The sequence below is a fragment of the Armatimonadota bacterium genome, from assembly GCA_013359125.1.
In the GTDB taxonomy this organism is placed as follows: Bacteria; Armatimonadota; Fimbriimonadia; order Fimbriimonadales; family GBS-DC; genus JABWCR01.
In genome coordinates this window covers 1-53,196 of record JABWCR010000022.1, presented here as the reverse complement: position 1 = coordinate 53,196, position 53,196 = coordinate 1, and the positions used below count along the sequence as shown (strand labels likewise).

Below are 53,196 nucleotides of genomic sequence, written 5' to 3'. Positions count from 1 at the left end.
TTCGGCAGATCGGGCAGCGGCCGGCTGGTGAACGGGATGGTGTCGACACCGCCCGCGCGGGGCACCGCCACCGCGTAGTCGGCGTAGAGCGCCCGATCGATCGCATTCGACTGGATGTGCAGAGGAGCGGTCGGGTTAAGGATGTTGATGCCGACATTGCCGCCCATTAGGGCAATTCTGTTGGCATGGATGGCGAGCCTGTCGTCTTCGTCTTCTGCCAGGTGGACAAAGTTGCCGTCGCCGAAGTTGATGCGGCCGCTAAACCCATAGAGCGCGCCTGGGCCGATAAGCCTTAGGGTTTCAGACGTGGAAGACTGGACGGTCAGCGAGTGGGTCGGCGAGTTTGTTCCAATGCCGACTTTGCCCGTGTTGTAGAAGACGTTCGAGCTAAGCGTTTCCCAGGGGCGCAGGGCGAACGAGGCGTATGGGGCTGGGTTGATCTTAACCCGAGGCGTCAGGATCGTGCCGCCCACCTGGATCTCCAGATAGCGGTCGGCTCCGGTCCAGACGACGCCGAAGTCGAGGTCTTGAGAGAACAAGCCATTAGAGGCGTTGACGGAGACAGGACCGACGGTGGCCAGGGCAGCTCCCCCTGCATTGACCGGGTAGAGGCGAAAGGTCATGTTGTAGGATCCTGTAGCCGGGCTGCCGTTATCTCTCAAAAACCCTTGGTAGGTGAAAGGCTGTGCGGCGGCGATGGCCGCGGTGAGCGCGAAGAATAGTCCCAATAGGGCCAGTTTGTTTGACACGTGATTTCCTCCGTTAGATAGCGAGAAGGGCTGCGGCCTTGGTCGCAACCCCTACGCAGAAGTTATATCACATATCTGCTTGGTTTTGGAGGCAGAGAGGTTCATACCGGTCAAATCACCGGCTTTTGGCCGAGCGTCTGGATCGATCGGCTTGGGTATAATCGCTAGCGTTGGGGCGGTAGCTCAGCTGGGAGAGCGCTAGAATCGCACTCTAGAGGTCGAGGGTTCGAATCCCTTCCGCTCCACCAATTTCCCCCTTTTCGCCCGGATTTATAGGCGCGATTCGTACTCAAAATTGTGCTACATTTGCAAAAAATCCCGTTCGCGATAAAGCCACTGACCCGCCTTGATCACCGCGTCCCTCAATGTCTCCAGAGGCAAGTTCGGACCCTCATCCTTGGCCTGTTCCGGCAATCTGGGCAGGTGCATGAAACCGGCGATTAGGCTCGAATCTGCGGCGTCCTGCAGAGTTCGGTAGAGGATGTGGTTGCACATGTAGGTTCCTGCGTGAGCTGATTCGACTACGGGCAGGCCCAGACTCGCCAAGCGCTCGGCCAGCGCTTGGCTGTCCAGGGTTGAGAAAAGCGCCGCAGGCCCTGTAGGATCGATCGGCACGAGCGGCCCGCCGCGCGAGGCTCTTTTGAGATTGATCGCTATCCGCTCGATCTGAATCTTGTCGGAGCGGGATTGTCCCAGGTGTAGCACAACTTTGGGGTCATATTCGGCAATCGCTGCCCGCGAGGCTTCAACATCCATGTCGTATTCGACGGGCAGAACGGCGAATCGGGCTTGCGGCAAATAGGGCATAGCGGCGCGCATCGCTTCGAGCGAAGAGTTGATCGTATCGCCGTCAAAAGGCTCGAAGGCGGTGATCAGAAGGCTCATGCCGCTTCTTTCTGCTCTTCGTCCTTTTCCGGCTTTAGATGGTGGTAGAGCCAGAAGGCGAACAGGCCCAGCAGCACGAGGGCAATGATCAGGTCAAAGCCGTGCAGATAGTCGCGAATGTGGGTCCAGTTTTCGCCCAATTTTAGCCCGACCAGACCCAGCATGTAGCACCAGGGCACCGAGCCGACAAAGGCCAAGATCAGGAACGGTATGAAGGGGACGCGGCTGACGCCCGCAGGAAAGGAGATGAACGTGCGGATAATGGGCAGCATTCGAGCGATAAAGGTCGCCCAGAGGCCCCATTTTGCGAACCATCGGTCTGCGCGGTCGAGGTCTTTCTTTCGGATCAGCACATAGCGTCCGTATTTTTCTATGAACGGTCGGCCACCGATGGCGCCGACCCAGTAGTTGACCGCCGAGCCGACCATGCATCCGAACGCGCCAGCTATAGAGGCCCAGAAGAGGTTCATCTCGCCTTTGTGGACCAAGAAGCCTGCAAACGGCATGATCAGCTCGCTGGGGAGAGGGATGCTGCAGCTTTCGATAGCCATCAGGCCCGCGACGGCGGTGTAGCCTCCGGCAGAGATGACGCCGGTCGTCCACTTCATTATAGGCGCTAAGATCGCGTCTAACATCGGTTATAGGTTCGCCAGTTCATAGAGCATCCTCGCGTAAAGATAGGTCAGTTTTCTCATACTTTCGATAGCGATGCGCTCGTTGGGCTCGTGCGCGGCGCCGTCGCCTTCGAATCCGGCGCCGATCGCGACGAGGGGCGGCAGAACGCGCGCGTAGGTGCCTCCGCCCATCGTTTGCGGCGGCGTCTCGTCGCCGGTTTCTTCGCGGTAAATCCGTCCGATAGCCTGTAGGAAGGGGTTGTCCTGAGGCACGTAGTGAGGGGGCGAATCGTCGACAGAGACCACCTCGAAGCCCATCGCTCTCACGGTCGGCTCGCATCGCGCCATCAGTTCGCCCAGCGACCAGGTCGCCGGGTATCGGATGTTGATCGTCATTCGCGCGGTCTGGCCGTCGTAGCTGAACACGCCTAAGTTAGAGGTCAGGGGGCCGGTTACTTCGTCTTCGTGCTCTATTCCCAGGGCATCGCCGTCTTGAGATCGGGCTATTTTGAGCGCGTTGTTCAGCCAAGCGTCGTTGTCCGGCAGATTGAGCGATTGGAGGCCTTCGAGCAGCAGAGCGACGGCATTGACGCCCAGGGAGGGTCGGCTGCCGTGAGCCGATTTGCCGGCCGCGGTCCATACGGCATGGTCGCCTTGAGCGACGGCGGAGACGCCTTCCGGCAGGGTTGCAGGAATCTCGGCGCTTTTGACTGTCGCGCTGGCTCGGTCGGGCACCATGTTGTGCCGCTCGCCGCCTTCGGCCTTGGCAATGTGGGCAGACGCGATTTTTTTCTCGATCTTTAGATTCAAAATGCCTTTCTCGGCAAATACGAACGGCCATGCGCCGTCCGGGCTAAATCCGGCGACCGGGCGCTCGGGAACGACTTTAAGATAGTGCTCGACACAGCAAAACCCGCTTTCTTCGTCTCCGCCGATCACGATGCGGACGCGCCTCTTGAGGGGCGTCCCTAATTCTTTTAGAGCACGGACGGCATAGATGCTGGCCATGGCGGCGCCTTTGTCGTCCTCGGCGCCTCGGGCATAGATGTAACCGTCTCGAATCTCGGCGGCCCAAGGGTCAGAATCCCAACCGTTGCCGGGAGGAACCACGTCTACGTGGGCGAGCGAGGCGACGAACTCTTCTCCGTCGCCGATCTCCATGTCCTGAGCGTAGCCGTCGAAGTCTCTGCATCGGAAGCCAAACTTCTTGCCCAGATCGAGCGTAACGTCCATGGCTTGGCGAACGGCGGCGCCAAACGGGGCGTTCGGTTCTGCCGGACCTTCTACGCTGGGCGCGTTTAACAGGCGTTGGAAGTCGGAGATGAGCTCGTCAAGGTGATCGTCCGTCCATTGTCGCAATGCGTTCGGGTCGAGGGACATGTTGGGCGAGATTATACCCAGGCAGGTAGAATCGGCCAATGAGCCAGCGGGCGTCGGCGCTGAAGACCTATAAACTGTGGATCGGCGGGGAGTTTGCGCGCAGCGAATCGGGCCGCACCTACGAGGTTGAGACGGCAAAGGGTCGATTCTTGGCCAATGTGCCGTTGGCCTCGCGAAAGGACCTGCGCGATGCTGTTGGGGCCGCTCGGAAGGGACAGACTGCTTGGGCTAAGATGACTGCGTATAATCGCGGACAGGTGCTTTATCGAATGGCCGAGATGTTGGAGGGACGGGCGGAGGAGCTGGCCGGAGTCTTGGCAGAATCGACCGGGCAGACGATTGCCTCTGCGCGCGCTGAGACCGTCGCAATGGTGGATCGGTGGATCTACTATGCCGGGTGGACGGACAAGTTCTCGGCACTGGTCTCCAGCGTGAATCCCGTCGCGCACCCGATGCATAATTTCTCCGAACCTCAGCCTACCGGCGTGGTCGGCGTCGTCTGTCCGGACGAAGCGCCCTTGCTCTCTTTGGTCAGTCTGATCGCTCCGATATTGGCGGGCGGCAACTCGGTCGTCGCTTTGTTGCCCGAACGACACCCTGTGCCTGGACTGGCGCTATCCGAGGCGTTAGAGGTGTCCGACCTTCCGGCCGGGGCGTTGAATTTTCTTTCCGGGCGCCAGGCCGAACTCTTGCCGCACTTGGCAGGGCACGTCGATATCGATGCGCTCGAGTTGTGCGGCGTCCAGGGCGATCGGAGGGGGATTGAGATTGCGGCGGCCGATTCGATCAAGCGGGTTCATTCGTCGCCGATGCTGACTGCTAAGGAGTGGGCGACAGAGAAGGGTCGCGGGTTGGGCTTCATCGAGCCTTTTGTTGAGATTCAGACCGTCTGGCATCCGGTCGCCTGGTAGTTTGCTATAATCCCGACATGGATCTTGGGATCGAGGGCAAGACCGCGCTTGTTGGGGGCGCCAGCACGGGATTGGGGTTCGCGGTGGCGCAGCGATTGGCTCAGGAAGGCGCCAGGCTCGTTATTTGCAGCCGCGATTCTGCTCGAATACAAGATGCGGCGCATCGATTGAGCGGAGAGGTCTTGCCTATCGTTTGCGATCTTTCCGATCCTCGATCAATCGCTTCCCTTGTCCGCGAGATCGGGGATCGACCGGTGGATATTCTGGTTCACAATACGGGCGGCCCGCCTGCCGGAAGTATCTTCGAGTTTGACGATGGCGAGTGGGAGAGGGCACACCAGTTGGTTTTGATGTCCTTTGTGCGTTTGACCCGCGCATTTGTGCCTGGGATGAGGCGGCGCAAATGGGGGCGGGTGGTTACGATCTCGTCGATGAGCGCACGGGAGCCAGCGGACGATTTGGCGTTGTCGGCTGTGTATCGGGCCGGCGCTTTGGCCGCAGTGCGCTCGATGGCTCGGGCTTGCGCTGGGGACAACGTCTTTGTGAATGCGGTACTGCCCGGGCCGTTTTCTACCGACCGTTGGACGGAATTGGTGGCTGAGCGCGCCGCGCGAGCTGGAATTGCGCCAGAGGAGATGGCCGCTCGCACTCACTCCAATTTGCCTACCGGGCGTCCCGGCGATCCAAGATCGTTGGCGGCGACGATCGCTTTTTTGGCGTCCGATCTGAATCAATATCTGTCTGGAGCCGCGATTCCGGTCGATGGCGCGGGTTTTCGGGGCATTTGGTGAGTTCATGGACCTATCGATCGACCAATTGCCGTTTCCTGCGCTCGTTCTGAACGATCGAGGCGAGATTGTCGCTAAGAACGCCCATTGCCAAGTCGGTTTGACGGCCGATTGCCTCGAATCTCACGGTTTCAAGACTACAGAACTCAGCAAGGGTTTTCGGCTGGCTTATGCAGTGGACGATGTGGAAGAGCGGCCGTGGAGAAAACGGTACGAGGAGTATTACAGGGGGACGCCTCAGCCCGCGTTCGTTTGGCAGCACGTTGGAGACGATTTTGAACTGATCGGGCACAACGAGGCTGCGATCGACCTCACCCAAGGCACGATCCAGCACATCGTTGGCATTCGAGCGAGGGATTTTTTCAAGGATCAACTCCATGTGTTCGACGACTTGTTAGAATCGATCGCCAAGGGCAAGCGCATTCAAAGGCGGATGCTGTATTACTATCAGTTTTCGAAGATCTCGAGATGGCTGGATGTCGTCTATCAGCCGGTGCTTCCCGACATCGTATTCGTGCACACTCGGGACGTTACTGACGAGGTGGAGTATCTCAATCGGCTGGCCGAAAGCGAGCGGCGGTATCGCGCGGTGGTCCAGGATCAGACCGAGTTGGTGTGCCGTTGGCTGCCGGATCGGACGCTCACGTTTGTCAACGAGGCTTTTTGCCGTTTTTTTGGAAGGAGCGAGGCCGAATGCATCGGACGCGATCTTTTGGAGATTGCCGACCCGGCAATACGGGACGCCGCACAAGAGGCTATAGAGCAAGGCAAGCAGATCATGACGGCGGACAATCCGACGCGATCGATCGAGTTTCCCGCGCCCAATGCTAATGGCGAGATGCGTGACCTGATCTGGGTGGACCGAGCGATGTTCGACGGTGAGGGGAATGTGGTCGAGTACCAGACCGTGGGGCGCGACGTAACGGAGCACCGTCTGGCAGAAGGGCGATTGACCGCCGTTATGAACGCGCTGCCCGATCTGTACTTTTTGATCGGCAAGGACGGTCGACTGTTGGAGCACCAGGACAGCGCGGGCTTTGGCCTTATACTGCCGGACTGCGATCCGATCAACGGCAAGACCTACGATCAATGCCTTCATCCCGAGTTGGCTCAGCGGATTAAAGGTCTGTTGCCCGACATGGCGCAGAGCCGCTCGCCTAATACTTTTGAGTTCGCACTCAACGCCAAGGACGGCCAACGTCGGTGGTTCGAGGCTCGGCTCGTTCAGGTGCTGGGGGTGGGAGTCGCCTCGATTGTGCGGGACATCAGCGACCGACATAGGGCGGAGACGGCTGTTCGGCGACGGACGGAAGAACTGATCGCCATGACCGATCGGCTCCAGAGGGCTCAAGAGGACGAGCGAAAACGCATTGCGTCGGAATTGCACGATGAAGTGGCCCAGTATCTAACGGCTCTCAGCCACACCATCGAGCAGTGCGAGCGGTCGGGAGTGACTCCAGACCTGATGGATCGAGCCAAGAGCGTAGTGGGCGATCTCATTCGAAAGGTGCGAGAAGTGTCGACCGGTCTGCGCTCGTCCGTTCTCGAGGATCTCGGTTTGGAAGCTGCGGTTACGGAGTTGGCTGAGAACGCTCGTCTGGCGACCGGATTGCAGCCGCACCTCAGGATAGATCTGGGCCACGTCGAGCTTTCGAAGGAACTTCAGCAGGACGTTTATCGCACGGTGCAAGAGGCGGTCAACAACGTTGTGCGCCATTCTAAAGCGACCAAGGTCAAGATTGCGATCGACGTTGGCCGAGAAGCGCTGGCCATCGAGGTCAGCGACGATGGCGTTGGTTTTGATCCAGAAAGCGCTCGGGATCGATATGAAGGACTGGGCATCCGCGGCATGATGGAGCGCGCGGCCCGATGGGGAGGCATATTCGGTTTAGAGTCTTCTCCGGGAGAAGGAGCTACGGTGAGAATCTCCTTGCCGATTGCTAAGGAGAAGCGTTCAAAGAGGGCTTAGAAGGTATTCTATGCACTGTGCAGGGTATCCGAGTTATGTTGGCGGACGACCACGGAGTCGTCCGGTCTGGCCTTAAGAGGGCCTTGGAGGAATCGCCCGGTTTTACTATCGTCGGCGAGGCGTCCAATGCTGCCGAAGTGATCCAACTGGCGCCCAAGCTCAAACCGGATGTGCTGATTCTGGACATTGGGCTGCCGGACATTTCTGGCTTGCACGCGCTGAGGCAGCTAAAGCGGAAGTCCTATTCTCCGGTTACTCTGGTGGTATCGATGCATGTGGAGACGGCCTACGTAGCCGAGGCGATCAAGTTGGGCGTACAAGGTTATGTGGACAAGAGCGCGCCGACCGACACCATCATTGAAGCGACTAAGAGGGTGGTCGAAGGCGGAAGTTTCTTTTATCCTCCAGAGTTGGAGGGAAAGGCGCAAGACTTTTTGGCTACACAGGCGGCCGGCGGTCCGTTTGCGCTCTTGACGCCTCGCGAGAGAGACGTGGTCGGGCTGCTGGAGCACGGCATGACAAATGCCGAGATTGCCAAGACCTTGGGCATCAGCCATCGGACGGTGGAGATTCATCGAGCGCACATTATGTCCAAGCTGGGATTTGCCAACAAGGCGCAGCTGTTCAAGTTTTTGGCGCAGAATTCGGTTTCTCGCTCGAGCCCGGCGCTGGATGCGGATGGATAGAGGATCTACCTCCCCATCAACTTGAGGATCGCCTCTGCGGGCACGCAGTTGTAGTAGGTCATCTGGGGTTCTCTGCGGCGTTGTGGCTCGGCATAGACGGAAATTGTGGAGGCCGCCATGCCGACGGCGTTTCCTTTCATGTCCATTATCAGACCGCCGCTAGATCCAATGGCAAAGGGCGAGGTTACCTGCAGCATTTCTCGCTTGGAGCGTCTGTCCTCCATAATCGCACGACGAGAGACGATGCCGGATGAGAGAAAAAAGGGCCGTCCGTGCGGATGGGTCAGCGCGGCGATGTTTTCTCCGGCAGCGATATTTAAAGCTAGGGGCACCGGCTTTAAGCCGACGGCGTCGATCTTGAATATGGCGATGTCGTCTTTGCGGCTGGCGGCGAGCACCTCTTTGATCGGGTAGACCTTACCGTCCGAGGCGGCCGCCAACAGGAATGCGCCTCTCTTCATGTCTTCAAATACGTGATGGCAGGTTGCGCACTCACCGTTATCGCCGACGACAAAGGCAGACGCCACGCCCGAGAAGTGCCACATTGGGCAGTCGTCGCACGGTTCTGTCGTGCCGATCCAGAGGACGCTGTTGAGTCGCTGGTTGTAAAGCTCTGCCAAGGTGGTTTCTCGCGTTGCCTTGGACGGCGCCGACACCTTGCACTGAGAGAAGCTCAAGCCTCTTTCCAGTTCGTCCGCGCTGGGGCATGCGTTCGACTTTCCAAGCCGCGTGGCTGCCTGGTCGAGTTTCATTTGAAGTTCGGCTTCGTCGATCGTCGTCTGAGCGTTTGCGATGCTTAAAAGGGTTATGGCGAGCAGAGCAGTCTTCATGGTTACCCTCATATTGACATACGAAGGGGCAATCAGGCTACGCCCGATTGCCCCAATGGGTTCGCAGATCGTATCCGCGTTTAGAAGAGTATCAGCCCTGAGTTCGGTCCGATGGCGATCGGCACGTTGGCTGGGTAGTATCGGCCGCGATAGTCGCGGACGCTGGTCGGTGGCGTGTAGCTAAAGGTTCTGGTCGGGTGAGTGTTCACCAGGACGGTGCCGGCCTCATAGGCCCTCATAAACAGAGCGCCCGTGTTTTCGGCGCCGTCGCGGATTGTGTAGTTGGCGCCAACCGGTCGTCCGATTGACAAGTTCAGCTCTGGGGTCAGCTCCATGCGGGACTCGGCGTTATCGGCCCACAGGGAGGCGTATACGTTCTCATGGTTGACCAGATACATGCCGGCGATCACGTAGTCGTATCGCTTCGGGTCGCTGGCATATCGGCGCGCCATCAAGATGGCGGTCTTGTCTGGGTTGAAATTGACGGTTCTTAGATGCCAGGCGGCTCGGTCGGGCGTATGGAAGGAGTGGTCGTAAGCGTGCACCATAAAGCCTTCCAACATGTAGCCGTCCAGCAGAGGCATGATGGTCGTGTACGGTCCGTTGGGCGTATCTCCGCGAGACAGGTTGGCAAACACCTGCATTCCCTTGTTGTGATAGTGGCTTCGGAAATGGCCGATGCAGTCTGCCGTCGCGCTGATTCGCTGTTGCAGGGTCTGATACTTCGTCGACTGCTTGTAGACGGGCAGCGAGAAGTTATCGAAAAACACTCCGTCGGGATAGTTGTTGGGGCTTCCGAACGAGTTGTGGATCATGGCGTCCAGGTTGTCCAGCGCGAACTGCCGGACGTTGCGGTCGCCATAGTCCATCAGGTACTCGACTCGATAGCCTCCCCAAGGTCGAGTGATGTACGCGCCGTTGAGGTCGCGCAGGAACCAGTCGGGGCGATTGTTTCTTGCCCAGCCAAAGGAGTACAGGTCATGGGCGATGTCAGCCCGCTGAACGTTGTCCAACAGCTCCAGCGACTGCCAGCCCAGCGCATAGAAGAGGAATTTGGCCGTCGGCTTGAGGGCCTTCAGCTTCGCCTCTGCATGATGCGGCACAATGAACAGGTCGTACATAGCGGCGTCCTGCAGGTGATCGACGCTATTGGAGTAGAACTTGGCCAGCTTGAGAGCTCTTGTGCCCGGCTGTGCGACCGGAAGGCCGCGTCCGCTCGTCAGCTTGACGGCGTCCAGGTTCACATAGCCGCGCACATGGCCAGGATCGAACAGAAACTTGAAGTTAAGCTTGATTCTGACGGCGCCTTGCGGCACGGCAAAGTCCACTTGGCGCAATTGCCAGTTGGCGCCTGGAACCAGGTTGGGCTGCTCAAGCCATGTCCAGGTAGTCGTGCCGTTCGCATAGGTGGTCGAAAGTTCGACGCCATATCGAACGTTGAGGATGTTGCGACCCTTCATCGCATAAGTCAGTCGCATTGGTTCGCCGCTTTGTGGAAACAGGCTTGAGTTTACAGAGATGGGGAACGTGCCGATAGTATGCTCTGTCGCAGGGCCGTCCACCCATCGGTTGAACCCGATCTGTTGGCAGCCGGCGCCCTCATAGCTAAAGCCGTATTCCATCCCATAGTCCAGATACAGCCTGGCGTTCCACCAGTTGGATCCGTTTGTCAGCGTCCATCCATCGGAGACCAGGTCGGGTCGGAAATTCCAGTCAAAGTCGATTTCCATGTTCCCCGTGCCCATCAAGTAATCGATCTCGGTCGGCATCGTACGATTCGAGCCTTGCGAGAATGCCGAGCCGCATATTAGCAGCGCGGCAGCGAAGTATGCTGTGTATCGCATAGTTCAACACCTCCCCACAGAGGCTTTATGCCATGCGGCGAGGCGCCGAGCATCCTGCTATGTTGACGTGATTTGGATTTCGAATCGCTGGGCCGGACAGGAAAGCAGAAGGGTCGCCAAAGATGGGTCGAGGCCGTGGAGCGCACAGATTCTGCCGAGCGCATCGGCGGCCGACTCAATTTCGTTCAGCGGCAGGGCCCAGATCCGCTGACCCTGCACATCGTATTGCGCGAGCGTAATCGAAGCGTGGTCGGGTTTTGAATCGGGGCTGCCGGCGACAAAGACGACGAGACGGTCGGCGCTCGATCGATCGGAGAGCTGGCGAGCGGCCGTCCAAATTTGCACAGCCCGATTCGGTTCGGTCGGAAAAGCGTCGCCCGCCTGTCCGATCAGACGGCCCGCTTGCCAAGCCTGAACGAAGGCGCCTCCCTCCTCCAATAGCGCGGGCGGCAAAGCTAACTGAGGGTCCAGCGGTTCGCCTTGGAAGCCCGAAAGCGCGATTCTCTTGGCCGCCTCGCCGGGCGTTAGAGCCGTCTTGCGCCAGGTTAGTTTGGGTTCCGTACCCTGCATCAGTCGCTTTATGTTCTCGCGGTGCCGCCAGACGATGAGCGCCGCCGCCGCGCCCGTAACGCCGACAACGACCGGAGAGTAGCCGAACGCCCAAGCAGCGACCGGCACCGAGACGGTAGCAATGATCGACGCCAGCGACACCCATCGCCCTAGGGTCAGCGCAAGCACGAAAAGCGAGATGGCGACCAGCGCGGCCAGAGGGGCCACGCCGATCACAACGCCCCCGCCCGTAGCCACGCCCTTGCCGCCCTTGAATCGAAGGAACGGCGAGAGACTATGACCGACGATCGCCGCAACGCCGCACGCGACGCCCCAACTCGGCCCTCCTGCATTGGCGGCCAGCTGCGCGGGCAGCCAGCCCTTGCCAATGTCCAATACGAAGACGACCAATCCTGGAGCCGGGCCAAGGGTCCGATAGACATTGGTCGCGCCGATGTTTCCGCTGCCGTGCCGTCGAATGTCGACCCCGTAGAGCCATCGCGCAACAAGGAAGCCAAAAGGAATGGAACCCAAGAAGTAACTTCCCAGTATCGCCAAGATTCCAGTCTCTATGCCCATGCCGCCTTTACCGGTTAGGCGCTCTTGAAGGATTTCCTGCGAACGCGCAGAACTCTGGCCACGGAGGCGATCAAACATGCAGTACGGACCTTTTAAGATGGGCATTCAGAGCTACAGCCTGCGGGGGCAGAAGCTTTCGGATGCATTGAGGACGACCCATCAGTTGGGGATTGGCTTTTGGGAGGCCTATCCGGAGCACATTCCAACGGAAAATCTGGTCAGGCGCATCTATGAGCATCGAAAAGCGCTGGCCGACAGCAAGGTTCGATTGCTCGGCTACGGCGTGGTTTCGTTTGGCGCCGACGAGAAGGCAGCTCTGCGGACGTTTCAGTTTGCCAAGTATATGGGAATCGAGACGATATCGGCGGATCCGGCTCCCGAGAGCTTTCGCTATCTGGCCAAGATGGCCAACGAATACAAGGTCAGGATCGCCATTCACAACCACGGCCCAGGCAGCCGTTATGATCGAATCGAGCATCTCGAGGCTGTGATGACCAAGGAACCGAAGATCATCGGCCTTTGCGTCGACACCGGCCACTTCTTGCGTTCTGGGGTCGATCCTTCGGCCGTTGTGCGGCGCTGGCCCGACCGCGTTTACGGCGCTCATCTTAAAGACGTCAAGGATAGGCGCGCTTGGACCGTGTTAGGCCAGGGCGATCTGGATACGGTCGGCTTCTTAAAGGCGCTTCGCTCCGCTCGATTCAACGGCGTTCTTGCATTGGAGTACGAGGAGAATCCGGACAATCCGGTGCCAGACATTCAGGCGTGTTTGGCGTACACTCGCGAGGCTGTTCGAAGGGTCTAAGCCATAATAAGTCGTTATGGAGCGGGAGCCGCGGTTTCGCGTTCTCAGCGCGGTCGCCTTTTTGATCCTCTGCATGGGTTGGCTGGGGCGGTATGCGCGCGTCATCGAGCGCGAGCAAAGCCCCAACCCGCTCGTTCATTCGGCTAGTTTCTACCTTCGAAGCTGTAGCAATCAGCCGATCGAGTGGAGAGAGTGGGGCGCCGAGGTCTTTGAAGAGGCGCAAAGGAGCGGCAAGCCGGTCTATGCCGAGTTAGGCGCTTCTTGGTCGGCCGGCGCCGCTTGGGCGAACGAGGACGTTTATCACGACGAGGGCATCGCCAACCTTCTTAACACCCAAGCCATACCGGTCAAAGTAGATTTCGATTCGAGCCCCAAAGTGGCTCGGCACTTGTTGAATCAGGCAGAGGTGTTGGGCGTGCGTCGGGGAATTCCGGTAGGATTGACGCTCGATCCAGAAGGCATCGCGATCTTTGCAATCGCGGTCGATTCGCGAACTAATTTGGGACGAGCGCTCGACCAGTTTTTCCGGCTCTATAAGAACCAGCCTCAAGCCACCCGTCAGCGGGCCGAGCAGATGAAGATGGCGCTGACGCGCATCCCCGATGCAGGACCCGTGAGCGAGGAGCTTCTCGATCGGCTCTCTTCCGACATCATGAATTCGCTCTCGCAAGCGACGCCAGGCGCTGCCAGGCCGCTCACGACGCTTCGTTTTGCCGTCGCGCGTGCCGGCGGCGACATTCGGAGCGTTCGCCTCATGGCGCTTCAGTTGCTTTGGGACCAAAGGAAGAGCGCTCGCTGGGACGATAGGGGGTTTGGCTTCTTTGTCGATCAGGGCGCCGGAAAAGGGCAGTTGCCCTTTAGAGCCAAGCGCGCAATAGACAATGCGCTCTATCTCGATGTCTACTGCGACCTTTACGATCTGACCAAGGATCCGGCGATTGCGAAAACTGCGCTGGACATCGTAGAATTTCTGCGCCGCGATCTGTGGGGCGAACGGCCTGCAGGATTTCGGAACGCGGCCTTGTTCCAGCCATCGATCTTGACCGGTTCTGCGTCTGGGCAGCGCGACTCGCGAATTAGTCAGATCGATACCACTCTCAAGGCCGACGCGCAGGGGGCAGCCATTGTAGCGCTTTGCCGTTTCGCGCGAGTCATGCCGGTTAGCGAGCAAACGGAGTGGGTGCGAGACGCCGCAGAACGCACCTTTAGAACCCTTCAATCGTTGCTGTCGGCTAATCAGTTTATCTATCACACCGCTCATCGGCAGACCCAAGACTGGGTGGCAGACGATGTTTGGGCCGTGTTAGCAGCGCTGGAGCTGAGCGCTCTAATCGGCGATCCGGAGATTAGAGCATGGGGTATTCGGCTTTTGGATAAGGCTATCGAACGGTGCTGCGCGCCGGGTTCGAACGGTGCATTTTACGACGTCTCGCATCTGCGGCAATATGGATCGGTCGTCGTTACGCCTCTTGCTTGGGGAACGGACGAGGGCCTTCCGAGCGACAACGCGGTGGTAGCCGATGTCTTGATCGCGGCGGCACGAATGACCGGCGAAAAGAAGTATCGAGATTGCGCTGAGAATCTGATTGCGGCCTTTGCCGGGAGCATGGCGGAAGCTCCCTTGACGACCGCCTCGCTTGCCGCTAGCCTGCAGAGGCTGATGGAACTGCCTTAAGGTATACTTCAGCTTCGGCGAGGCGCGGTACCCAAGTGGTTAAGGGGGGGGACTGCAAATCCCCTATTCAGCGGTTCGAATCCGCTCCGCGCCTCCAATCGCCGCCTTTACCCGCAAATTACCCGTTGGCAATTCCGAGATTTCTTGTTATACTATTTTTCGCTCCGGCAGGAATCCCCGCGCCTTGCGTTTAATATAACAGGTGCGCGCCGTTGCCGGACTGAGACGAATACTGGCCTTTCTGCGGGATGCCGTACGGAAACTTAGCGCCCGCATAAGGCGTATAGATATAGGAAACGGGGCTCAGGTCGGCTAAGACGGGAACGGGACAAGGACGCGCGTCACAATGTCCGGTCCGCAGGATGCGACCGGGAGGTGAAGCCAAATGCCGATCGTAGATGAAGAACTAAACGTGATGACAGGATCTGAGGGGAAGAATCGCAAGAGAAGCGCCATCGTTCGAAGCAACCCAGTCTCGGATACGCTTTACATAGAAGAACAGCCAGGTCTCACTGCCGAAGAGGTCGTCGATGAGGAGTTGGGCGCTCTGTTGCCCAAGGTCGATGACGATTTGGCCGCCGAAGAGGAAGAGACATACGGCTGGGGCGTCGAAGAAGAGACTACCTTCGAAGAGGACAACGTCGAGCTGGAGCTGTGGATGCTCCAGACTCGTCGTTCACACCTGCTGACCGCCAGCGAGGAACTTCGCTTGGCCAAGTTGGTGCAGGAAGGCGAAGCCTTGATTCGTTTGCGCGAAAAGCTTCGAAACGACCTTGAGCGCGATCCCAAGAAGAGCGAATGGGCCTCTGCCGCCAATATGACCGGCTTGGAGATGGATCTGCGCCTGAACGAAATCGACGAGGCCAAGAAGAAGCTGATCGAGTCGAATCTGCGCTTGGTGGTCAGTATCGCTAAGAAGTACAGCGCCAAGGGCATCCCGTTGGCCGACCTGATCCAGGAAGGCAATCTGGGCCTGATTCGCGCCGTCGAGAAGTTCGACCCTGAGAAGGGCTTCCGATTCAGCACTTATGCCACTTGGTGGATTCGGCGCGCCATTGCTCGCGCGATCATCAACCAGGGGCGCACGATCCGAATTCCGGTCTATGTGGCCGAGTTGATCAATAAGGTGGTCAAGACGGAGCAGCGGTTGCAGCAAGAGCTTCATCGCGAGCCTACCGACGAAGAGATTTCGAACGAGATCGCTCAGGAGCGCGTGCGGCAGGATTATCGGAACAAGCTTCAGCGCGAGGCGACCGAAGAGGAAGTGCGCGAGAAAATGGGCCAGGCGATGCGCCACATGCCGCCGGATCGCGTGCGCGAGATGCGCCGCGTCGCTATCGAGCCGCTTTCTCTGGAGACGCCCGTTGGCGAGAAGGACAACTCCTCTTTGGGGGACTTTATCCAGTCGACCAACATGCCGTCGCCCCAGGACGTTACCCACAGTCTGATTCAGCGCGAGCAGCTGGACATGATCTTGGACAAGCTGACTCAGAAGGAGAGCGTTGTCGTTCGTCTGCGCTTTGGTTTGGACGACGGACGGCAGCGCACTTTGGAAGAGGTCGGGGCCGAATTGAACGTAACGCGAGAACGGGTGCGGCAGATCGAGCTTCGCGCCATGCGCAAGCTGAACAATCTGGGCAAACAGATCGAGGACCTCCGGCGCAACCGCGGATTGGAGTTAGAGGATGCGCTGACCCATATTCAACCGGAGCCGTAAAGGCTGGACGCGGGGATGAGTTCGAAGCCCTCTGCCCCCGCGCCGACGCTGGAACGTTTGGCCACCTATCTGCAACTGCTGAGCGAACTGCAGGCGCAAGGCGTTGAGACAGTCTCTTCGGCCGACATTGAGCAGACTGCAGGCATCGGTGCGGCCCAGTTTCGAAAGGACGTCTCCTTCTTCGGCGGTTTTGGCAAACCCGGGGTCGGCTATGACGTGTCAGAACTCCTTAGCCAGATCGCGTCTATCCTGCGGATCGACCACGAGCAGACCTGTTTGCTGATCGGGGCTGGAAACCTGGGGGCCGCCTTGGCAGCTTATCCGGGCTTTTCCGCCTACAATTTTCATATTGCCGCAGTCTTTGACAACGATCCCAAGAAGATCGGAACTTCCTTCAATGGACTGATCGTGCGCGACATCTCGGAACTGTGCAAAGTCAACGATGCGATCGACGCAAAGATCGCGCTGCTCGCCGTACCGGCTCAGAACGCCCAGGATGTCGCCGATCTCCTCGTTGCGGCGGGGATCAAGGCGATCATGAACTTTGCGCCGGTCTACCTCAAGACTTCTCCGAAGGTGTATGTGCGAAACGCCTACTTTTTGCAGGAGTTGGCGGTACTCTCTTTTCGGTTGCATCAGGCCGAAGAGGAGCGATTTTCGCATTGAGCCAGGAAGCGATAAAGACCGACATTCTTGTCATTGGCAGCGGCATTGCGGGGCTAAGTTTTGCTTTGGGCGCCGCGCCATACGGACAAGTTACTATCATAACCAAGAAGGAAAGCTTTGAATCGAACACCAACTATGCGCAGGGCGGGATAGCGGTGGCGGTGGGAGAGGACGATGCGGTCGAGGATCACTATCGCGACACGCTTTCGGCGGGCGCCAGCCTTTGCGATCCGAAGGCGGTCGAGCTGTTGGTTCGACGCGGCCCCGAGATGGTGCAATGGCTATTGGACATCGGCTGCCAATTCGACCGCGCCCGCCCCGGACGAGACATCTACGGTTTAGACCTGACGCGAGAAGGGGGGCATGGCAGACATCGCATCGCTCATCGCGCCGATAAGACGGGCGCAGAAATTGAAAGAGCGCTGCTGACAGCCATTCGAGATCATCCAGAAATCACGCTGCACGAACGGTGTTGCGCCACCAGCCTAGTAATAAGGGACGGGCAGTGCTGGGGCGCAAGCATTTTAAGGGATGGCAAGACGACCGCGATTCATGCGCGGTGCACGCTGATCGCAACGGGCGGTTGCGGCGAGGTTTATCTGCATACCACCAATCCGGCCATCGCCACGGGCGACGGCATCTCTATCGCCGCGGTGCAAGGCGCGGTCGTTTCGAATATGGAGTTCATTCAGTTTCACCCCACCAGTCTCTACGGTTCGCACAATCGCTCCTTCTTGATTTCGGAGGCTGTGCGAGGCGAAGGGGCTCTGCTGATCCGAAAGGACGGCTATCGGTTCATGCCCGACTACGACATTCGAGCGGAACTGGCGCCTAGAGACATCGTCGCACGGGCGATCGACGCCGAGCTTCACAAAACAGGCGACGAGTTTGTGCTTTTGGATATGGCGCGCTTGGGGAAGGAGCGCATCGAGAGGCGGTTTCCGACCATCACCGAGGCATGCCGACGACAGGGCATCGACCCCGTCGAGCGGCCTATTCCCGTTGTGCCGGCGGCGCACTATTCGTGCGGAGGAATCGAGACCGACCTGTACGCCCGCACGTCGATCCCGAACCTGTTTGCCTGTGGAGAGGCGGCCTGCACCGGCGTGCACGGCGCCAATCGATTGGCCAGCAACTCGCTCTTGGAGGCATTGGTCTTTGCTCGGCAGGCCAGCGAGCACATTGCAGGGATCGAACTGCCGCAATTGCCCAACTTAGGCTCTGAGGCAATCTCTGTTTCCGATGTTCCGTCCGGAGAAATTCGCTCAGAAATTCGAGCTTTGATGCAGCGCTGCGCGGGCATCGTGCGATCCAATGCTTGGCTGACTGAAGCTCATGCGCGGTTAGAGGAGATTGCTCGAACGCTCGACTCGCCCGCACGTTCTGCCGATCCCGATGGATTCGAGGTCAGAAGTCTTGTTACCGTCGCCTCTCTGATAGTGGCCGGGGCGATTTGGCGCAAAGAGAGCCGCGGCTTGCACTACACGATCGACTATCCGGCGCCGAACGACGACTATCGCCGACCGACGCGGTTGGCGCTCTCAAGTAACGGCGATCTCGCCTTCCTCCCCGGTCCGGACTCGTATCGCGCTCTCGATCGGTAGCACAAAGATTTTGCCGTCGTCTGCCTGGCCTGTACGAGCGTTGCGCAGGATCATCTCGATCGTCTCTTCTACTCGGTCGTCCGGGACGACCAGTTCCAGCCTCGTTCGCACCGGCATTCGGATCACCCAATCCGGGTCGTCTGCTCGGGGCGATCCGCATCCGCGAGCGTCGCAGACGGTCATACCCATTGCGCCCAAATCGACCAAGGCAGTCTTGATTTCTTCTAACTTGTGGGGTCTCACGTAGCAGACTATCGCCTTCATGTTCAGAATCTCAACCCGCTGCCGCGGCCGCTCAATCCCAATAGCAGGCCAACTCCCAACATCGAGGCCAGCATCATGCTACCGCCGGAACTGAGGAACGGCAACGGGATGCCAACAACCGGAAACAGTCCCATGGTCATACCGATATTCGAGACAATATGGAACGCGAACATCGCTAACAGCCCTGCGGCCATGAAGCTATAGATCGGTTCGCTGGCGGCGATCATGATCCTCCAGATTCGAAAGAGAAAGAAACCAAAGAGCGCTAAGAGCGCCGTGCCGCCCAGAAAGCCGAGCTCCTCGCCGATCACGCTGAAGATGAAATCGGTGTGCTGTTCGGGGATATATCTCAGCTTCTTTTGAGCGCCTTGCAGATAGCCGAGTCCGGTCAGCTGACCGCTCCCGATGGCGTACTTCGATTGGATCAGGTGGTAGCCTGTCTGGCGCGCGTCGGCCTCGGGGTTGATGAAGGAGATCACGCGGCTCTTTTGATAATCCTTCAGTACGTCGAAGTGCCACATGCCGATAAATGCCAAGGCTCCTGCCGCGACTGTGGCTAGGATGTGTTTTGCTCGTGCTTGTGCTACAAATACCATGGCCAGCCAGATGGCGCCTAACACCAGCGACGTGCCCAAGTCGGGCTGTTTGAAGACCAGCGCCATCGGGATGGCCAGATGGACGAGCGACAGCAGAAATCCGCGCAGAGTCTTGATTTCTTCTCCCATTCGGCTGAGCGCCGTCGCCAGCGTGATGACCAGAAAGACCTTCGCCAATTCGGAAGGTTGAATCTGGTAGCCTCCAGGCAGAGCCAGCCACCGTTGCGCGCCTTTGATCCGCTCGGCGGTCAGCATTACTAGGATTAAGAGCAGTAAATTGAGAGCGTAGATCCAGACCCATCGGCGCGACCAGACTTTGGGGTCGATCATCGCCAATCCGACGGCAAGCGGTGTTGAGAGGACGAGCCACATGGCCTGCCGTTTGAAAGCCGCATCGCGCCAGCCGACTGTTGCGCTGTAGAGCGTTGCTAAACCGACGAGTACGAGCAATAGGACCGAAAGCGCGAGGGGCCAATCGATCCGTCGCGGTCGCTGAGAGCGCATTTGGCCTTAAGGTTACCTAAGGTTCGATCTCGCGGGCTTGGGTGTCGATGGGCGGTATGTCTGGAAGATCCGTCTTGCTGGCGACGCCGAGCTCTTTGAGTTTTCTCGCCGATACCAGTGCGCGCGTCTGATAGGAACCGACCAGTGTGTTGTAGCTTTCGGCCGCTCCGTTCAGTTTCTTGCCGACATCGTGTAGATGGTTGGCCATAGTGCGCAGACGATCGTACAGCTCCTTGCCCGCGTTGCTGATCTCTCGGACGTTCTCTTCCAAGAGTCGCTGGCTCCAACCATAGGCCACGGCCTTCAGAAGCCCGATCAAAGACGGCGGCGTGGCGATCAGGACCTTCTTTTCGGCTCCAAACTCGATTAGACTGGGATCTTGCTCCAGGGCAGCGTTGTAGTAAACCTCGCCCGGCAGGAAGAGCACGACGAACTCTGGCGTTTGCCCGATCGCATCCCAGTACTCCTTCTTGCTTAACGACGCTACGTGACTGCGAACCTGTTGGGCATGCTGTTTGATCAGCCTGGCGCGTTCCTCTTCATCTTTAGCCTCGAACGCCTCCATGAAGGAGCTGAGCGGCGTCTTGGCATCGACAGCGACTACTCGGCCGTTGGGCATCTTTACGATCATGTCCGGTCTCAGCCTGCGATCCGTGCCGTCGAAGGTCGATTGCTCTTCAAAGTCGCAATAGTTGGTCATGCCGGCCAGCTCGACCGTGCGACGCAACTGCACTTCGCCCCAATTTCCGCGCGAAGTCGGGCTCTTTAATGCGCCCGAAAGCCGCCGCGCCTCGTCCATCATCGCCTTGACCTGCTCTTGCAACGCGGAGTAGGCGCCTTCGCGCTTGGTCTCCAAGTCGTGAAGATGCTGTTGCACCTTGCCGACCGATTCGTTGATCGGTTTAACCAGACTATCGACCGCCTGCTTGCGCTGCTCCAACTCGCCGATCGACTTTTCTTGATGCACGTTGAACCGTTGTTCGGCCAAGTCGAGGAAGGATTTGGTCGCCGCTTCCAGAGTGTCTGCCGAAAGCGCTTTGAACGCCTCGCGCATTCGCATCTCGCTCTCTTCGCTCGCCTTAAGACGTTCATCGACCTTTGCGATTTCGATTCTAAGCGCTTCCAAATCGTTGCGAGCCTTTTCCAACTCGGCTTTGGTCTCGTCGAACGGACGAATGCGCTCCTGAGCGATGCGCCAGACAAAGAAGGCGATCAAACCGCCGATCGCGATCCCGAATAAAGCTCCGATCAGATATTCTGTCATCTCAATATCATTTCCGCGATCTGGGTTTGAATCCTGCCCACCAGGTAGAATCTCGACATGCCCAAGGCCCGTGTTTACGTTACCCTTAAGCCCACGCTTTTAGACGCTCAAGGACGCACGCTCGAGCAAGCGCTCAAGAGTCTTGGATTTGAGAACGTCGCCTCCGCTCGCGTCGGCAAATATTTAGAGATCGAGTTGGCGCCCAACGGCGATCTGCACGAAGAGACCGACGCTATGTGCCGCAAATTGCTGGCCAACCCGGTCATCGAGAACTACCGGTTCGAGATCGAACCATGAAGGCTGCGGTCGTCGTCTTTCCCGGCTCCAACTGCGATGCCGACGCCCTGATTTGCCTGCGCGACCGAATGGGCTGGGATGCGGATTATGTGTGGCACGGCGAGACGGAGTTGGGCAGTGTCGATTTGGTCGTGCTGCCGGGCGGTTTTTCGTATGGCGACCATTTGCGATGCGGCGCCATCGCTCGGTTTGCCGCGATTATGCCCGCCGTGGAGCGGTTTGCCGAGCAGGGCGGTCTGGTCGTCGGCATTTGCAACGGTTTTCAAGTGCTTTGCGAGGCGGGACTTTTGCCCGGCGCGCTTACCCAGAACAGCGGTCTCAAGTTCATCAGCGATACCGTAACGTTGCGCGTGGAAAGTTGCCGTTCGCCATTTACTCAGGGCATCGAATCCGGCCGACTCTTGAGGATTCCGATCGCCCATGGCGACGGACGCTATGTGTGCGACGCAGAGACCCTCGAAAGGCTGGAATCAAACGGCCAGATCGCATTTCGTTACGCGAACGCGCTTGGAGAGCTTGACGATGCGAGCAATCCGAACGGATCGATGAGCGCGATCGCAGGCATCGTTAACGAGCGGGGAAACATATTGGGCATGATGCCGCATCCCGAACGAGCCAGCAGCGATTTGCTGGGATCGTCGGACGGTTTGGCCATCTTTCGGTCGGTCGAAAGCGCGCTTGTGGGCACTCAATAGTCGACCGGGCGCAAGTAGTACTCTCCGATCGCGGTCGTCGAGAGCATGGCAGTGGCGGGCAGACGGCGCTTCCAATGTGTGGCGTCCACCTTGCTTTTAACCAGTTCCACTTCGGCGCTGTCAAAGCCCAGTTCGACCAGCCTTGCGGGCTTATAGCCCAACAGCAGCCAATGCAGGATGCGGTCCGCCTTGATGTACGAAATGCCAAAGTCCCCCTCGTCCGTTTGGCCCTGAATCAAGTCTGCGGTCGCCGGTTTCTCCACGATCTCGCTCGGCACGCCCAGATGTCGCGCCAATGCCCAAACTTGGGTCTTAAAGAGGTCGCCCAGAGGGTTCACCGGGGGCGAATCGTCCGCGTGCCAAGTGAAGTAGCCGAACAGCCGCTCGCTTTTGTTGCCCGTACCGATGGGCAGCGCGCTCAACTTGGCAGACTGATCAAAGAGCGCGATCATTCTCGCTCGCGCGCAGACATTGCCAATGCGAGCGGGCGATGCGTCCGGCTCGTGTTCCAAATAGCCGTCTACCATGGCGGTCATCTCCAGCGTCCGCTCCTGGATGCCCAGCGCATCGACGACCAGTTGCGCATGGCTCAAGCTCTCCGGGCTGCTGATCTTGTAGGGCATCCTGAGCGCAACCACGTTTTCGGGACCAAAGGCTTGGGCGCAAAGATAGGCTGTCAGTGCAGAATCGACCCCGCCGCTGAGGCCCAAAACGGCCTTCTTGAAGCCTCTACGGCGAGTAACCTCTTCGCGCAGAAACCGAGTCAGCCAGACGGCTACCGAATCGTTGCAGAGCCTAAGCGCCGCATCGGGATCGAATACCGGCTGACGGATGACCTTCATGCATCCTTCACCAGGCGTGAAGGATGGAGATGCTCGATAGGCAGAGTTGTTCGGCCTTCCGTGATCAGATCGGCGATTGCAATTCCTGTTACAGGCGCTAGCATGATGCCGTGGCGATAGTGGCCGGCCGCCAGGTAAACGTTGTCGTAGCCGGGCAGTCGTCCTATCAGCGGCAAACCGTCCGGCGATCCAGGACGGAGGCCGACTGTAAAACCGGTAACCGTGGCGTTGCCCAGCGCCGGATAGGTTGCGGCCAAACTGCCCAGCAGTTGCGCGAAGCCGTCTGCAGTGGCGCGGAGATCGAAGCCTGCGTCCTCGACAGTCGCGCCCAGGGTGATCGTGCCGTTGCGCTTTGGCGCGACGTAATTGAGTACCGATCCCAAGATATGTCGCAATGGCTTGGGCGCGTCGGCCAAGATGAGGAGCTGCCCTCGCACCGGTTTGATGCCGATCTGTACGCCTAAGTTCTTCAGCAACGGCTCTGCCCATGCGCCCGCAGCCAACACGACCGCGCTCGCCTGAACGCTCCCGCCCGCGCTTGTAACTTTGGTTACTGTCGATCCTTTTGTCTCAAAGCCCACAACGGGCCGGCCCCGATAGAGCTCTGCGCCGTGCAAGATAGCCGCCGCGCGCAACGCGCGCACCAGGTGCAGTCCCGACACATTCCCTTCGCCCGGCACGAGGATTGCTCCGCGGCAGTTTGGCCCGATCAGCGGTTCGATCTTGCGCGCCTCGTCGGGCGACAACGGCTCGACGCCGGGCTCTAGCGTCTTGAGCCGTTTTGCTTCTTCTCGAAAGGTCTTGGCCTCGGAGTCGGTCAGCGCGATTCGGATCGAGCCGGTTTTCAACCACTCGATATCGATCTGAACGTCTTTGAGCAACCGCGCCGACCACTCGTCATAGAGTCTCATCCCGATCAGGCCCAGTTCGGCCAATTCGGGCTCGAACATGCTCAGTGGATTGATCAGACCTGCCGAAGCCGCCGACGTTGCGCCGCCGTCCGAAAGGCTTTCTAGCACGACCGTTGGCCGTCCTCGTCTCGCAAGTTCGTAAGCCGTGGCGCTACCGACCGCACCTGCGCCGATCACAACAATCGGGTCTTGCGCGCTCATCCGCCTGCCGTCATCGTAACGATTTCGAGGTTATCGCCCTGGTGCAAGAGCGTCTCGGCGTACTTCTCTCTGGGTAAGATTTCGAAGTTGTGCTCCACCACGACGATCTTCGGGTTGATGCCTCTTGATTCCAAAAGGCTCGCGACCGTTGCGCCTTCATCTATTCGCGCGGGCTTTCCGTTTATGGTCAGTTCAATCATTGATCGCTTCTCTCAATTCTATCGCAGCGAGTTCTGGGTCTGCCGACCCTGCAATCGCGCCGATCACGGCGACGCCAGACGCGCCTGCCTCAATGCAGATTTTGGCATTACCGGCGTTGATGCCTCCGATCGCCACTACCGGTATCCTAACGGCCTGGCAAACTGCATTCAGGGCGTCTAAACCGGCCGCCTCGCGTTCGGGATGGCTTTCTGTACTGAAAACCGACCCGAACAGCAAATAGGATGCTCCCAGTCCCTGCGCATTGACAGCCGCATCGACGCTGTGAACCGATACGCCAAAGGCGCTGCCTATTTCCTTCATCTCGCTCTCTGGAAAGTGGCTGACGCCGTCCACAATCGTCAATGCGCCCGGAGCGTGGATGATAGCGTCCCATTGGCCTCTAAATCTTACTACGTTGACTCCGCCTCGAACGGCGGCAGGAATGGTCTTCTGCCAGACGGCTCGCTGGTAGCGGCTTAGATCGGCGACCAGCATCAGCGGCCGCCGCGGCCAAAAATCAGCGAACTGCGCCTTCGAGAGGGCTTGAGGCTGAGGCATAGGGCAGTTTTGGAATGCGGCCGGCTTCGAACGCTAATCGTCCGGCCTCGACGCCCAATCGAAAAGCCTCCGCCATTCGAACAGGGTCTTGGGCTTTGGCGATCGCGGTATTGACCAGCACGGCGTCGCAACCGGTTTCCATCGACATCGCCGCTTCGGACGGCACGCCCAGCCCAGCGTCCACCACGACGGGCACGGAGGCGTTTTCGACGATGATTCGAATCTGCTCCAGGCTGACTGAAAAGCCTTGTCCGGTGCCAATGCTGGCAGCCAACGGCATCACCGTCGCGCAACCGATCTGCTCTAGACGCCGGGCTAACTCGGGGTCGGCATTGATGTAGGGCAGAACGGTAAAGCCCTCGTCGACAAGGATTTTGCAAGCTTCGTAAGTACCGATCGGATCGGGCAAGAGATACTTCGGGTCGGGGATCACCTCGACCTTGATCCAGTCGCTCAGCCCCATCGCGCGGGCCAATCGCGCCGTGCGCACGGCTTCTTCTGCCGTTTTGCACCCCGCTGTGTTCGGCAGAATCTGATAGCGGCTCCAATCGAGATCGTCCAAGATGGAACGCTTGGGGGCGTCCAAATCGATGCGTCGAAGGGCAACGGTTACAATTTCTGCTCCCGAGGCCTCGATAGAGCGCGCCATGACGGCGGCGTCAGGGTATTTGCCGGTGCCGACCATCAGCCGCGACTGAAACGACTTTCCGGCGATCGTCAGGCTCATTCCATCGGGATTATACCTTTTCGGTCTGGAGCGGACGGACGGCCTCCCTAAGCGCCTGAGCCGCCGATTCGGGCGATGCGACGTTGATCCAAACGCCGGTGCCCATCTCGAATCCTGCAGCGACTGTCAGCCTTGGCATCATCACCAATCGCCAATGAAAGGCGATCTCGCGCGAGCGGTTTACAGGCGCTGTCATGATCATGTAGTTATAGGGCGGATCGCCGAACGCATGATCGTATCTGCGGCAAAGCTCCTGCAGTATCTGGGCAAATTCGTCTAACGACTCCTGCGATTCCATCATGAAGTCGGCATGGCATGCTTTGGGCGCAATGCAGGTTTCGTAGGGCGATTGGGAGGCGAAAGGCGCATAGGCGAGGTATCGTTCGTTCTCTAAGATGATCCGCTCGTTGTCTCTCTGCTCCTGTTCGATCAGATCGCACAGAGCGCAACGCCCGCGAAGGCGCTGATGCTCTGCGAAGGCATCGACCAGCGATGCGGTTTCTGGCACGATAATGGGCAGGGCCGCCAATTGGGTGTGCGGATGTTCGAGAGAGGCGCCCGCAGGCTTGCCGTGATTGCGAAAAACGATCAGGCTCTTGTGCCTTGGATTGGTCATCAGTTGCAGGCATCGGTCGCGATAGGCCCAGATTGATTCTCGAAACTGGTTGGCCGGCATGTTGGCAGGATTTTCGTCATGGCGAGGCGTTTCGATAATGACCTCGTGCGCGCCTACGGCGTTCATGCGGTCGCAGACTCCTGCCGCTTCGGGCGTCAGTTCGCCTTCGGGCGCCAGCGCAGGAAACTTGTTCGGTACGACGCGCACCCACCAGCCGGTTCCATTGGAGGCGCTGTCCTCGCGCCGATAAGCCATCACCTCGGGCGGGGTCATCGCTTCGTTGCCCGGGCAAAACGGGCAGTTGGGCACAAAATCGGGAATAGCGATGCCGACATCGTCGGCTTTTTTTAGGTCGTGCGGCCTCTTGCTCCGCTCTGTCGCAATGATCGTCCACCGCCGAGTGAGCGGATCGCGTCGCATCTCTGGCATGGTCTTCCCCCTCTCCGCCTACGCGCCAAAGGGCTCATGCCACGGATTGGCCAAACTCTAACCCAGCGAAAATGAGGTTCCGCAGCCGCAACCCCGCTTGGCGTTGGGGTTGTTCCACTTGAACGAGCTTCCCAACAGATCGCCCGTGTAGTCCAGCTCGCAGCCTTCCAATACCTTTAGGCTCTTGGGGTCGATCACGAGCTCGAAGCCATCCAACCGATAAACAGCGTCAGAGTCTCGAACTTGGCCTTCGGCTTTCATGACGTATTCAAGCCCCGAACAGCCGCCCGCCCGCACTCCAACGCGCAAACGAGTTGCGCCCTGATCGGCCAGAATCTTCTTGATTCTTTGAATGGCCGCTTGGCTGATTTTAATGGGCAGTTCGTTCATGATCCAGCGACGGAGAGAATCTTCTCGGCAAGCTCGGTCGGACTGGGCGGGCCGACCAATCGATGGATGATGTTGCCCTTTGGGTCGATAATCAGGGTCGTTGGAATCGACTGCACGCCAAAATCATCGGCCAACTTGCCCTGCTGGTCCACATCGACTTTGACCCATAGCGCTCGGTCGGCTACGGCGCGAACCTCCTGGCTTGGAAGGACGTTTTTGTCCATCTCCTTGCACGGCGGGCACCAGTCGGCATAAAACTTAACCACTAAAGGCTTCTTTTGATCCATCGCTTTGACCAAAGTTGCTTCGTAATCGTCTTGAAAATCGGGGCTCCAGCCAGCACGGCCAAACAGGGCGTGCCAGAACACAAAGCCCGCTACGGCTACGCACACCACGACGAATATCTGGTTCGTCTTCATATATAGATTCTACCATTCTTGCCTGTCAGGTATAACCGGTCGCGATGCGACGCTGGCTGGCGCCTGGTTTGATCGGGTTGACCCAAGTTGCCCTTTGCGCCCTCTACATTTGGAGCACGCCGCTCGGTAACAACGGCTATGCCAACACGCCGGACGAGGGCGCGCACCTTCAGTATGTGAAGCACATCGCAGAACATTGGCGACCGGCAGTTTTTGAGGGCTACGAGGGCGCGGGGTATGAATCGCATCAACCGCCTATGTATTATTTCACATCTGCAATCTTATACAGAATTGTCGGTGAAGGCTCCGTTCGATGGCTTGGAGTTCTGTGCGGGTTGTTGACGGCTCTGGTCGTTTGGAGATGGGCGTCGACCTTGCGAAAGGAGGTTGGATGGTTCGCCGGGATGTTTGTTGCGGCGCTGCCCATGAACGTTGCGATCTGTTCGTCGGTCAATAACGACGCGATGACGAACCTGTGGTTTGCACTGGCGCTTTGGCAACTGACGCGACCGTCGTGGCTGTTGGGACTATGGATCGGGCTGGCGCTGCTGACCAAGACGACCGGCGTTTTGCTTGTTCCGCTCGTTGTTCTTTGGCTGTTGTGGAAGCGGTTGGATCAGAAGGTCGAGTGGCCTAAGTTGAAGCCCGCAGCTCTGGCTCTGCTGCTGGGGATTGCGATCGGTGCAGGCTGGTACGTTCGAAACGCGGTGGTGTATAACGATCCGCTCTTGCAGAAAACGTTTGTTCAGGCGTTTCAGGGCACTGCAAAACCGTCCGATTTCTATGAAGCGGGCATGACGCCGACAGGCTATCTGCAGTTGGTGGCCGATTGGACGTTTCGCAGCTTCTTCTTTGCGTACGGCGCGCCCGAGACAGCGAACACAGGGCGACCGCTTTTCTTGCCCGATGCCTTCTACTTGCTTGCGTTGGCTGTGATGGTGGCGGCCGTCGCGGGATTGTTCTTGCGCCGTCGGCAAGGCTCGCCAAAGGAGGAGATGGAACTTGCGATGCCCGCAGGCGTGCTCTTCATGCTGGCTCTGTTTGCGTTTCTGGCCTTCATAACGGTCTTCTTTCAGGCGCAAGGTCGATACTTCTTTCCGGCGCTGGGCGCAATCGGGCTATTCCTGGCTCTGGGATTAGAGCGGCTTGCACCCCAAAAACAACGCGCATGGGCGCTTCATGTATTTGCGCTCGTCTGGCCGTTCATGTCGCTATACGCTTGGTTCTATGCGCTTCAATAACGTTTACAACTCGGTCTGGCCGAACGAGGGTCGTTCTCGCAGGCTCACGAACGGTTGGACGCTGGCTATTGGCGATCAGAACCTGCAGGTTAGCGTTCCATTTGTATGGGAAGACTTGGGCGTCGACAAGCGCATCGAAGGCCCTGCGAAACTGGACCTGACATTCGACGCCAGGCCGATGCCAGGCCGACGCTATTGGTTAAAGTTTGACGGCGCAAACTACTACTTATCGACATGTTTGAACGGTGTCGAGCTCGGGTCGCACGAAGGCATTTGGGACGACTTTGCGTTTGAGATTACCGACGCGATCAAAGAGCACAATGTGCTTGAAGTTGAGGTTATCAAGAACGGCGGGCCGACCTATCCCGTTCCTGATGTCCTGAGCGGTTTTCTGCCCTATGTCTCTACGACCTTTGGCGGCCTTTGGAGAGACGTTTGGCTGATCGAAACCGGTCAGGCAGTTATCAAGGACCTATTTATCCGAAAGAACCGGAAAGTGGAGGCGCAAGGAGACTTTGACGAACTGATCGTCGAGACGAGCGAGCCAACCGAGTGGCCCAACATGCGGTCGATCGAAGTCAAGGCGCTGAAGAACGGAGAGGTCGGACATATCGCGACCTATCCGCTCGCCGTTTCGGATGCCAAGCCCAAGGGCGCGCGCTTGTCATTGAACGGCAAGGAGTTCATTTTCCGCGGCATCTTGCATTGGGGATGGACGGCCAAAAGCGCGGGGCCAGAACGCGATCCAAAGGCATTCGAGAACAAGCTGCTGGCCATAAAGGCGAGCGGTTACAACGGGGTTAAGTTCTGCCTTTGGGCACCGCCGAACGAACTTTTTGATGTATGCGATCGGCTCGGGATGTTGGTCTGGATGGAGCTTCCGCTCTGGCAGATACGCATTGCAGACGAAGAGAGGGTCCTACAGGAGTGCGCTCGCATCGTTCGGCGGTTGCGTCGGCATCCCAGCATCGTGCTGTGGACGCTCGGCTGCGAGATGCGAGATATGCCAAAGGGCTTTCTCAAACGTCTTTACCGGCTGGTGCGGCAGATGACCGGCAGCCGCCTGATCGCATCTAACAGCGGCGGGGCAGAGGCGTATCATGGGCGATTGGACGAACCGGCGGACTTTTACGACTATCACCTGTATGGCGACCTTCACCATCAGCCGCAGCTATTTTCGTCGTTTGGCATCGGATTGCGCAAGCCCAAGCCCTGGCTTCAAGGCGAGTTCAACGATTGCGAAGTCTACCGCTCAATCGGAGACGCTTGGTGGAGTTCCAAAGACGAAGCGGTCAATCCAGTCGGCATTCGCTGGCTGCACAATGCGCCCTATCAAAACGAGAGAATCGAGGCGGTTGGGCTGTCCGGATTAGAAGAACAAATGAGGCAAAGTTCTGAGCGCCAATCCCGATTCATGTACCAAACGGCCATCCAGCGGATACGCTCGTTGCCTCAGTTGGCGGGATATGTAACGACCTCGATAGAAGACACTCCCATCGCGGCGAACGGATTTCTCGATGACGAGGGCCGACCCAGACTTGCCAGCGCCTGCAACCAGGAACTGGCCCTGTTATTAGATACCGAACGGGCGCGAGAGTGGATTGCGGGCGGCGACCGGCCGATCGAGGTGAACCCTCACACGGCCTTTGCGAGTTCTCAGCGCCTGATCGCGATCGGCGCGTCCAACGGCGGAGCGGATTTGTTGCGCGGGGAGCTTACGGTAGAAGTCATCGGTGCGGAAGACGGCAATGCGAGGAAGGTCAAGAAAGTATCCATCAAACCCGGCGTCAGCCATCTGACCGAGATGGTCGTTGCCTGGCCGAACAAAGAGGGAGTGGCGCAGGTGCTGGCCTCGTTTCAGTCCAACGATCTATCGGTGAGCGATCAATGGCTCGTCTCCATATTCGAGCGCGATCTGCCCAGCGACTTTGCTCTGTATGATCCCGAAAGCGCCCTCGGTTTCCTTGCGCACAATGCGGAGAACTCTAGGACGTTGGTCGCGACCCGATGGGACGAGCGTATCGTCCGTCATCTGAAGGAAGGCGGCAGCGCGCTTTACGTTCAGTCGGGCGCTACCGGTCTGCCTGCCGATCATCTTCCGTTCTGGCGCGAGTGCTTTCGACTGACTCCCGAGGGCGTTTCAGAATCGGTCGCTATCGACGATTCCAACCAAGGCGCATATCTCGATGTTTCGACCGACCGTGCCTTCATTCCCGATCGGTGCGCTCAGAAGCTAGAAACCAAGCTCAGCCCGATCCTCATGCGCGTAGATGCTCGAACCTATGCGCTCCACTATTATGTCTTTGAGGCTAATGTTGGAAAGGGATGCCTCATCGCAACAACCCTCGCGCTTGGCAATACGCCGTTTGGCCGTAGCCTTCTTCGCAAGTTCGTCGCAAGAATCGCCTTGAGATAGGGAATAAACAGTGCGTGAGGCGGTTTTCGTTTTCGGCCAGATTAGGCTTGGTTGCGGGCGCGGCGGTCATGCTTTGCTTGATCGCGTTCTTTCTCATCGGTCTCCAGGCATCCAACTCCGCGCTCCGATCTTCCGTCGATAAGAACGCTCACGAGGCGATCAAAACGACCCGAATTGTTGCTCAGAACATCCTGTTCGAACTCGAACGGCACGTAGACGACAACTCGCAATGGTACGAGTTTTACGATGCGATCAAGACCAACGATCAGACCTGGTTTCGCGAGAATATTTTTGAGGCCAACTGGGCGATCCAACCGGATGTCATGGCTGTTTACGATGCAAAGGGCAATCGGATGGCGATCGGCGGCGTAAAGCTCAAGCCGACCGAGCGCTTTATACCTAAAGCCGAGGTGTTAAAGGGCGTCAAAGAAGTTACGAGCGGTTTCACGTTTTTCAATGGCAAAGGCGCCAGTTACGCCTATTCTCTGGCGCCCATGAGAAAGGGCGACGGCTCTGGTCCGATCGTCGGCGCGTTTGCGATGGCCAAGCGCATCGACAAGGACTTCGCGGGCATGATCGAGCATTGGACGAGGCTGCCGCTGTGTCTGACCGACCCATCGGGCAAAGTCGTTGCACTCAGCAAGTCGGTGTCCAAGGCGCCGGAGACAGCAGGCTCCGGCGAAACTATCGCCTTTGTCGATCGCAAAAGCCGCTGGGCGTTTACTACCTTTGAGGCGAACGGCAAGCCGATGTTTCGCATCGGTGTGCTGTATGTCGATCCTGCGGGCTCGGTCATCGACAGAACAGCCCGAAGCCTGGTCGTTTCTGCTCCTTTTGTCATCCTATTGGCGGGCGTATGCGTGGCGGTCATTATCGGCTGGTCGGCTCATTCCAGCATGTCCGATTGGCGCAAGGCGCTGGCAGCCATCGAGAACGGAGACCTTTCAAGGCGATTGTCGGTTTCCAACAACGGCGATGTGTTTGACGATGTCGCTCGTCGCTTTAACGAAATGATGAACGAGTTGGAGCAAAACATCGGGTCGCTTAACAACAAGGTAACGCAACAGGATGCCCAGTTGGTTCAGGCGTCTAAGCTGGCCTCGGTCGGCACGTTGGCGTCGGGCGTTGCGCACGAGCTCAACCAGCCGCTGGCCATCATACGCGCCATATCGCAACAGTGCCTTTCGGACCCCAAAATAGCCGAGGACGAACAGCTGACGCACGACATCAAACTGATGGAGCGCCAAACCTACCGCATGACGCAGATCATCGACCATTTGCGTTCGTTTGCCCGGAAGCCCGGAGACGACTTCGAGCCGATTTGTCCGAGAGAGACCATCGAAAACTCGCTGGTGCTCTTTAAGGAGCAGCTGCGCACCCGCGACATTGAGTTGACAGAAGAGATCGCCGAGGATCTGCCGCCTATCTGGGCCAACGGCAACTCGATCGAGCAGGTGATCATCAACTTAGTGGCCAACGCCCGAGATGCTTTGGAAGAGACGAACGAGGCCAAGATTCATATCGTGGCTCGATTGACCGAAGATGGCGAGAGAGTCAGAATCGAGGTGGACGACAACGGCCCGGGCGTTTCGGACGAAGCCGCTGCACAGATATTCGACCCGTTCTTTACGACCAAAGAGCCGGGCAAGGGCACGGGATTGGGGCTGTCGATCTCCTTCGACATTGCGCGAAAGCACAATGGCGCTATCGGCGTCAAGCAAAGTTCGATGGGCGGCGCGCAGTTCTATATCGAAATCCCAGTGTGGAAGACGAACATCGACGCGGCTTAGGTCTTTCCCTCGATCATTGCCAGGCAGTTAGCAATTTCCTCAGATACATAGGGATCGTCCTTTTCTGGCTCTATTTGGCGCAGTAAGGTCAGCGCTTCCTCGGGTCTGCAAAGCTCTCGCAGCGCTCTGGCCACGCACCAAACTGCGATACGGGTCGGTTCCGCTTGCCCCATTGTTCGCCGAAACTCCAGCGCTTCTTCAAAGGCGCTCAACGCCTTATCCGGCTGGCCCAGGTCCATGTAGGTCCAGCCTAAGTTGTTGAGCAACGGTCCTTTCCAGCGCTCGGCTTCCGGGCGGTGTTCTGCGATTGCCAGACCTTTCTCAGCCCATTCGATCTGTTTATCTAAAGGCAGCGCAATGGCCATCATGTGGGCGGCGTCGGCAGCCAAATCGTGCAATTCTGCGTCAATGGCCAAAGTGTAGGCCGCCCGAAACTGCTCGACGGCTTCTTCCGGCATCTTGGAACTGTTCAGCGCGCGACCTTTCTCCAGATGAAACCGAACGCGCTCGGTTGGATTGGCGATGAGCGGTTCGATTTCGTCCAACAGGTCGAACGCCTCGTCGAATCTCCCTTGCAAACCAAGCGTCCGGGCAATCTGAATCTGGACCTCAGTCGCCTGCTTGCCAGCGTTCGGCAGGTAGTCTCTAAACCGTCGTTCGGTCGCCGCTGGGTCGCTGTAATCCCACCAAGAGTAGAAATCTTCGCTCATCGCTTGATCGCTCCGAAAGTGATGCCCCTCAACAGGTGATTGCGCATGATGAAGGTAAAGAGCGCGACCGGAAGCAAGAAGAGGAAAGTGCCCGCTGCGATCTGTCCCCATTCGATGCCAGCGGTGCCGATCGCGCTGGGGATGCTGGGCGGTGCCGTGCGCGCTTTGTCCTGAGTTAGAAAGAGCGCGAACGCAAACTCGTTCCAAGCGCTGATCGCGCAAAAAACGGCGGTCGCCGCCAGGCCTGTAACCGATTGGGGCAGAACGACCTTGATGAAGGCCTTAAAGCGCGACAGCCGATCCACCATGGCTGCCTCTTCGTAGTCTTTGGGAATCTCGTCGATAAAGCCCTTCATCAGCCAGACCGCAAACGAGAGATTGAAAACCGTGTAAAGCACGATCAGCCCGATCCGCGTGTCGTACCAGCCCAGAAATTTGGTGTACATCAGATAGATGGGAATCGCTACGGCCACGGGCGGCAACATGCGCGTGCTGAGGATGAAAAACATCAGGTCGGTCTTGCCTTTGACCTTAAAGCGCGAGAAGGCATAGGCGGCCAAAGTGCCCAGCGTTACGGCCAACAGTGTGCTCAAAGCGGTGATGATCAGGCTATTGGAAAAGTGGCGGGGATAGTCCGATCTGCCGACAACTCGTTCCGTCTCGCCTCGACCGGCCTTCACAATCCAAAGCCGCTCGTAATGTTCCAGCGTCGGCTTGAACGCGATCACATCCGGCTTGGTCATCAGTTCGCGCGGCTTGATAGAGGTTACGCCGATCCAGACGATGGGCAACAGGTAAACAAGCGAGATCGCAATGATCAGCGCGACAGCCAGGCGGTGCTTGAGCAGGCTCCAGCCTTCCATTTAGAGTTCTCCCTTGATCTTGACCAGCATTCGCACGTAGAGATTGCTGAGCGCGATCACGATCACTAGCATGATGTAGGCCAGAGCGCAAGCCTTGCCGGTATCGAATTGTTGAAACGCCAGGCGGTATAGCGATACCGAGACCGTTTCGCTAGCGTCGCCCGGTCCGCCGTTGGTCAGCGTGTAAACCATATCGAACAGTTTGAAAGCATCCATAGTGCGAAAAAGCAGCGCGACCAAGAGCAACGGCGCAATCATCGGCAGTGTGATTCGAAAGAATCGAAAAAGGGCCGAAGCGCGGTCTACGGAGGCGGCCTCGTAGAGCGATTTGGGCACGGCGGCCAACCCGGCAAGCGAGATCAGAAGCATGAACGGAGTCCACATCCAAACGTCCACTAATACCAGCGCTTTCATCACGTTGTCCGGGTCGGTCAGCCATTCGGGAGGCGACTGGCGCGTTACAATCGAGATTGCATGGGTGATGAAGCCCCAGGTCGGGTCGAGCAGAAACTTCCAAAACAGGCCGACGATCGCGGGCGAGAGCATCATCGGCAGCAGTGCGAGCGTCAGCCAAAAGCCGCGTCCGGCAAAGGCTCTGTTGAACAGCATGGCCAGACCAAATCCTAATAGAAACTCTAAGCCGACCGCGCAGGTTACAAAGGTGGCTGTCGTCTGAAAGTATCGCCATGTGGTGGGGTCGTTCAGAATGCTGCGAAAGTTTTCCGTGCCCACGTAGACCGGGGCCGCGCTGCCGGTAGCATTGTAATCGTGAAAGCTAAGATAGAGCGACCAGATGAGCGGGAAGATGTTCAGACCGATCAACAGGATGAGGGTAGGCGCCAGAAAGGAGCGTTTCAGCCAGGCGTCGCTCATGAGCCGAAACTATTCGACGCAGGCCGTCTCGCTCCTGCAGGTCGGCCAAGGCCTGGGACGAATTAAAGGCCATGTTGATACTCGGCCTTTGCCTATTTGCCATGATTCAAGACTTCGAACCCAAATCCCCGCCGCTCACAACGCCTTGGACGGACAAAGCCAAGCCTGGCAAGACCCACCAAGAGCACCCTCGCCCGCAGATGACGAGGAAGGATTGGGCGAACTTGAACGGACTTTGGGATTACAGCGTTGTGCCTATTGGTGCCGCTCAGCCTGCAGCATGGCAAGGGAAAATTCACGTGCCGTTTCCGATCGAATCGGCGCTTTCTGGCGTTCAGCGAGCGTTGTTGCCGACGGAAGCGCTTTGGTACCGGCGTGCGGTTGTCGTGCCGGCTAAATGGTCCGGCAGGCGCGTTTGGCTCCGGTTCGGGGCGGTCGATTGGTCGTGCGAAGTCTGGGTGAATGGCAAATCGGTCGGATCGCACAAAGGCGGTTACGATCCGTTTAGTTTCGATGTCAGCGACGCGTTGGCGCTGGGCAAATCGAACGAGATCGTAGTCAAGGTTACCGATCCGACCGATACTCAACCGATCGCTCGGGGCAAACAGGTACTGAAGCCCGAGGGCATTTGGTATACGCCCAATTCCGGCATCTGGCAGTCTGTCTGGCTGGAGCCTGTACACGACAAGGGCGTCGAAAGCGCGCGCTTTGAATGGATCGAAGGCGAACGAGTTGTCGTTCATGCACGGGCTGGCGGCTCAATGCGGCTGACTGTCTTAGAGGGCCGAAAGAGGGTTGTTAGCGAGACCGTTGTGCCTGGCAGACCATTTGAGTTCAGCGTGCCTAGTCCGCGATTATGGAGCCCTGAAAGCCCGTTCCTTTACAACTATCGACTGGAGGTTCTGGGCGCGGGCAAGGTCGTCGATCAGGTCGATGGCTACTTCGGATTGAGGAGAATCGAGGTCAAAAGAGACGAAGAGGGAGTCAACCGAATCCATCTCAATGGCCGACCGATCTTTGTGCACGGCCCGCTCGATCAGGGCTTTTGGCCAGACGGCATCTATACCGCTCCGACCGACGAGGCGCTGAAGTTCGATCTGGATATGACGAAAAAGATGGGCTTCAACTCGGTGCGGAAGCACGTCAAGGTAGAGCCGGCCCGCTGGTACTACTGGTGCGACAAGCTGGGACTCATGGTGATGCAGGATATGCCGAACACGATGCTCTCTGGCGACAATCCTGAAGCCAAGGGGCAGTTCGAGATCGAACTGAAGACGATGATAGAGGCGCTGCGGGTTCACCCCTCGATCGTCATGTGGGTTCCCTTTAACGAAGGCTGGGGCCAGTACGACACGGTTCGGATCGCTAAGATGGTGAAGGAGCTCGACCCCTCTCGCTTGGTCAATAACGCGAGCGGATGGACCGATGCGGGCGCTGGCGACGCGATGGATATCCATGTCTATCCCGGTCCTGGTATGCCGCCGTTAGAGCCGAAACGCGCCGCGATGCTGGGCGAGTATGGCGGTTTAGGCCTCCCATTGAGCGGCCACACCTGGCAGGATGAGAAGAACTGGGGCTATCGATCGTATCAAACGAAAGCCGAGTTGCAGAAGGCGTATATCGAATTGCAGGAGCAGTTGCGCCTCCTCGCAGCGCAGGGACTGACAGCGGCGGTCTACACCCAAACGACCGATGTTGAGATCGAAGTGAACGGCCTCATGACCTACGATCGGAAAGTCGTCAAGATCGATCCGGAGCGCGTCAAGAAACACAACGCGCTTCTGGCCAAACCGATCTCGATCGATTGGATCGTATCGACCGCCCAGGCATCAAAGAACGATTGGGCCTTCTCAACCACCAAGCCCGGCGATGGTTGGTTTTCGCCAAACTTCGACGATACGGAGTGGGGCAAAGGTGTCGGCGGATTTGGCACAAAGGGCACGCCCGGGGCAATAATCGGCACGGAGTGGAACACCCAGGACATTTGGATCCGGCGGTCTTTTCAGACGGATCGACCGATCAAGGGTCTATCGCTCGCCATTCATCACGATGAGGATGCCGAGGTCTATCTCAACGGCCAACTGGTCGCCGAACTGAAAGGCTACACGACTGCCTACAAGTTCGTCGCGATCAAAGGCGAGATCAAGGCTGGGAAGAACGTACTGGCCGTCCACTGCAGGCAGACTACGGGCGGGCAGTACATCGATGCCGGTTTGGCCATTTTGCGCGAAGGGCTATAATTCGGCTCCAAACTTTACAACGAAAGGAGCGAACGGATGTCGCGAATCAATCACCAGGATATACGCATTGGCACCCTTGCGCCCATGGACCGCGGCGCAGACTACCTCAAACAAATGGTTGTGCACGGCTTCGAGAGTTTTGAGCTGACCCTATGGCAGTACATCGGCGATGTCGATTTGGCGCGGTTGGCATCGGAAAGCAAGGACGCTCTGGCCGGACGCGCCGTTATCAGCAGCGTCGGTATCTATGGCAACCCGTTGCAGGACGAAAAGACGGCGCAAGATTGGGAGACCGTGATCAAGTCGGCGCGCCATTTTGGGTGCAACGTGGTCTGCGGCTTTGCGGGCGCGTTAGAAGATCGTCCAGTAGACCAAGGCATCGAGAGATTCGCCCAAGTATTCGGTCGCCTTGCAAAGGTTGCGGCGGACGAGGGCGTCCGGATCGCATTCGAGAACTGCGACATGGGCGGAACTTGGGAAACGCCGAAGTGGAACATCGCGCACAGCCCGCGAGCCTGGGAGATGATGTTCAACGCGGTCGGCTCGGACGCGCTAGGGTTGGAGTGGGAGCCGTGCCATCAAATGGTGAGCCTCATCGATCCCATCCCGCAGTTGCGCCAATGGGTCGGTCGGGTTTACCATGTGCACGGCAAAGACGCCACGATTGCCCATGACGTGCTGAAGACGAAGGGATTGCGAGGCGGCGAGCAATGGGTTTGGCACCGCACGCCTGGGTTTGGCGATAGCAACTGGACCGACATTATCACCATCCTCCGCGAAGGCGGGTTTGTGGGCGCTATCGACATCGAGGGCTGGCACGATCACATCTATCGAGACGAACTGGAAACTACCGGCCAAGTGCGGGCGTTGGAATATTTGAAGTCGTGCCGAGGCGGAACCTATACTCCCAACCCTTCTTAAGAAAATAGGGCGGACCGTACGGTCCGCCCTATGCTTACTTCCTGTAAGGATCGACTATTAGCAGCCGAATCCGAAGAACTGCAGAGCGATGGCCAGGTCGGTATCGTCGATGATGCCGTCGCGGTTGAAGTCGGCGTTCTCATCGTAGCCGAAGTCAAACGAGGTCAGGCCGAACAGACTGAGCACGGTCGCCAAGTCGGTGTCGTCCACGCAACCATTGGCGTCGACATCGCCGGGCACACCCATGTTCATCGAGACGATGTAGGACACGCTTGCGCTTGCGCCAGCGCCCAGAAGACCGCCGCCCAAGCCCATCGTGTGCTGATAAGCGCCGGTGTAGTCGCCCGGGCCGAACGGCGAACCGGAGTCGCTCAGGTTCGAAACGAAGGCGTCGGTCAGCACGTTGCGAACCGTTGCAAAGGCGCCGATCTGCCAATGGCTGGGAGGGCTGCTGGCGTGGTGGCCGCCGAACGAAATGTCGGTAATGCGCGTCCAAGTCGGTGTAACCAACTCGGCGCTGTCGCCGCCAACCGATGCGTTCATGTCGTAGTCCAGATAGCTGAACAGATCCAGCGTCATTGGATCGACCGTCGTGTTGGTCGCGGTTACGGTTACCATCATGTACGAGCGCGGAGCGAACGAGAAGGAATCGATGCCCATCTCGTGCAAGACCCAGTTGGTGTCAAACGTAACGCCGTCTGGCTCGGTGTAGGTCAGGTTAGCTTCGTTCTGAGCAGGGTTGTTTCCGCCTGTCAGTGTGCTCATGGCGTGCTCGCGAGTCGAAGCGCTGGTTCGATACCAGTGCCAGTACTGGAAGAGATGGTCCTGGCCGTCGTCGTAGGTGCCCAGACCACCGCCTGCGCCGGTGCGGTTAGCTGCGGAGCTGATCGCCGCTTCGCTCATCTGCCAACGGGTTGCGCCGTCGAGCAGGTTCATCTGCGGCGGCGCAGATCGCAGTTCGATCTGGAAGCCGTAGCAGCCAGCGTTAGTGTGGACGCCCGTGTAGTAGGAGACGACGTTTTGACCGCCGCCATGGTAGCCGGTAACAGCGATGTAGTAGTCGCCATCGGCCGTAACGTTGTAGGAGACCTGCGAGCTGAGCCCGCTAAAGTCGTCGTTGAAGGCCAGCACCGTGTCGGCGGCGGGGTTAATGATCGCCACGACGGTATCGGTACCGCAGCCCGTTACGTTGGTCGTTACGCGGATGTTCTGTCCGGCTTGCAAGGGGATCTTAAACCAGTCGTTGTCGCCGGCAAAGTCAAAGGCGAAAGTGCCCGAATCGGTCCATGGGAAACCGGCCGGGGTGATCACCTGTGCTTGACTAGAATCGTCGTTGGGCTCTTGCTCGGTCAAAACGGCGAAGGCGCCGTTCATGACGAGGCTTGCCGCTATAAGCGGCAAAATTCGGTTAAATCTTTTCATCAGTAGAAACTACCTCCTTTCGGCTGTGCCGACTGCCAATTGCGCTCAAGTTAGGCGCAAGGGCAGACGGACTCTTGTCAGCGCGTTGACAAATAGTATACCCCGGTTTTCACCCTTCCGAGCGCAAAGTTAGCAGCCGTATCCGAAGAATCCCAATACAATCGCTAAGTCGGAATCGTCTATAACGCCATCCAGATTAAAGTCTGCGTTGGGGTCGTAGTCGTCATCGTCGGTTGAGAGACCAAAGAGCGCCAAAACAAGTGCGAGATCGGTGTCGTCTACGCAACCGTCCAAGTTCGCATCGCCCGGAAGCCCCATGTTCAGCGCCAGAACAAAACCGACCATTGCCGACGCTCCGGGGTCTAAGGTCCATGTGTTCTGGAAGGCGCCCGTGAAGTCTCCCGGGCCAAAAGGCGAGCCCGAGTTGGTCAGGTTCTCGACCGTTGTATTGGTCAAATTGCCTCGAATGGTCGGATAGGCACCGATCTGCCATCGATTGGGCGGCGCGTTGGTATGGAAGCCGGCCCGTGTGAAGCCGCCGATTCTCATCCAGGTAGGGGATGCCAATTCGGCCGTATCGTCGCTGGGCGTGTTGTCCATGTCCATGTCCGTATAGGTGAAAAGATCGAGCGACATGGGCGAACCGGTCGTGTTGGTCGCTTGCATCCAGATCTCCACATAGCTTCTGGGCAGCGTCGTAACCGGGTCGATGCCCATCTGTTTCAAGTACCAACGGCCATCGAAGGTGATCCCCTCAGGCTCAGTGTACGTGAGGACGACTTCGTTGGGCGCCACCAGCGTGCCGCCGCTAAGCGCTGTCAGCGCAAACTCGCGGGTTGCTCCCTGCGGGCGATACCAATACCAATGCTGGAACAAATGGTCTAGGCCGTTGTTGTAGTCGCCCGACCCGGCGCCCGTGCCTGTCCGATTGCTCGGCAGCGAGATTGAGTTAACCCCCATGCGAAAACCGGTTTCTCCGTCGGTCAAGTTGATGGAGAGCGGCGCCGGCTCGACCGTGATCGTAAAGATATAGCAGCCTTCCTCAAAGTGGTCGCTGGTGTAGTACTCGACCGTATCCTGATCGGCAACGCCGTGAAATCCCGTGATCGCAACGTAGTACTCTCCCGGAGAGGTGGCGGCGAACACTGTCTGCGAACCCAGGCCAGGACCGCCGTCGTCGTTGAGCGCCAAGACGCGGTCGCCAGCCGGATTGATGATCGAAACGACCGTGTCGGTATCTCCGCAGGAGAGACCGTCCGTAACGATCGTGATCTGCTGCCCTGCCAAAAGCGGCACCTTGAACCAGTCTCTGTCGCCCATCGGATCGAGCGCAAAATCGCCGAAATCGGTGTAGAACGAGCCGACTGGGGTGATCGTCTGAGCTTCCGAAGGGTTGTTGTTTGGTTCTTGCTCGGTCAAAATGGCCAAGCTAGGGAGAGCGACAAGAGAGAAGAGAAGGGCCAACAGTCCGCTTTTTATCACCGCAAGGTTCTCCTTATATTAACATCCGACGCCGAAGAAGTCTAACACAATCGCTAAGTCCGTGTCGTCAATGATGCCGTCTCGGTTGAAGTCGGCCTCCAAATCGTACCCTGCATCTTGATCCGACAGGCCGAACAAACTTAAGACTTGCGCCAAGTCAACATCGTCCACGCAAGCATCCCCGTTCGTATCGCCGGGCAGCCCCATGTTCAAACATAGATAAATGACGGTCGTCTCGGTCGCGCCAGGCTGCAAAGCCATCCGCTGCTGCATCGCGCCCGAAAAGTCGCCTGGGCCGAATGGAGAGACGCCGTTTGTTAGATTCGTAACAAATCCGTCGGCCAAAGAGTTCCTGATGGCGGGCCATTGACCGATCTGCCAAGCGAAGGGCTGGCTGTTGGAAATCTTGTTCACAATGGCAATATCGACGATCTGAATGTGGTTGGGCCTGGGCGACTGGGCCGAATCGTCGTTCGAGGTGATGTCCAGGTCGTAATCTGAGTAGGAGAAAAGATCGAGAGTCGTGGGGAGCGCAGTTCGGTTCATAGCCCGAATCGTAATCTGGACGTAGTTTCTGAAGTTGCCGTCCGGGTCTTGGCCCATCTCTCGGATTTGCCAGTTGGTGTCAAAGTCGATGCCCTCTGGCTCGCGATAGAAGACGCTGGTTTCTCTCGGAGAGACCACATCGGCGCTCACAAAGTTCGAAATCGCAAACTCTCGGCTCATGCCGGTAGCCCGATACCAATACCAATGTTGGAACATGTGGTCTAGCGCGCCCGACTTGTGATCGCCCAAGCCGCCCGACCCGCCCGTGCGGATGCTGCTGCCGGATATGAAGTTAGGGCCGATGAAGAAGAGCGAATTGCCGTCCCGAAGCTCGATGGCGATGGGCAGCGGCGGCGCTTCTTGAATCAGAATGTCAAATCGATAACATCCGTTTTCGGGATGATCGGCCAGATAGTAGTCGACGCTGGCCTGTCCGACCACGTCGTGAAAGCCGACGACCGCAATGTAGTAAAGTCCAGATTGTGTAACGATATGCTCGATGCGCGAGCCAAATCCGGGTCCGCCGTCGTCGTTAAAGGCCACTACCTGCGTGCCGTCCGGGTTGATGACGGCCACTACCGTGTCGGTATCGCCGCAGGACAAACCGTCCGTCTGCAGCACGATCTGTTCCCCGGCTTCCAACTGAACCTTGAACCAGTCGAGGTCGTTGTCCTGGGGGCCCAACTGAAAGTTGCCAAAGTCCGACCAGCCCGTCGCTCCTCGGGCGATCGTCTGCGCCTGAGCGGGGCCGTCGTTCGGCTCCTCTTCGGTCAATACCGCATGGCCGCAGAGGCTGATAGTTGCTAAGGCTGCCAGCGTCAAATAGAGTTTGCTAAAGCCCATTGGGCGAACGTCCTCCTTTCCAAATCAACATTATACCGACGGGTAGAATTCCCGAATGAGTTCCCTCCGATGCGACATTCTGCTTCGCCATGGCCTTTTGGTCGACGGCAGCGGGGCGCCGGGAACCCAAGCCGACCTGGCGATTTTGGACGACAAGATCGTTGCTATGGGCAATTTGTCCGACTGGGCGGCGGGCGTCGAGTATGACGCCGCGAGCCTTGTAATTTGCCCAGCCTTTATCGATGTGCACACCCATTGCGATCTATCGATCCTGCACAATCCGTGCCAAGTGAGCATGGTTTATCAGGGGATCGGTTCGGTCGTGGTCGGCAATTGCGGCATTGGCGGCGGCCAGGTGGACGATTCGCCGGTCTTTTCAATGGAGCAGCGATGGCTGAAGCCGCACGGCGTCGAGGTCGATTGGAAGGGCTTGGCGGGTCATCTGAAGCGAGTCGAGGAGACCGGCATTGCGATCAACTACTTGCCATTGTGCGCTCATGGCACGTTGCGCAAGCAAGCGATGGAGTTTGCTCAGAGAGCGCCGGACGAGGGCGAGATGCTGGCCATGAAGCGAGAAGTCGCGGATTGCATGGAGGCGGGCGCGTGGGGCTTCTCGACCGGTCTGGAGTACACGCCCGGATCGTTTGCCGAGACGGACGAACTGGTGGAACTGACCAAAATCGCCGCCGAAGGCAACGGCTACTACACCAGCCACCTGAAGAGCGAGGGCGACTTTCTGGAAGAGTGCGTCGAAGAGGCGATCGAAATCTGCAAGCGGGCCCAGGTTCCGCTGCAACTGTCTCATCACAAGGCCGAGGGGCGAAAGAATTGGGGCAAGGTGAATCGCACATTGGCCAGGATCGAGGAGGAATGTGCCAACGGAATGGACATCATGGCCGATGTCTACCCTTACACGGCCTTTCAAACATCGATGATGGTCGCGCTGTTGCCCGCTTGGGCGCGGGACGGCACGCCTGAGGAATCGATGCGGAGACTGATCGATGCCGACGCGCGGGCGAGAATCATCGGCGAGATGCGCCAGGCCGACCTGGACTATGAGGCGGCCTCCATCGGTTCTTGCCGCACGCATCGCGAATGGCAGGGCAAATCCGTCGCCGAAGTCGCTCGATCAGAGCGGAAGGCGCCCGAGGAGTTCGTGATCGACTTTTTGGTCGAAGAGCACGGTCATGCGAGCGTCGCCTACTTCGCAATCTCCGAGGATGACGTTCGCACTGTGCTCAAGCATCCTCTCGTCATGGTGGGATCGGACGCCGTCGGCTACGATCCGTTTGGATCGATGGGCAAAGAACGCCCGCACCCCCGTTGTTATGGCGCGTTCCCCAGGGTCTTGTCAACCTATTGCAGAGAAGAACGCCTGTTGACCTTGGAACAAGCCGTCTATAAGATGACCGGAATGCCCGCTCGGCGGTTAGGCCTTCGGGATCGCGGGCTGCTAAGGACAGGCAATCGGGCCGACGTGGCGATCTTTGATGCCGAGCGGATACAAGATCGCTCGACCTTTACCGAGCCGCATCAACTGTCAGAAGGAATCGCCGGACTGATCGTCAACGGCCGCTGGGTTTTGCGCGACGGCGAGCTGACGGGCGCGCGACCGGGCGCCGTACTGCGAAAGAACGGCTAAGGCAGCAAGGCTGGTTTTTGCGATATTCGGTAGGGCCTGACGCTTTGCGAGAGACCCTTAATCTGCACCGGTTCGTCGGCTTCTGCAGAAAACTGGTCGTTGATGAGCAGATAGGTCTCCTCGCTGAGCACTGTGTCGCCGCCCCGTGCCAATGTCTGCAATCGATGGCTGACCACGACCGTGTGTCCGAGCGCCGTGTAGTTGAACTGATTAGGGTTGCCGATCAGCCCGACGACCGCCTCGCCATAATGCAGGCCGATGCCGATTTCCAACGGTTCCAGTTTTTCTGCGCGCATCCGTTCGGCGCATACGAGAGCAGCCTTATGCATGGCCAAGGCTGCGGCCACGGCGCTTTGCACCGTTACTTTGGGGTCGTTCTCGACTCGGAACAGCGCCATCAAACCATCGCCCGTGTACTTGTCTAACAGGCCGCCGTGCTGGTGCAGCGCGTCGGTCAGCGCGGTCATGTACAGGTTGGTGATCCGAACGACCTCTTCTGGCGAAACCTGCTCGGCAAAGGGCGTAAAGTTGCGAATGTCGGCAAAGAGCACACAAATTTGCCTTCGCGTGCCGCCCAGTCCCAAGTTGCTCTCGGGGTCGTCCAAAAGCTCGTCGATAACCTGCGGCGCGACGAATCGCTGCAACAATCCGCGATTGCGCTCCAAGTCCGATCGCCTGAGGCCGAACGTGAACTGCGTAACGGCAAAGTAACTGATAAGAGCAGCCACGGCGGGTGCGACGGGGTCGATCCATGTTCGCTGGAAGAGGAACATGAAGATAGTGAGCGTGGCCGCCAAGAAGACCACGGCCAAGGATCGCCAGCTGGCCAGCAACGGGTCGCGATTCTGGCACAGCACCCCGACGATCATTCCTGCAAGGAGCACGATGGCGATCGTTTGCCAGCCTGCGGGCGTGCTGATGAACCGGTCGGCCAAAGCGGTCGAGGTCGCATGGGCCAGCGTTTCGGCATCGCTCATCATGCCGATCGGCGTCTCTCTCAAGTGAGTGTAGATAGGAGTTAGGAAGACGATCTTCTCCTTAAAGAACTCCTCGGGCTTTACCCAGGTCGCCATGCCCGGTTTGGCTTCCATCGACGATTCGTCTCCCAACGCGAGCGAGAAACTGCCCGCCTCCCGAGCATGAAGCGCCAGATCGTGTCCCGAAAGCACAGTGGAAAGCGATATGCGCCGAAACCCCGAGCCGGGCCTTGGGCTGGCAAAGTCGATCAATGCGCGTCCCCGAGAGATCTCTCGTCCGTCGACGGACGAACGATCCGCGGCGACCAGCGCTATCGAGCGTGCCCCGACGGGCGGATTGACCTCGATAGCGGGAAGCCGTCCCGACTTGAAGGCGGTCAAGTCGGACGTGCCGATGGCCGAGGCCGCAAAGATTAAATATCCCGAATCCAAGGGGCCGACGTAGCGGCTCCCTGTCGCCGGCAGGTCTTTTCCAGGCAGACCCAAGAGCACGTTCTTGGCGCGCTTCATCGCATCGGCTACCAGCGGCATGTCCCTTTCGGCGCGCTTGATCGATTCGGGACCCGGCACGACTACCGGCTCGCTGGTCTGAGCGTTGGGATCGACCAACGGCGCAAACAGAATCACCCTCTTGGCGGCCTTAAGTTTATCGACCGCTTCGGCCATTAGTTTCGATATCGAACTGTCGGACACGGCGCGCCGTCTGCTTTCGTCGTCCCATTCCACTAACACGATCTGATCTTGCGACTCGACCGCCTTTGGGTCGATCGAGGCATAGAGCGTGTTGTTCGGTCGCTCTGAAATGAGCGGGGCGTTTCTGAACTGCACGGCCCAGAGCAATGCCCAAGCTTGCAGCGGGTTGAGCGCATAGGCGCTGGCGATCAGTAAGGAGGCCATGCCGGCGATGAGCCCCAGGGCGGCGCCGCGGAGGTCCAACCGTCGTCCGGAACGCCTTTGGACGGTCAGTTTCTGGCTTAGCTTTCGGCTCCAACCTCTGAGCACGTCTCCGGCGGTCAGGCCTTTGGCCCGCAACATTGCGTTCGTAGCGACGGCCAAAACCGGAGAGCCGATGATCATTGCGGCCGCGATCGCATTGTAGGCCGCTGCTACCGGCATATAGGCCAGCGCTAACAATGTCAGAATCCCCAGCCATGCCCATGACCATGCGGCATGGGCCGCCCGTACCGCCTCTTGCCGTTGATCGGGGTGGTTTCCAACGACCATTGCGCCAACACTGGCGGCGGTGTAGGTCAGAAAGATGCCAAGCGGCAGGAGAAACACAAAGGCAAAAAGGGAAACGAGCGCGCTCAGCCCGGCAGACATGGACGTTTGATACGACTCCGCTAGCGCTCGATCCAACATTCCGGGCGCCCACAGACAGTTGGCCAGCGCCGTCCAGAAGCTCCAACGCCATGCGGTCGGCGCCACCAAGATAAGGCACCTGGGATGCAACGCGCCCCAGACGATGCCGATAGACGAGAGCAGAACGTTCGCGAAGAGCCAAAGTCCAAAGGCCGCCCATGCGGCTGGCCGAATTCCTGAGAGTGCCGCGAGAACGACCAAGAACACCAGAGCGCCGGTCGCAATCCAGAAGACGGCTCTTGATGTTCGGTTCTCGATTCGGAGGAGTCCGCGAGGTTTTGGAAGCCGCATGACAGCGAGAATTATAGCCGCAGACAGGAGTCGTCCTTCGGACAGAGAACTTCGAAAGTCAGATGGCTGCAGATTCTGGCATCCTCCTCGGATTATTCACCTGTTACATCGCGGCTCAGGTTGGCGCAGAGGTCGCCCAACGCGCTAAGCTGCCGGCCGTTGTCGGCGAGATTACAGCGGGGGCGATTATCGGTCCCTCTGTGCTCGGCTGGCTGGCGATCAATGCCCCTATGGAGGCGCTCGCCGAGATAGGGGCGGTGATCCTCTTATTCTCTGTAGGCTTGGAAACCCGGGCCGGCGACCTGAAAAAGGTCGGCCGGTCGGCCATGACGGTCGGAGTTTTAGGCATTGTGGTTCCGTTCGTCATGGGCGCCTTGTGGGCGCATTGGTCGGGCTATCCCACCGCAAAGTCGATGTTCATTGCCGCCGCATTTGTGGCCACCTCGGCGGGCATCACAGCCAGAGTGCTGCACGACTTGGGCGTCTTGGGACGGATCGAGAGCCGAGTGATATTAGGCGCGGCGGTCATCGACGACATCCTGGCCATGCTGTTGCTGGGCATTGTAACCTCTCTCCAAGAGGACAAGGGCGTCGATTTGTTCCGGCTCAGCATCGTGGTCGTCCAAGCCTTAGGATTTATCGCGCTGATCGTTTTTATCGGGTTGCGAGTGGTAGGGCGACGATCTCAACTGTTGGACGCTCCGATCAATCCCTTGTCGCCCTTGACGCTGTCTCTGGCAGCCTGTCTGGGGTTGGGCGCGGCGGCGGCCAACATCGGTTTGGCGGCCATTATCGGCGCATTTCTTGCTGGCATGATGATGGCCGAGTCAAAGCAGCGGCATGCGCTTGAGAAGCAGATTCAACCGATCATGGCCTTCATCGTGCCCTTCTTCTTTGTAGTAACGGGCGCCAAAGTTGCCGTATCTCAATTTGGCGAGATGAGCGTCGTGGTCTCATTGCTCGTTGTAACGCTTTTGGCCATTGCGGGCAAGCTGATAGGATGCGGATTGGGCGCCCTCTCTTTGGGCAGGCGGGGCGCCGCCATCGTGGGCGTCGGTATGGTGCCTCGCGGCGAGGTGGGCATCATCGTGGCCAGCCTGGGTCTGTCGCACGGGATATTTAGCGACGAAGTCTATGCGATCATCATTGGGATGAGCCTGCTGACATCGGTCTTGGTCGCTCCCGTGCTAAAGTACCTGTTTGGATTGCAGGCGCCGCCGGGCGAGGAGGCTGTTGCGCAACCTGAACTGACTGACGAGGAGGAGTCTTTGCTCGGCAGAGTAGACGAAGCGGGATTCGACATCCCTAGGCCGCAGCCTAAGGCACAGCCGGATCCGGACGATGCTGAAGGCGCTGGATAGCGAGCGCCTTGCCGTTCGTTCGGTCAAAATCGATCAGAACGGCGCTGACCACAGGGTTGCTGTCCGGCACCTCGAACTTGGCGGGCATTCCAGTCAAGAATCGATTGACGATCACCGCGCCCTCCATCCCGATCACGCTGCGCCAAGGTCCGCACATGCCAACGTCGGTCAAAAAGGCCGTGCCGCCCGGAAGAATCTGCTCGTCCGCGGTCTGCACATGAGTGTGCGTGCCGATCACAGCGCTCGCCCGGCCATCCGCATAGAGCGCGAAAGCCATCTTCTCGCTGGTCGCCTCGCCATGAAAATCGACGAACAGGACATTGGCTTCGATCTCGTTTTCCAGCCGATCGAACGCGCGAAAGGGACAATCGGCAGAATCCATAAAGACTCGCCCAATGAGCGAGACCACAGCCAGCTTCTTGTCTAGAACGCTCAAGATTCGATACCCTGCTCCGGGACAGCCTGGCGCATAGTTGGCCGGGCGGACAAGTCGCGGCTCCTGATCGATATAGGGGATGATCTCCTTGTGATGCCAGGTGTGATTGCCCAGAGTGAGAGCCTCGACCCCGAGTTCGAAGAGCTCGTCGGCGATCTTCGGCGTGATGCCCAGCCCGTGCGCCGCATTCTCCCCGTTTGCTATGATGGCATCGGGAGCGTATCGCTGCCGCCAAACCGGCAGGAGTTCGGCAACGCCTCTTCGCCCCGGCTTTCCCACGATGTCGCCAAAGAAGAGGAGGCGCATCGCTACTTAGCCACCTCGTGGGCGCGAAGTTCGCGGATCACGGTAACCCGAATCTGGCCGGGATACTCTAATTCTTCCTCGATCTTTTTGGCGATCTCCTTGCAAAGGCTGTGCGCCTCGTCGTCGCTGATTCGGTCTGGTCGCACCAACACGCGTATCTCTCGCCCGGCCTGAATCGCATAGGCCTTATCGACCCCGTTAAAGGAATCGGCGATGTGTTCCAGCTTCTCCAGACGCTTGATGTAGCTTTCGAGCGACTCCCTCCGAGCGCCCGGTCGCGCTGCCGAGATGGAGTCGGCCGCGATCACAATGTGCGCCTCTAAGCTTCTCGGCTCGACCTCGTAATGGTGGGCTGCTACCGCGTTGCACACAGCTTCGTTTTCGCCATGCCTGCGAATAAAATCGGCGCCGATAATGGCATGCGGCCCTTCGGCTTCTTGATCCAGCGCTTTGCCGATGTCGTGCAAAAAGGCCGATCGCTTGACCAAGGCCGTGTTCGCGCCCAATTCGCCCGCGAGCGTCGTGGCCAGCGTCGCGACCTCGACCGAGTGATCGAGCACGTTCTGCGCGTAGCTAGTGCGGTATTTGAGCCGGCCCATTACGCGAACGACCTCGGGATGCAGTCCCGTGAGCCCTAACTTAAACGCGGCGTCCTCTCCGGCAGTTAAGATTCTGCGCTCGACCTCCGACTTGGCGCGCTCGTGCTCTTCTTCTATGCGGGTAGGATGGATGCGTCCGTCCACCACCAAGTTCGTCAAGGCGATCCGCGCCATTTCCCTTCTGATGGGATCGAAACAGGAGATGACCACGGCTTCAGGAGTATCGTCGATAATCACGTCCACTCCGGCCGTTTGCTCAAAGTGGCGCACGTTTCGACCCTCGCGTCCGATGATACGGCCCTTCATATCGTCGTTGGGCAGATGGACGACCGAAACCGTATTCTGAGAGACGTGCTCGACCGTGCATCGTTGGATCGTGTCGAGGATTATTTCTCGGGACTTCGATTCGGCCTTCTCGCGGGCGGCATCTTCGATCTGACGAGCGAGTCTGCTGGCTTCGTGGCAGGCGTCGTCCTCGATACGTTTGAGGAACTCCTGTCGAGCCTGCTCGACCGTTAGGCCGCTGACCCTTTCTAATTCGGCCAGATGCCGGGCCTGTTGCCGCTCGACTTCGGCCAGCTTCTTGGAGAGATCGTCTTCGAGCGATTTAGCCGTTTGCTCACGGACTTCAAGGGATTCGAGCTTCTTGTCCAGTTGTTCTTCTTGATGAAGGATCTTTTGCTCTAACCGAAGGATTTCCGATCGTTTTTCGGCGGCTTCCCGTTCTGAATCTTCCAACTGCTTATGCGCTTTCTCTTTTGCTTCCAGCAGGGCTTCCCGCTTGAGCGTTTCCTTCTCGCGCTCGTAGCGGTCTCTTTCGGCGCTCAGTTCGGCTCGAAGCCTCTCTGCCTCCTGTATGGCGGTGAGCGCGCGTTCGCGCCCTTGTCGCCCTGTGATCCAAACAACGATAAGGACGACGATGGTCAGAACTTGCAACGATAGTAACGCGGTTTCTAACGAACTCATATTGCGCTGCCTCCTCGATGGGCAGCCTGCGCCTAACCGTTGCTCAGGCGTCGACTGCGTCAAGGAGACCGGGGCGCCAACGATGGATGGCTTCGTCGATCACGTCAGGCAGAAATCCACGCCCGGAAAGGAAGAGCCGCCAGCGCTGCAGCGCTTTGGCGTCAAAACGGGCATCGCCGTACTTTTGAGCAAGCGCCAAGCAGGCGCGATCCAACTCGCTGGGCAACCGTTCGGTCGGCGGCGGCTTCAGTCCGCGCGACTGAAACTCGTCAATGATCTTGGCATCGCCGCTGGGTCGAATCTGCGTCAAACGGTCGATCAGCATCTCGGCGATCTTCTCGTCGCTTTGCCAGCCCTTTTCTTGCGTATAAGCGATCGCAACGGCGGCAGACTCCTCGTCAAACCCCGCTTCGTTCAGCCTTTGCTTTAGCTCTTCGGTCGAATAGTCTCTTATGCTCAGCAAGCTGACCGCAGCTCGCTTGGCTTCCATCGTTTGGTCGATCGTCATGCCGGACCCCGGCTCCTATAATCATCAGGCGCAAGCGTCTCGCCTGTAAGACTATTATTCGACGGCGCCTACAGGACTTCCTGCTTCGGCATCGACGGCGGCCATGGTCGGCGGTTTGCTCAGTTCGCCCGATGAAACGGAAAGGATCAGTCTTTCGATTTCGGCGGCTACCTCTGGATTGTCGTCCAGATATTGCCGCGCGTTTTCCCGGCCCTGACCCAAGCGCACCGTCTCGAAGTTGATCCAGGCGCCCGTTTTTTGCAGGACTCCCGCATTTAGGCCGCAATCCAGCAGATCGCCCGATCGAGAGATGCCTTTGCCGAAGATGATGTCGAACTCGGCCTGGCGGAAAGGCGGCGCAACCTTATTCTTGACTACCTTCACCCTCGCGCGCGCCCCGATCACGTCCGTGCCGGCCTTGATGTTCTCCACACGGCGCACTTCTAATCGTACGGAAGCCCAAAACTTGAGCGCTCGACCGCCGGGCGTCGTCTCCGGATTGCCGAACATAACGCCGATCTTTTCGCGTATCTGATTGATGAAAATGGCTGAAGTGTTGGCCTTGGCGGACGATCCGCCGATCTTCCGAAGCGCCTGCGACATGAGTCGGGCCTGCGCGCCTACGGCAACATCGCCTATGTCGCCCTCCATCTCCTGTTTGGGCATCAGCGCGGCCACCGAGTCGAGCGCCACAGCGTCGAACGCGCCGCTTCGGATTAAGGCGTCCATGATTTCGAGCGCTTCTTCGCCGGTCGACGGTTGCGCGACGTAGAGACGGTCGATATCGACCCCCAGCGCCTTGGCGTACTCGGGATCCAAGGCATGTTCGGCATCGATGAAGACGGCATTGCCCCCGCTCTTCTGCGCCTCGGCCACAATATGCAGCGCCAAGGTCGTCTTGCCCGAAGATTCTGCGCCGAATATCTCGATCACGCGACCCTTCGGTATGCCGCCTACCCCCAGCGCGATATCTAGCGCAAGGCTGCCGGTGGGGATCGATTCAATCTGCATCTGAGCGGCATCCCCAAGCCGCATCAAAGCCCCCTTTCCAAACTGACGCTCGATCTGCGCCAAAGCCGATTCCAATGCCTTTGCCTTTTCCGACATGATCACGCCCTCCTTGCGCCCGGTAGACGCCCGTATACCATTAGGATACCATACGAATCGCGCGATTGCAAGGGGCGTGCCCAAAAAGAAGGAATCGCGCTTTATTGCGGCGGATCATATACTATCACTTAGTCGGCAAAGGATGCCGTAGAATGATTCGGTTTGTTGCAGTTTGCTTTCTTGTCTTAGTCTTTGGACTTGCTCTCTCTCAGGGTTCATCGCGTCTTTTTGTCGATCTGTCGGGTCCGTTCGATGCGCCGCCGCCGCTGGCCATCGAGACCGATCACCATCCTACCGCGCCGGTAACGGCTTTGGTGGCTCAACCCGGTCAGTATGTGCGCGTAACGATGGGCATCGAGCTCGACTATCGCAATACCGACTTGTCGCTGATCATCGGCAACTTTTTCTTCGACTTTGCAGACAATAATCCTGCGAACGAAAGCCATCTGGACATCCATCGCTACCATCAGACCGATCCGCGATAGAACGCCCGATTTCACGGCGCTCTGTCGTTTAGCAACATGAACTCCATGACGCGGGCGGCAGGAGTTTTGAGAGCCAATAGCGTTCGAATCACCGACATTGGCTTCCCGGTCGCGACGACCGACGGCGCATTCTTCAAGGTCGGCTTCGAGAACGGCATTCAGCACATTCCAACGACCTTTGTCGGGCAATTCTTAGTAAGGATTGCGGAGTGCGCCGGTTTGCCGGCGCTGGTTGACCAACCATCTTTCAAGCAGAAAGATGGATATTCGTGCTCAGTTTTGTGCTACACATCGAAAAAATCCCGTTCAAACAGAACGCCAGTCGGAACGCCGGGCTCCCGCCCGGCCCGTCCGACCCGATGCCGTTCGCTCCCCTCCCCAAACTCGCCAGAGTTTGGGGAGGGGATACAGGGGAGGGGCACAATCGTCCGAGACAGACCGATGTTCGCCATCGAGACAGATTGGAAGTTTGCTAAGCCGCCGGGCTCCCGCCCGGCCCGTTCTTTCGGCTCGCGGGGACGCTCGCCCTCCCGCTTGTTGGCTTTGGCTCGCGGGGACGCTCGCCCTCCCGGCCCGATCCGATGCCTTTCGCTCCCCTCCCTAAACTCGCCAGAGTTTGGGGAGGGGATACAGGGGAGGGGCAC

At 58.4% G+C, this 53,196-nt stretch carries 49 protein-coding genes and 2 tRNA genes; 21 read left to right on the top strand and 30 right to left on the bottom strand.

Going from position 1 to position 53,196, the window contains the following annotated elements; genetic code table 11:
* On the bottom strand, nucleotides 1–749 hold a 749-nt coding region (locus HUU60_10430; GenBank protein ID NUL83124.1), incomplete at its 3' end, for a hypothetical protein.
* 172 nt (nucleotides 750–921) lie between these two features.
* On the opposite strand from HUU60_10430, the gene HUU60_10425 reads away from it, so the two are divergent.
* Nucleotides 922–997, top strand: a tRNA-Ala gene (locus tag HUU60_10425).
* Nucleotides 998–1,049: 52 nt separating this feature from the next.
* Here the strand turns inward: HUU60_10425 and HUU60_10420 are convergent.
* The 3 genes from HUU60_10420 to HUU60_10410 are packed head-to-tail and all read right to left on the bottom strand — an operon-like array spanning nucleotide 1,050 to nucleotide 3,628.
* Nucleotides 1,050–1,634: a pyroglutamyl-peptidase I gene (locus HUU60_10420; protein ID NUL83123.1), complete on the bottom strand. Its 585-nt coding sequence runs from the start codon at nucleotides 1,632–1,634 to the stop codon at nucleotides 1,050–1,052.
* On the bottom strand, nucleotides 1,631–2,269 hold the full coding sequence (locus HUU60_10415; protein NUL83122.1) for a DedA family protein: 639 nt from the start codon (nucleotides 2,267–2,269) through the stop codon (nucleotides 1,631–1,633). The genes HUU60_10420 and HUU60_10415 overlap by 4 nt, the downstream gene beginning before the upstream one ends.
* A gap of 3 nt (nucleotides 2,270–2,272) precedes the next feature.
* Nucleotides 2,273–3,628 (bottom strand): Sapep family Mn(2+)-dependent dipeptidase, encoded by a 1,356-nt coding sequence (locus HUU60_10410; protein ID NUL83121.1) that lies wholly within the window; start codon nucleotides 3,626–3,628, stop codon nucleotides 2,273–2,275.
* A 38-nt stretch (nucleotides 3,629–3,666) separates the two neighbouring features.
* Between HUU60_10410 and HUU60_10405 the strand changes: the two genes are divergently transcribed.
* Genes HUU60_10405 through HUU60_10390 form a run of 4 tightly spaced genes read left to right on the top strand, consistent with a single transcriptional unit; the run spans nucleotide 3,667 to nucleotide 7,982 of the window.
* Complete coding sequence (locus HUU60_10405) at nucleotides 3,667–4,539, top strand: aldehyde dehydrogenase family protein (GenBank protein ID NUL83120.1); 873 nt, start codon at nucleotides 3,667–3,669, stop codon at nucleotides 4,537–4,539.
* Between the two features lie 17 nt (nucleotides 4,540–4,556).
* Nucleotides 4,557–5,330 (top strand): SDR family oxidoreductase, encoded by a 774-nt coding sequence (locus HUU60_10400; protein ID NUL83119.1) that lies wholly within the window; start codon nucleotides 4,557–4,559, stop codon nucleotides 5,328–5,330.
* A complete protein-coding gene (locus HUU60_10395) occupies nucleotides 5,302–7,296 on the top strand; it encodes a PAS domain S-box protein (protein NUL83118.1) in 1,995 nt (664 codons plus the stop codon). The genes HUU60_10400 and HUU60_10395 overlap by 29 nt, the downstream gene beginning before the upstream one ends.
* Before the next feature lie 35 nt (nucleotides 7,297–7,331).
* Nucleotides 7,332–7,982: a response regulator transcription factor gene (locus tag HUU60_10390; GenBank protein ID NUL83117.1), complete on the top strand. Its 651-nt coding sequence runs from the start codon at nucleotides 7,332–7,334 to the stop codon at nucleotides 7,980–7,982.
* A 5-nt stretch (nucleotides 7,983–7,987) separates the two neighbouring features.
* On the opposite strand, the gene HUU60_10385 is transcribed toward HUU60_10390, so the two are convergent.
* The 3 genes from HUU60_10385 to plsY all read right to left on the bottom strand — a co-directional run bounded on the left by HUU60_10385 (nucleotide 7,988) and on the right by plsY (nucleotide 11,784).
* Complete coding sequence (locus HUU60_10385; protein ID NUL83116.1) at nucleotides 7,988–8,812, bottom strand: trypsin-like peptidase domain-containing protein; 825 nt, start codon at nucleotides 8,810–8,812, stop codon at nucleotides 7,988–7,990.
* A gap of 80 nt (nucleotides 8,813–8,892) precedes the next feature.
* Entirely contained in the window at nucleotides 8,893–10,656 is a 1,764-nt protein-coding gene (locus tag HUU60_10380; protein NUL83115.1) for a hypothetical protein, read from the bottom strand.
* A gap of 57 nt (nucleotides 10,657–10,713) precedes the next feature.
* Nucleotides 10,714–11,784, bottom strand: coding sequence for a glycerol-3-phosphate 1-O-acyltransferase PlsY (plsY, locus tag HUU60_10375; protein ID NUL83114.1), 1,071 nt, complete (start codon nucleotides 11,782–11,784; stop codon nucleotides 10,714–10,716).
* 76 nt (nucleotides 11,785–11,860) lie between these two features.
* Between plsY and HUU60_10370 the strand changes: the two genes are divergently transcribed.
* From HUU60_10370 to nadB, 6 genes are all read left to right on the top strand, one after another.
* On the top strand, nucleotides 11,861–12,589 hold the full coding sequence (locus HUU60_10370) for a sugar phosphate isomerase/epimerase (GenBank protein ID NUL83113.1): 729 nt from the start codon (nucleotides 11,861–11,863) through the stop codon (nucleotides 12,587–12,589).
* A gap of 16 nt (nucleotides 12,590–12,605) precedes the next feature.
* A complete protein-coding gene (locus HUU60_10365) occupies nucleotides 12,606–14,264 on the top strand; it encodes a thioredoxin domain-containing protein (protein ID NUL83112.1) in 1,659 nt (552 codons plus the stop codon).
* 21 nt (nucleotides 14,265–14,285) lie between these two features.
* Nucleotides 14,286–14,361: transfer RNA gene (locus HUU60_10360), tRNA-Cys, on the top strand.
* Between the two features lie 561 nt (nucleotides 14,362–14,922).
* Nucleotides 14,923–15,981 carry a sigma-70 family RNA polymerase sigma factor gene (locus tag HUU60_10355; GenBank protein NUL83111.1) on the top strand — a complete coding sequence of 353 codons (1,059 nt, stop codon included), beginning with the start codon at nucleotides 14,923–14,925 and terminating at the stop codon, nucleotides 15,979–15,981.
* A gap of 15 nt (nucleotides 15,982–15,996) precedes the next feature.
* Nucleotides 15,997–16,647 carry a redox-sensing transcriptional repressor Rex gene (locus HUU60_10350; GenBank protein ID NUL83110.1) on the top strand — a complete coding sequence of 217 codons (651 nt, stop codon included), beginning with the start codon at nucleotides 15,997–15,999 and terminating at the stop codon, nucleotides 16,645–16,647.
* Nucleotides 16,644–18,251: an L-aspartate oxidase gene (gene nadB, locus HUU60_10345; protein NUL83109.1), complete on the top strand. Its 1,608-nt coding sequence runs from the start codon at nucleotides 16,644–16,646 to the stop codon at nucleotides 18,249–18,251. The genes HUU60_10350 and nadB overlap by 4 nt, the downstream gene beginning before the upstream one ends.
* On the opposite strand, the gene HUU60_10340 is transcribed toward nadB, so the two are convergent.
* The 3 genes from HUU60_10340 to rmuC are packed head-to-tail and all read right to left on the bottom strand — an operon-like array spanning nucleotide 18,189 to nucleotide 20,879.
* Nucleotides 18,189–18,515: a P-II family nitrogen regulator gene (locus tag HUU60_10340; GenBank protein ID NUL83108.1), complete on the bottom strand. Its 327-nt coding sequence runs from the start codon at nucleotides 18,513–18,515 to the stop codon at nucleotides 18,189–18,191. The genes nadB and HUU60_10340 overlap by 63 nt on opposite strands.
* 2 nt (nucleotides 18,516–18,517) lie before the next feature.
* Entirely contained in the window at nucleotides 18,518–19,615 is a 1,098-nt protein-coding gene (rodA, locus tag HUU60_10335) for a rod shape-determining protein RodA (protein ID NUL83107.1), read from the bottom strand.
* A 16-nt stretch (nucleotides 19,616–19,631) separates the two neighbouring features.
* On the bottom strand, nucleotides 19,632–20,879 hold the full coding sequence (gene rmuC / locus HUU60_10330) for a DNA recombination protein RmuC (GenBank protein NUL83106.1): 1,248 nt from the start codon (nucleotides 20,877–20,879) through the stop codon (nucleotides 19,632–19,634).
* A gap of 57 nt (nucleotides 20,880–20,936) precedes the next feature.
* Between rmuC and purS the strand changes: the two genes are divergently transcribed.
* Together purS and purQ are read left to right on the top strand one after the other, a co-directional pair.
* The gene (gene purS, locus HUU60_10325) at nucleotides 20,937–21,176 is read left to right on the top strand and encodes a phosphoribosylformylglycinamidine synthase subunit PurS (protein ID NUL83105.1); all 240 of its coding nucleotides are present in this window, start codon (nucleotides 20,937–20,939) and stop codon (nucleotides 21,174–21,176) included.
* The gene (purQ, locus tag HUU60_10320) at nucleotides 21,173–21,871 is read left to right on the top strand and encodes a phosphoribosylformylglycinamidine synthase subunit PurQ (protein NUL83104.1); all 699 of its coding nucleotides are present in this window, start codon (nucleotides 21,173–21,175) and stop codon (nucleotides 21,869–21,871) included. The genes purS and purQ overlap by 4 nt, the downstream gene beginning before the upstream one ends.
* Here the strand turns inward: purQ and HUU60_10315 are convergent.
* Genes HUU60_10315 through HUU60_10280 form a run of 8 tightly spaced genes read right to left on the bottom strand, consistent with a single transcriptional unit; the run spans nucleotide 21,865 to nucleotide 27,165 of the window.
* A complete protein-coding gene (locus HUU60_10315) occupies nucleotides 21,865–22,713 on the bottom strand; it encodes an NAD+ synthase (protein ID NUL83103.1) in 849 nt (282 codons plus the stop codon). The genes purQ and HUU60_10315 overlap by 7 nt on opposite strands.
* Entirely contained in the window at nucleotides 22,710–23,825 is a 1,116-nt protein-coding gene (locus HUU60_10310) for an FAD-dependent oxidoreductase (protein ID NUL83102.1), read from the bottom strand. The genes HUU60_10315 and HUU60_10310 overlap by 4 nt, the downstream gene beginning before the upstream one ends.
* Nucleotides 23,822–24,025 carry a sulfur carrier protein ThiS gene (gene thiS, locus HUU60_10305; GenBank protein ID NUL83101.1) on the bottom strand — a complete coding sequence of 68 codons (204 nt, stop codon included), beginning with the start codon at nucleotides 24,023–24,025 and terminating at the stop codon, nucleotides 23,822–23,824. Before thiS ends, HUU60_10310 begins: the two co-directional genes overlap by 4 nt.
* Nucleotides 24,018–24,584: a thiamine phosphate synthase gene (locus HUU60_10300; protein ID NUL83100.1), complete on the bottom strand. Its 567-nt coding sequence runs from the start codon at nucleotides 24,582–24,584 to the stop codon at nucleotides 24,018–24,020. Before HUU60_10300 ends, thiS begins: the two co-directional genes overlap by 8 nt.
* Entirely contained in the window at nucleotides 24,544–25,311 is a 768-nt protein-coding gene (locus HUU60_10295) for a thiazole synthase (GenBank protein NUL83099.1), read from the bottom strand. The genes HUU60_10300 and HUU60_10295 overlap by 41 nt, the downstream gene beginning before the upstream one ends.
* 10 nt (nucleotides 25,312–25,321) lie before the next feature.
* Nucleotides 25,322–26,356, bottom strand: a complete 1,035-nt coding sequence (gene galT, locus HUU60_10290; GenBank protein ID NUL83098.1) for a galactose-1-phosphate uridylyltransferase — start codon at nucleotides 26,354–26,356, stop codon at nucleotides 25,322–25,324.
* Between the two features lie 57 nt (nucleotides 26,357–26,413).
* Nucleotides 26,414–26,746 (bottom strand): iron-sulfur cluster assembly accessory protein, encoded by a 333-nt coding sequence (locus HUU60_10285; protein ID NUL83097.1) that lies wholly within the window; start codon nucleotides 26,744–26,746, stop codon nucleotides 26,414–26,416.
* Nucleotides 26,743–27,165, bottom strand: coding sequence for a thioredoxin family protein (locus HUU60_10280; GenBank protein ID NUL83096.1), 423 nt, complete (start codon nucleotides 27,163–27,165; stop codon nucleotides 26,743–26,745). Before HUU60_10280 ends, HUU60_10285 begins: the two co-directional genes overlap by 4 nt.
* Before the next feature lie 44 nt (nucleotides 27,166–27,209).
* On the opposite strand from HUU60_10280, the gene HUU60_10275 reads away from it, so the two are divergent.
* Genes HUU60_10275 through HUU60_10265 form a run of 3 tightly spaced genes read left to right on the top strand, consistent with a single transcriptional unit; the run spans nucleotide 27,210 to nucleotide 32,612 of the window.
* Nucleotides 27,210–28,406 carry a glycosyltransferase family 39 protein gene (locus HUU60_10275; protein ID NUL83095.1) on the top strand — a complete coding sequence of 399 codons (1,197 nt, stop codon included), beginning with the start codon at nucleotides 27,210–27,212 and terminating at the stop codon, nucleotides 28,404–28,406.
* On the top strand, nucleotides 28,393–30,822 hold the full coding sequence (locus tag HUU60_10270) for a hypothetical protein (protein NUL83094.1): 2,430 nt from the start codon (nucleotides 28,393–28,395) through the stop codon (nucleotides 30,820–30,822). Before HUU60_10275 ends, HUU60_10270 begins: the two co-directional genes overlap by 14 nt.
* A gap of 14 nt (nucleotides 30,823–30,836) precedes the next feature.
* Nucleotides 30,837–32,612 (top strand): hypothetical protein, encoded by a 1,776-nt coding sequence (locus HUU60_10265; protein ID NUL83093.1) that lies wholly within the window; start codon nucleotides 30,837–30,839, stop codon nucleotides 32,610–32,612.
* Here HUU60_10265 and HUU60_10260 read toward each other — a convergent pair.
* The 3 genes from HUU60_10260 to HUU60_10250 are packed head-to-tail and all read right to left on the bottom strand — an operon-like array spanning nucleotide 32,609 to nucleotide 35,058.
* On the bottom strand, nucleotides 32,609–33,322 hold the full coding sequence (locus HUU60_10260) for a tetratricopeptide repeat protein (protein NUL83092.1): 714 nt from the start codon (nucleotides 33,320–33,322) through the stop codon (nucleotides 32,609–32,611). The genes HUU60_10265 and HUU60_10260 overlap by 4 nt on opposite strands.
* Complete coding sequence (locus HUU60_10255; GenBank protein NUL83091.1) at nucleotides 33,319–34,185, bottom strand: carbohydrate ABC transporter permease; 867 nt, start codon at nucleotides 34,183–34,185, stop codon at nucleotides 33,319–33,321. Before HUU60_10255 ends, HUU60_10260 begins: the two co-directional genes overlap by 4 nt.
* Complete coding sequence (locus HUU60_10250) at nucleotides 34,186–35,058, bottom strand: sugar ABC transporter permease (GenBank protein NUL83090.1); 873 nt, start codon at nucleotides 35,056–35,058, stop codon at nucleotides 34,186–34,188.
* Between the two features lie 71 nt (nucleotides 35,059–35,129).
* Here HUU60_10250 and HUU60_10245 point away from each other — a divergent pair, with 71 nt between their 5' ends.
* Together HUU60_10245 and HUU60_10240 are read left to right on the top strand one after the other, a co-directional pair.
* Nucleotides 35,130–37,298, top strand: coding sequence for a glycoside hydrolase family 2 (locus HUU60_10245; protein ID NUL83089.1), 2,169 nt, complete (start codon nucleotides 35,130–35,132; stop codon nucleotides 37,296–37,298).
* A gap of 36 nt (nucleotides 37,299–37,334) precedes the next feature.
* Nucleotides 37,335–38,219, top strand: a complete 885-nt coding sequence (locus HUU60_10240) for a sugar phosphate isomerase/epimerase (protein NUL83088.1) — start codon at nucleotides 37,335–37,337, stop codon at nucleotides 38,217–38,219.
* A gap of 57 nt (nucleotides 38,220–38,276) precedes the next feature.
* Here HUU60_10240 and HUU60_10235 read toward each other — a convergent pair whose 3' ends face one another.
* The 3 genes from HUU60_10235 to HUU60_10225 form a co-directional block, all read right to left on the bottom strand.
* Nucleotides 38,277–39,641, bottom strand: coding sequence for a pre-peptidase C-terminal domain-containing protein (locus HUU60_10235; protein NUL83087.1), 1,365 nt, complete (start codon nucleotides 39,639–39,641; stop codon nucleotides 38,277–38,279).
* A 129-nt stretch (nucleotides 39,642–39,770) separates the two neighbouring features.
* Entirely contained in the window at nucleotides 39,771–41,123 is a 1,353-nt protein-coding gene (locus HUU60_10230) for a pre-peptidase C-terminal domain-containing protein (protein ID NUL83086.1), read from the bottom strand.
* An 18-nt stretch (nucleotides 41,124–41,141) separates the two neighbouring features.
* Nucleotides 41,142–42,512, bottom strand: coding sequence for a pre-peptidase C-terminal domain-containing protein (locus HUU60_10225; GenBank protein ID NUL83085.1), 1,371 nt, complete (start codon nucleotides 42,510–42,512; stop codon nucleotides 41,142–41,144).
* A gap of 55 nt (nucleotides 42,513–42,567) precedes the next feature.
* Here HUU60_10225 and HUU60_10220 point away from each other — a divergent pair, with 55 nt between their 5' ends.
* Complete coding sequence (locus HUU60_10220; protein ID NUL83084.1) at nucleotides 42,568–44,154, top strand: D-aminoacylase; 1,587 nt, start codon at nucleotides 42,568–42,570, stop codon at nucleotides 44,152–44,154.
* Here the strand turns inward: HUU60_10220 and HUU60_10215 are convergent.
* Complete coding sequence (locus tag HUU60_10215) at nucleotides 44,151–46,784, bottom strand: CHASE2 domain-containing protein (GenBank protein NUL83083.1); 2,634 nt, start codon at nucleotides 46,782–46,784, stop codon at nucleotides 44,151–44,153. The genes HUU60_10220 and HUU60_10215 overlap by 4 nt on opposite strands.
* A 62-nt stretch (nucleotides 46,785–46,846) precedes the next feature.
* Between HUU60_10215 and HUU60_10210 the strand changes: the two genes are divergently transcribed.
* The gene (locus HUU60_10210) at nucleotides 46,847–48,145 is read left to right on the top strand and encodes a cation:proton antiporter (protein NUL83082.1); all 1,299 of its coding nucleotides are present in this window, start codon (nucleotides 46,847–46,849) and stop codon (nucleotides 48,143–48,145) included.
* Here HUU60_10210 and HUU60_10205 read toward each other — a convergent pair.
* From HUU60_10205 to recA, 4 genes are read right to left on the bottom strand one after another with little or no spacing between them, the layout of a single operon-like run.
* Complete coding sequence (locus tag HUU60_10205) at nucleotides 48,102–48,887, bottom strand: TIGR00282 family metallophosphoesterase (GenBank protein ID NUL83081.1); 786 nt, start codon at nucleotides 48,885–48,887, stop codon at nucleotides 48,102–48,104. The two genes, HUU60_10210 and HUU60_10205, sit on opposite strands and share 44 nt — an antisense overlap.
* A gap of 2 nt (nucleotides 48,888–48,889) precedes the next feature.
* Nucleotides 48,890–50,452 (bottom strand): ribonuclease Y, encoded by a 1,563-nt coding sequence (gene rny / locus HUU60_10200; protein NUL83080.1) that lies wholly within the window; start codon nucleotides 50,450–50,452, stop codon nucleotides 48,890–48,892.
* Nucleotides 50,453–50,495: 43 nt separating this feature from the next.
* A complete protein-coding gene (locus HUU60_10195; GenBank protein ID NUL83079.1) occupies nucleotides 50,496–50,960 on the bottom strand; it encodes a regulatory protein RecX in 465 nt (154 codons plus the stop codon).
* Between the two features lie 54 nt (nucleotides 50,961–51,014).
* Nucleotides 51,015–52,067 carry a recombinase RecA gene (recA, locus tag HUU60_10190; GenBank protein NUL83078.1) on the bottom strand — a complete coding sequence of 351 codons (1,053 nt, stop codon included), beginning with the start codon at nucleotides 52,065–52,067 and terminating at the stop codon, nucleotides 51,015–51,017.
* Between the two features lie 152 nt (nucleotides 52,068–52,219).
* On the opposite strand from recA, the gene HUU60_10185 reads away from it, so the two are divergent.
* A complete protein-coding gene (locus HUU60_10185; protein NUL83077.1) occupies nucleotides 52,220–52,552 on the top strand; it encodes a hypothetical protein in 333 nt (110 codons plus the stop codon).
* 11 nt (nucleotides 52,553–52,563) lie between these two features.
* On the opposite strand, the gene HUU60_10180 is transcribed toward HUU60_10185, so the two are convergent.
* Nucleotides 52,564–52,710 carry a hypothetical protein gene (locus HUU60_10180; protein ID NUL83076.1) on the bottom strand — a complete coding sequence of 49 codons (147 nt, stop codon included), beginning with the start codon at nucleotides 52,708–52,710 and terminating at the stop codon, nucleotides 52,564–52,566.
* Between the last annotated feature and the right edge of the window lie 486 nt (nucleotides 52,711–53,196).

Excerpts from the sequence above, each read along its gene's own strand:
- rodA (NUL83107.1), bottom strand. The coding sequence starts at position 19,615 with ATGCGCTCTCAGCGACCGCGACGGATCGATTGGCCCCTCGCGCTTTCG.
- HUU60_10385 (NUL83116.1), bottom strand. The coding sequence starts at position 8,812 with ATGAAGACTGCTCTGCTCGCCATAACCCTTTTAAGCATCGCAAACGCT.
- rny (NUL83080.1), bottom strand. The coding sequence starts at position 50,452 with ATGAGTTCGTTAGAAACCGCGTTACTATCGTTGCAAGTTCTGACCATC.
- HUU60_10275 (NUL83095.1), top strand. The coding sequence starts at position 27,210 with ATGCGACGCTGGCTGGCGCCTGGTTTGATCGGGTTGACCCAAGTTGCC.
- HUU60_10420 (NUL83123.1), bottom strand. The coding sequence starts at position 1,634 with ATGAGCCTTCTGATCACCGCCTTCGAGCCTTTTGACGGCGATACGATC.
- HUU60_10210 (NUL83082.1), top strand. The coding sequence starts at position 46,847 with ATGGCTGCAGATTCTGGCATCCTCCTCGGATTATTCACCTGTTACATC.
- plsY (NUL83114.1), bottom strand. The coding sequence starts at position 11,784 with ATGGGCATAGAGACTGGAATCTTGGCGATACTGGGAAGTTACTTCTTG.
- HUU60_10225 (NUL83085.1), bottom strand. The coding sequence starts at position 42,512 with ATGGGCTTTAGCAAACTCTATTTGACGCTGGCAGCCTTAGCAACTATC.
- recA (NUL83078.1), bottom strand. The coding sequence starts at position 52,067 with ATGTCGGAAAAGGCAAAGGCATTGGAATCGGCTTTGGCGCAGATCGAG.
- HUU60_10395 (NUL83118.1), top strand. The coding sequence starts at position 5,302 with ATGGCGCGGGTTTTCGGGGCATTTGGTGAGTTCATGGACCTATCGATC.
- HUU60_10355 (NUL83111.1), top strand. The coding sequence starts at position 14,923 with ATGCTCCAGACTCGTCGTTCACACCTGCTGACCGCCAGCGAGGAACTT.
- galT (NUL83098.1), bottom strand. The coding sequence starts at position 26,356 with ATGCCAGAGATGCGACGCGATCCGCTCACTCGGCGGTGGACGATCATT.
- HUU60_10400 (NUL83119.1), top strand. The coding sequence starts at position 4,557 with ATGGATCTTGGGATCGAGGGCAAGACCGCGCTTGTTGGGGGCGCCAGC.
- HUU60_10260 (NUL83092.1), bottom strand. The coding sequence starts at position 33,322 with ATGAGCGAAGATTTCTACTCTTGGTGGGATTACAGCGACCCAGCGGCG.
- purQ (NUL83104.1), top strand. The coding sequence starts at position 21,173 with ATGAAGGCTGCGGTCGTCGTCTTTCCCGGCTCCAACTGCGATGCCGAC.
- HUU60_10350 (NUL83110.1), top strand. The coding sequence starts at position 15,997 with ATGAGTTCGAAGCCCTCTGCCCCCGCGCCGACGCTGGAACGTTTGGCC.
- HUU60_10270 (NUL83094.1), top strand. The coding sequence starts at position 28,393 with ATGCGCTTCAATAACGTTTACAACTCGGTCTGGCCGAACGAGGGTCGT.
- HUU60_10370 (NUL83113.1), top strand. The coding sequence starts at position 11,861 with ATGCAGTACGGACCTTTTAAGATGGGCATTCAGAGCTACAGCCTGCGG.
- HUU60_10415 (NUL83122.1), bottom strand. The coding sequence starts at position 2,269 with ATGTTAGACGCGATCTTAGCGCCTATAATGAAGTGGACGACCGGCGTC.
- rmuC (NUL83106.1), bottom strand. The coding sequence starts at position 20,879 with ATGACAGAATATCTGATCGGAGCTTTATTCGGGATCGCGATCGGCGGT.
- purS (NUL83105.1), top strand. The coding sequence starts at position 20,937 with ATGCCCAAGGCCCGTGTTTACGTTACCCTTAAGCCCACGCTTTTAGAC.
- HUU60_10315 (NUL83103.1), bottom strand. The coding sequence starts at position 22,713 with ATGAAGGTCATCCGTCAGCCGGTATTCGATCCCGATGCGGCGCTTAGG.
- HUU60_10280 (NUL83096.1), bottom strand. The coding sequence starts at position 27,165 with ATGAAGACGAACCAGATATTCGTCGTGGTGTGCGTAGCCGTAGCGGGC.
- HUU60_10215 (NUL83083.1), bottom strand. The coding sequence starts at position 46,784 with ATGCGGCTTCCAAAACCTCGCGGACTCCTCCGAATCGAGAACCGAACA.
- HUU60_10390 (NUL83117.1), top strand. The coding sequence starts at position 7,332 with ATGTTGGCGGACGACCACGGAGTCGTCCGGTCTGGCCTTAAGAGGGCC.
- HUU60_10255 (NUL83091.1), bottom strand. The coding sequence starts at position 34,185 with ATGGAAGGCTGGAGCCTGCTCAAGCACCGCCTGGCTGTCGCGCTGATC.
- HUU60_10195 (NUL83079.1), bottom strand. The coding sequence starts at position 50,960 with ATGACGATCGACCAAACGATGGAAGCCAAGCGAGCTGCGGTCAGCTTG.
- HUU60_10180 (NUL83076.1), bottom strand. The coding sequence starts at position 52,710 with ATGCCGTTCTCGAAGCCGACCTTGAAGAATGCGCCGTCGGTCGTCGCG.
- HUU60_10240 (NUL83088.1), top strand. The coding sequence starts at position 37,335 with ATGTCGCGAATCAATCACCAGGATATACGCATTGGCACCCTTGCGCCC.
- HUU60_10220 (NUL83084.1), top strand. The coding sequence starts at position 42,568 with ATGAGTTCCCTCCGATGCGACATTCTGCTTCGCCATGGCCTTTTGGTC.
- HUU60_10380 (NUL83115.1), bottom strand. The coding sequence starts at position 10,656 with ATGCGATACACAGCATACTTCGCTGCCGCGCTGCTAATATGCGGCTCG.
- HUU60_10340 (NUL83108.1), bottom strand. The coding sequence starts at position 18,515 with ATGAAGGCGATAGTCTGCTACGTGAGACCCCACAAGTTAGAAGAAATC.
- HUU60_10235 (NUL83087.1), bottom strand. The coding sequence starts at position 39,641 with ATGAAAAGATTTAACCGAATTTTGCCGCTTATAGCGGCAAGCCTCGTC.
- HUU60_10410 (NUL83121.1), bottom strand. The coding sequence starts at position 3,628 with ATGTCCCTCGACCCGAACGCATTGCGACAATGGACGGACGATCACCTT.
- thiS (NUL83101.1), bottom strand. The coding sequence starts at position 24,025 with ATGATTGAACTGACCATAAACGGAAAGCCCGCGCGAATAGATGAAGGC.
- HUU60_10300 (NUL83100.1), bottom strand. The coding sequence starts at position 24,584 with ATGCCTCAGCCTCAAGCCCTCTCGAAGGCGCAGTTCGCTGATTTTTGG.
- HUU60_10310 (NUL83102.1), bottom strand. The coding sequence starts at position 23,825 with ATGAGCGCGCAAGACCCGATTGTTGTGATCGGCGCAGGTGCGGTCGGT.
- HUU60_10295 (NUL83099.1), bottom strand. The coding sequence starts at position 25,311 with ATGAGCCTGACGATCGCCGGAAAGTCGTTTCAGTCGCGGCTGATGGTC.
- HUU60_10185 (NUL83077.1), top strand. The coding sequence starts at position 52,220 with ATGATTCGGTTTGTTGCAGTTTGCTTTCTTGTCTTAGTCTTTGGACTT.
- HUU60_10245 (NUL83089.1), top strand. The coding sequence starts at position 35,130 with ATGTTGATACTCGGCCTTTGCCTATTTGCCATGATTCAAGACTTCGAA.
- HUU60_10285 (NUL83097.1), bottom strand. The coding sequence starts at position 26,746 with ATGAACGAACTGCCCATTAAAATCAGCCAAGCGGCCATTCAAAGAATC.
- HUU60_10365 (NUL83112.1), top strand. The coding sequence starts at position 12,606 with ATGGAGCGGGAGCCGCGGTTTCGCGTTCTCAGCGCGGTCGCCTTTTTG.
- HUU60_10205 (NUL83081.1), bottom strand. The coding sequence starts at position 48,887 with ATGCGCCTCCTCTTCTTTGGCGACATCGTGGGAAAGCCGGGGCGAAGA.
- HUU60_10405 (NUL83120.1), top strand. The coding sequence starts at position 3,667 with ATGAGCCAGCGGGCGTCGGCGCTGAAGACCTATAAACTGTGGATCGGC.
- HUU60_10250 (NUL83090.1), bottom strand. The coding sequence starts at position 35,058 with ATGAGCGACGCCTGGCTGAAACGCTCCTTTCTGGCGCCTACCCTCATC.